Genomic DNA, 57,671 nt, shown 5'->3' on the forward strand with positions numbered 1-57,671 from the left:
GGCGCTCAGCTGTTCCAGTTCCATTCACTGACTTCGGGCAGATCGGTGCCGTGTTCACGAATCCAGGCGTGGTGGCGCAGACGGACGTCCGTCATCTCCTGTCGGACTGTGGCGGCGCGTACCGCCAGTCCGGGGACTCGGTCGATAACATCCATGACGAGCCGGTACCGGTCGAGGTCATTGCGCACGACCATGTCGAAGGGCGTGGTGGTGGTGCCTTCCTCCTTGTAGCCGCGCACATGCAGGTTGGCGTGCCCGGTGCGCCGGTAGGCCAGGCGGTGGATCAGCCACGGGTATCCGTGGTACGCGAAGATGACGGGCTTGTCGGAGGTGAACAGCGCGTCGAACTCCGCGTCCGGCATGCCGTGCGGGTGCTCCTCCTTGGGGAGCAGCCGAGCCAGGTCCACGACGTTGACGACGCGTACGGCCAGGTGGGGCAGGTGCCGACGGAGCAACTGAGCGGCGGCCAGGATTTCCAGGGTGGGAACGTCGCCCGCGCAGCCGAGGACGACATCGGGCTCCCCGCTCTCATTCTCTGCGCCTGCCCAGTCCCAGATTCCGGCACCGCGGGCACAGTGTCCACGGGCCTGCTCGAGGGTCAGCCAGTCGAAGCAGGGCTGCTTTCCGGCGACGACGACATTGACGTAGTCGCGGGAGCGCAGCACATGATCGGCCACCGACAGCAGGGTGTTGGCGTCCGGTGGCAGGTAGACCCGCACGACCTCGGGTGACTTGTTGAGGACGTGGTCGATGAAGCCGGGGTCCTGGTGGGAGAAGCCGTTGCTGTCCTGCCGCCATACGTGCGAGGTGAGCAGGTAGTTCAGTGAGGCGATGGGGCGGCGCCAGGGCAGGCGCCGTGAGGTGCGCAGCCACTTGATGTGCTGGTTGACCATGGAGTCGACGATGTGGACGAACGCCTCGTAGCAGGAGAACAGCCCGTGGCGGCCGGTGAGGAGATAGCCCTCCAGCCAGCCCTGGCAGGTGTGTTCGGAGAGGATCTCCATCACCCGGCCGTGGCGGTCCAGGTGTTCGTCGACCTCCAGGGTCCGCGCCTGCCATGCCTTGCCCGTCGCTCCGTACACGGCCTGCAGACGATTCGAGGCGGTCTCGTCCGGCCCCACCAGACGGAAGTCCCGACGCTCGGCGGTGTTCTCCATGACCCCCTCCAACAGGTCGCCCAGGACCCGGGTGGGCTCGTGCAGGGTCGTTCCGGGCTTGTCGACCGGAACGGCGTACCGTTCCAGCGGCGGGATCGGCAGGTCCTGTACGAGCAGGCCGCCGTTGGCGTGCACACTGGCCCCGAGACGGCGAGGGCCGGCGGGCACACACTCCAGCACCCGCTCGCGCGGGCGGCCGCGATCGTCGAAGAGTTCCGCCGGTCGGTAGGAGTGCAGCCATTCCTCCAACTGCCTGAGATGGGCCGGGTTTTCGCGTACGGAGGGCAGCGGCACCTGATGCGCGCGCCATGTGCCTTCCACCTGTACGCCGTCGACCTCGGCCGGCCCGGTCCATCCCTTGGGCGTGCGCAGCAGGATCATCGGCCAGCGCATGCGTTCGGTGACGCCCTCTTCGCGGGCGCCGTGCTGGATGGCGCTGATGCGATCGAGTGCGGTGTCCATGGCGCGTGCCATGGCGCTGTGCACCTGAAGTGCATCATCACCTTCCACATGCAGCGGGTCATGGCCCAGGCCCCGCAGAAAGTCGTCGAGTTCGTCCCTGGGCAGGCGCGCAAGTACGGTCGGGTTGGCGATCTTGTACCCGTTCAAGTGCAGGACCGGCAGGACCGCTCCGTCGTGGACCGGGTCGAGGAACTTGTTGGAGTGCCAGGACGCGGCCAGCGGCCCGGTCTCCGCCTCCCCGTCGCCGATGACGCAGGCGACCAGCAGACCGGGGTTGTCCAGGGCGGCGCCGTAGGCATGGGAGAGCGAATACCCCAGTTCACCCCCCTCGTGGATCGATCCCGGAGTCTCCGGGGCCACATGGCTGGGCACCCCGCCGGGGAAGGAGAACTGACGGAACAGGCGCGCCATACCCTCCGCGTCCCGGCTCACGTCCGGGTACGTCTCGGAATACGTGCCCTCCAGCCAGGAGTTGGCCAGGACGGCCGGTCCTCCATGGCCGGGGCCCCAGACACACATGGTGTCCTTCCCATGGTCCCGGGCCACCCGGTTGAGGTGGGTGTAGACGAGATTCAGTCCGGGCGAGGTGCCCCAGTGGCCGAGCAGCCGAGGCTTGATGTGCTCCGGCTTCAGTGGCTCACGGAGCAGAGGATTGGCCATCAGGTAGATCTGGCCAACGGCCAGGTAGTTTGCGGCCCTCCAATGCGCGTCCAACGCCGCCAGCTCTGCTTCATCGAGGTAGTTGGCTGATCCCTGGTGAATGTCGGGCATTTCGTGCTCCTCTACGGGGGCGAGCGGAGATTTCGGCACGGTCGGTCGGTCGGTATTGGCAGGCGGCCGCTGGGCCCGATGTGCTCGGCTCATCTCCCAACGGGGCGGGGTCGGTGGTCAGGGCGGAGAGCAGTGCTGAACCGGGCAGCACGACGACGCAGGAGACGGCGGTGGCCTACCGCGCCCCGCGGCTCGGCAATTGGCGTCGGCCGCCAGCGGTAGAAGATCCGCTTACCTACCTCGATCAGGGCGAGGTAGCAGATCACCATGGCGACAAGCGCGACGAAGAAGCCAAGCGGAAGCGGTTGGAACCCGAGCCTGGCGGCCAGCGGTGTAGCGGGCAGAAGGACTCCTACGCTGACAACTCCGAGGGCGGCCAGGGTCAACGGGAGGCTGGGGTGACTTCGCCAGAACGGGATACGGCGGGTGCGGATGGCGAAGATCACCAGGGTCTGGGTGGCGAGAGACTCGACGAACCACCCGGTCCGGAACTGGGCGGGTCCGGAATGGAAGACCCACAGCATGACGCCGAATGTCGCGAAGTCGAACACCGAACTGAGCGGACCGAAGAAGATCATGAAACGGCGGATGAATCTGATGTCCCAATGCGAAGGACGGCGCAATTGCGCCTCGTCGACACGATCGGTGGGAATGGCGAGCTGGCTGGTGTCATAGAGCAGGTTGTTGAGCAGGATCTGTGAAGGCAGCATCGGCAGGAAGCCGAGGAACAGCGAGGCTCCGGCGGCGCTGAACATGTTGCCGAAGTTGCTGGACGTTCCCATGAGTACGTACTTGATGGTGTTGGCGAAGATCCGACGGCCGCCGACGACTCCGTCCGCGAGGACATCAAGATCCTTTTCGAGCAGGATGACGTCAGCCGCGTCTTTGGCGACGTCGGTGGCCGAGTCGACGGAAATACCCACGTCAGCTGCGTGCAGTGCGAGCGCGTCGTTGACACCGTCGCCGAGGAAAGCGACGTCGTGACCGGTGGTGCGCTGGACACGCACGATGCGGGCCTTGTGTTGCGGACTGACGCGGGCGAATACCGTGGTGTGTGCGATCGCCGCTCTGAGCCGGGCATCGTCCATGGCGTCGAGGTCGGTACCGGTAATCGTGCCAGAGCTGGTGAGACCGAGGTCATGACAGACCCTGACGGCGACGGCCGGGTTGTCTCCAGTGACGATTTTGACTGTGACACCGAGCCCGGCCAACCGGAGCAGCGCCGCTGCGGCGTCGGGTTTGGGCGGATCGAGGAAGACCAGCAGCCCGGCCAGTTCCAGGCCGTGTTCGTCGGCAGCGGCGGGCCGGACCAGTCCTGGGGCGGATCGGGTGGCCACAGCGATCACACGGTTGCCGGCGGCGAACTCCGTAGCCAGCAGCGTGCGAGCCTGCTCGGGTACGTTCTCGCAGCGCTCCAGGACGCTCTCCGGAGCCCCCTTGGTGACCAGGACAGTCCCACCCATCGGGTCGCGGACCACGGTGGAGAACATGCGCCGCTCGTGATCGAACGGCAGCATGCCGACTCGCTGGTACACGTTCGCGTCCGCGTCTTCCGGCTGCGCGCTGGCGGCCTCCCGCAGTGCGGTGTCCAGCGGATTGCCGCCCAGGATCTGGCTGCCGTCAGCATCGACGTCGGTGCACAGCAGTCCCCACTTCAGTACCTGCTCCGGGCTCTGGCGGCCCGCGGGCAGGGCCCTCTTGAATTCGATGCGGCCCTGCGTCAGCGTGCCAGTTTTGTCGGTGAACAGCACATCGACATCGCCCAGATCCTCGATGCACACCAGTCGCTTGACCAGCACTTTCTGGCGGCTCATCCGCCGCGAGCCGGCGGCCAGACTGGTGGAGACCACCGCAGGCAGTAGCTGGGGAGTGATTCCGACAGCGATGGCCAGCGAGAACAGCAGTGAGTCGATGAGCGGCTTGTGCAGCACTACGTTGATCACGAAGATCGACGTGGTCAGCGTGCCGGCCACGTACACGAGCAGCATGGAGAACCGGCGCAGCCCCCGTTGGAACTCGGTCTCCAACTGATGACCGCTCAGTCCGGCCGCGATCTTCCCGAACTCGGTCGCCGTACCGGTGGCGACCACTACAGCCCGGGCGCTTCCGGCGTGCACCACCGTGCCCATCAGCGCGCAGCAGGAGAGCTCGGCCAATGCCACGCCGACAGAGACGGCAGCGGTGTCCTTGGGGACGGGCAGTGACTCGCCGGTCAGTACTGACTCACCGCATTCCAGACCGGTTACCTCCAGCAGACGCAGATCGGCAGGCACGATGTCGCCCAGCCTGAGTTCCACCACGTCGCCAGGCACCAGGGCCGTGACCTCCACCGCGGTAACGCGTCCGCTGCGTATCACCACGGCCTGATGGCTGATCTGTCCGTGGAGGGCTTCGGCGGCTTTCTCCGCGCGGTACTCGTTCACGAAGCCGAGCCCGACCGACAGTGTCAAGATCACACCGATGATCACCGCATCGCTGTGGCGGCCGACGACATACGAGATGGTCGCGGCAGCGAACAGGAGGCCCAGCAGCGGTGATCGCATCTGCCGCCACAGCACGGGCAGTACCCGGGCCTTGTGCGAGGCGACCGCATTCGGTCCCCATTGCCGCATCCGCTCAGCAGCTGCTTCCGCCGAGAGGCCTTCCCTGGTCGACACCAGCTCGCGCAGGACCTCGTGGACCGGCAGGCAAGCCGACGAGCTGATGTCGTGGACGCCGGTAGTCTGCGTCGTTGTGGGGGAGGAGCTCACCACAATCGACCACTGTCGGCACTTTTCCCGGTCACGCAATAGGCGCGTAAGGGGTTGATGCCGAGGAGAAGCGATCGGCGTGTGACGCAGAATGCACGGGCTGCGTCCGCCCGATGGACAGCTTCGCCTGTACCGCCGGCCCCTTCACGCATCACTCGCCTCCTCGGTGCAGAGTGACTGATCTGCTGCCGGGGGCTGGGGCCTCACTATGCAGCCTACAGGCGAGTACCGACCCTGTGTGGAGCGGGCAATGCCCGCACGGACCGGTGTGGAGAACTCGGTGCCAAGGCGCACACCGGGCCGCTTGCCGCCCGTACAGCGTGACGATCATGGACACGAACTCCTGCCCTATGGTGTTGATCCTCGGCAGTCGCCATGCGCCATCACTGCAGTGGGTGAGGGCTCATGGGCGTGGTGCCCGCCATCTCAGCCTGTGCCGCATTCGGGTTCAGGGGCGAGGGCCGAACGGCCTCTCCAAGGGGCCCACCGGCCCTGTCAGAGCGACTCGATGGCCTCTTCGCCGGCATCCCCGGCAGCATCATCCAGATCGTGGTGGGCGTCATCGAGCGTCGCAGGGCCGATGGGTTCGTGCCCCGCAGCATGCTGGACGGCTTCGTGGACGCGGGTTCTTTGACGGCATGGATTCGTCTTGGTACGCGTGGATGCGTGCAGACCGATCCGTCCGGGGCAGGCTGGAGGAGTCAAAGGCAATGTGCCGACGGCCTTAGGGAGCCGAAGTGGGCGAGGACACGGATACCGAGGGGGATACCGGGGCGGCGGCATCGCGGCTGCGGCTGGACGAGCTGCTGAACGACCCGCAGTCGCAGGCAGTCCTTGCGCGCTCGCCCCGGGATCGCGTAGATCCGCTGCTGGAGGCGGTTCTGGCCGTCGGCAGCGACCTGGACCTTGGTGTTGTACTGCAGCAGATAGTGCAGTCCGCAGCCGACCTGGTCGATGCTCGGTACGGGGCCCTGGGCGTGATTGGTGAGGAAAATGGGCTCAGCCAGTTCATCACGGTCGGCATGGACGACGAGACCATCGAGCAGATCGGGCCCTATCCGCAGGGCCGGGGCATCCTGGGGCTCCTGATCCGTGAACCGCACTCGCTGCGGCTGGTCGACCTGGGCGAGCAGCCCGATGCCTCCGGCTTCCCGGCCGGCCATCCACCGATGCGGACCTTCCTCGGTGCCCCCGTCCGGGTGCGTGAGAAGGTGTTCGGCAACTTGTACCTGACCGAGAAGCGGGGCGGGGCCGAGTTCGGCGCCGATGACGAAGCGGTGCTGGTCACGCTGGCCGTGGCAGCCGGGGTGGCAATCGACAATGCTCGGCTGTACGACGCCGTCCAGCGTCGGGAACGCTGGCTGATGGCCAGCGGCGAACTGACCCGTGCCCTGCTGTCCGGCATTGAACCCGCCGAGGTACTGAGGAACTTCACCGCCACCGTCCTCGAGATGGCCGACGCCGACGTGGTCACCCTCGCCGTGCCCGTTCCTCGCACCGGCAATCTGGTGATCGAGGCCGCCGCCGGAACGGACGCGAATCGTGCCCTTGGACTGGTGTTGTCGCACACCACCTTGGCCGGGAAGGTCTACGGCTCAGGCGAGACGATCACCACCCAGGACTGGAACGCCGACCCCCGCGCCGAACGGGACACCGCTTCCACGACCCTGGGACCGGTCTTCCTGGTCCCCCTCGGTACGCCCGAACATGTGCGCGGTGTCCTGCAAGTCGCCCGCCACTGCGGCCGTCCCGCGTTCTCCGACGCGGTCGTGGCCATGATCGCCGGATTCGCCAACCATGCTGCTCTTGCCCTGGAGATCGCCGGACATCGGCACGACGCCGAACGCCTCCTCGTTCTGACCGACCGTGACCGCATCGCCCGCGATCTGCACGACCTGGCCATTCAGCGCCTGTTCGCCAGCGGTCTGAGCCTGCAGTCCACCCTCGCCCAGGTCGCCGACCGACCGCAGGCCGCCGAGCGTATAGCACGAGTCGTGGATGACCTCGACGACACCATCAAGGTCATCCGCTCCACCATTTACGGATTGCAACAGCGCGGTCGCCCCGAGGACACCGGGCTGCGCTCCCGCCTGGTGGCCGAATCGAACCGGGCATCTGAGGCGTTGGGATTCGCACCTGCGCTGCGCATGACCGGGCTGCTGGACACCCTGGTCCCACAAGCCATGACAGACCACCTTCTTGCAGTGCTCCGCGAAGCCCTCGCAAACGCCGCCCGGCACGCCGACGCCACCGAGGTGGAGATCACCGCCCAGGTAACCTCGACGCGCCTTACGCTGCGGGTGACCGACAACGGCCGGGGTACTGCCCCCGCGCGCGCCCACCGCAGCGGCCTGGCCAACCTCCACACCCGCGCCGAGGAACTCGGAGGAGCTCTGGTCCTTGCGCCCAATCAGCCCACTGGCAGTGTCGTGGACTGGAGCGTTCCCCTTTCGGCCGACGAGTGACCCGCCCCGGACAGCGCGGCGCGAAGTAGTGCACGGTACCCCGTGAGCGCCCAGTCTCCGCCCGTCATAGGCCGGGCTCGGCGCCCGATGGACCGTCGACACCTCCCCGCACGGCGGTACGCGTCTGACGTGGCAGGTACCGGGCGTCCCCGGGTGAAGGCTCTCTCCCGGACTGACGAGTGTGCTCCGCTTCAGCGGTCACGCCGAACGGGGTCCTGCGGAGCGGCCTGGGTGACCATGACCGCAGCCTGGATGCGTCGCTCGACGCCCAGCTTGGCGAGTAGGCGGGAGACGTTGTTCTTGACCGTCTTCTCCGCGAGGTAAAGCCGTTTGCCGATCTGGGAGTTGGTCAGTCCCTCTCCGATGAGATCGAGGATCTCCCGTTCGCGGGCGGAGAGCCCCGACAGTGCGCCTGCTTCGGTGTTCTGCGGAGAGTCGCCGCGGAGGCTACTCATCAGACGGGTCGTGGTCGCTGGGTCGAGCATCGACTGGCCGGAGGAGACGGTGCGGACCGCGGCAACAAGCGCAGACCCTTTGATCTCCTTCAGCACATAGCCTGCGGCCCCCGCCATGATCGCGTCGAGGAGTGCGTCGTCGTCGTCGAAAGAGGTCAGCATCAGACATGCCAGGTCCGGCATCCTCGACCGCAGTTCTCGGCAGACCGTGATGCCGTCGCCGTCCGGCAGCCGCACATCCAGCACTGCGACGTCAGGACGCAGCGCCGGCCCTCTGGCAAGAGCCTGTTCTGTTGTCCCCGCCTCACCGACGACTTCGATATCGGGCTCCGCGTCGAGCAGGTCGCTCACCCCGCGCCGCACGATCTCGTGGTCGTCGAGCAGGAATACGCGAATCGGCTTCCGCGGTGAAGTTTCCAGGTCCTCGGTCATTGCTTGTCCTCCACACTGTCACGAGCACCTTGCCCTGTGGTTCCATCCTTAGTCCGTCGCCATGGGGCCGCGCCAGGGCCGGATGGGCGCCGCGTATCTCGCCACGGTCGCCCCACCCGACGGGCGGTCACCTGGACCGGGGCTTGTCTCAGGCGTGGGGCACGACGGCCACCGGGCAGGCTGCGTGATGAATCACGCCGTGAGCCACCGACCCCAGATGCATTCCGAGGGGGGATGTTTGCTCGCGTCGGCCGATGACCAGCATCGGCGCATCGGCAGCCGCTTCGACCAGGTGGGCGACGGCCTGCCCCGAGACGCTGCTGGCACGGACGGCAACGTCAGGGCTCTTTTCGCGCCACGGCTCCAGGACCGTGCTCAGCGCGTACTCACGTTCCCTGACCAGCCCGGAATCGTCGATGAGCGTGCCCCCACCGGCGGCGATCGCGTACGACGACGGCAAGGTGTAGCCGTGTACGACGTGCAGGCCCACGCCGCGTACGAGGGCCGCTTCGAAGGCGAATTCGATCACCTCGTTGCAGGAATGGGTGAGGTCGATGCCGGCCACAACGTCGGAGCTGTGGGGAGCGCCGGTCGGCCGGAGTACGTCGCGAGATGAGTGTGCCCCGGTATGCCTCTCGGATCGTACGAGTACGACCGGCCGCGGAGCATGGGCGACCACTCTGAGTGCTACGGAGCCGGTCACGAATCCGGCCATTGCGCTCAGGCCGCGGGAGCCGAGGACGAGTACCTCGGCGTTCTCGGCCGCTGCCAGGAGCGAGGCGACGGGCGAGTCCGATATCTGCTCGCGGGTCGGCCGAAGCCCAGGGTGGCTGCTACGGAGCTGTTCCACGGCCGTACGCAGGATGCGACCGGCCCAATGACGCTGAGTCTCACTGGTCGGGAGGGAAGCCGAGGGGGCGGGAGACCATTCCCAGGCGTGCACGAGGTGGAGCGGAACGCTGCGGAGCACGGACTCTGTGGCTGCCCAGCGCGCGGCAGCCAGGCTCTCGGGAGAGCCGTCGATCCCGACTACCACGGCACGAGCCATGAGTGGTACCTCCTGCTTGGTCTGTTGTGTTCCTGGCAACAGCTTCACCCGCGCCGAGTAGATGGGGCAGGGGCCGCCAGGCCCCCTCTGCGGTCCGAAAGGCCACTCTCGAGGGGCACGCTCGCCACCGACGGTGGAATCGGGTGGAGGCCCTGCTCTCCGGCCGACGGAAGGTGGACCGTCATGGCGCGCAGAGTGGTTGTTGGAGTTGACGGATCGTCATGCAGCGCTGGGGCCGCGGACTGGACGGCTCGGGAAGCTTCTCTTCGCCGGCTGCCGTTGCGGGTCGTCCATGTTTCCCCGTGGTCCAGGGCCGACCTTGCGGACCTCTGGCCGTATCGCCCCGAGGCGCTGCCCGGGTGTCCCGCCGCCGCGATCACCTGCCGGTGTCCCCGACTGCGGGTCGAGGCCGTACGGCTGACAGGCTGTCCCGTTCCGGCACTGACCGCGGAGACTGGTCCCTGTGGTTCGCGGCAATATCGAGGCGCCGATGTCCGCCCCGACGGGGTCGCACTGGGCGTCGATGCTCGCGACCCGGCGGATGTGGCGGTCTGTTTCGCGTTCTAAGCGGCTCGGCGCCGGTCGGCCCGCGTGCGTGCGGTGCACGCCTGGGAGCTGCCCTGTCCGGCCGACGGCTGGATGCCGTTCGCGGTCCCGGAAGCGGACCGGGCGACCTGGGAGGACGAGCAGCCTTGGTCCGGGAGTCGATGCGCACGGAACTGCTCGTGGTGGGTCGGCGGAGCACGGCACTCGGCCCGGTCGTCGATGTTGTGCGCCACGGAAGGTGTCCCTTCGCTGTCGTGCCCTTATAGCGTGTCCAAAGTCAGTGTCCCGGGAGAGGCAGACGGTACGTCTCTCCGGGCTTCACCGAGATCGAACGGTCGGTGAGCTCGATGTCGATCGGAGACAGGTCCGAGTCAGGGACCGTGATCTCGAGCTGTCCGGGGCGCATCCGGAAGTGCACGCCCAGGTGCCCTCGGTAACGGAGGGCGAAGCCGTAGGTGGAGAGTTCCGGCAGGGGGACGGGGTCCAGCCCAAGCGCGTCGTCGAGTGTCCGCAGTCCGGACAGGCCGCGTTGCACCAGGTCGAGGGTACCGGCCATGGCTCCGAGGTGGATTCCTTCGCCCGTGGTTCCGCCCTGGAGGTCGGCGATGTCTCCTTCGAGGGCTTCCTTGCAGTACGCCCAGGCCTGCTCGGGTCGGACCCGGGCCAGGACCCATCCGTGGACGAGCCCGCTCAGGGTGGAGCCGTGGCTGGTACGGCGCAAGTAGTAGTCGACGGTGCGCTGCCACAGGGCGTCGTCCATGTCGTGTCCCAGCCGGTTGAAGAGGGAGCGGAGTTCGCCCGGCGGGAAGAGGTAGCCGAGCATGAGCACGTCGGCCTGTTTGGATGCCCGGTATCCGTTGACCGTGTCGCCTTCGGCCTCCAGGATCCGGTCGAGCCGGCGGATATCCCCGTAGCGGACCCGGTAGGCGTCCCAGGCGAGTTCCTTGAGGTTGCCGTACCCCTCGAACTGGCTGATGACACCGTCGTGGAAGGGCACGTGGAGCAGGCGGGAGATATCCTCCCAGCGGGCAAGCTCCCGGGCCTCCAGACCGGCGCGCTCGGACAGCTCGCGACGGCGCGGTTCCGGCAGCGACTCCAGGACGTCGAGGGTGCGGGCGAGTACCCAGGCGGCGGTGACATTGGTGTAGGCGTTGTCGTCCAGGCCCGGTGTGGCAGCGCCGGGATAGGCGTCGTGGTACTCATCGGGTCCCACCACTGCGCGGATCCGGTAGCGGCCCAGGGCCGCATCGTAGGTGGCGGCATCCGACCAGAAGCGTGAGATCTGCAGCAGCATCTCGGCTCCCTTGGTGTGCAGGAACTGGGTGTCACCGCTCGCCCTGCAGTACTGCCACACGTTGTATGCGACGGCGGATCCGACATGGTGCTGGAGCCGCGAATGATCGGGCAGCCAGCGCCCGGAGCGGGGGTTGAGGTGCAGTTCCTGGGTCTCCTCACGGCCGTCGCTGCCGCTCTGCCAGGGATACATGGCGCCTGCTCGTCCCGCCTCGCGAGCCCCGTGGCAGGCCTGGCCGAGTCGCCGGTGGCGGTAGGTGAGCAGGGCCCGGGACACCTCGGGGAAGTGCAGGTTCAGATAGGGAAGGACGAACAGTTCGTCCCAGAAGACATGGCCCCGGTAGGCCTCGCCGTTCAGGCCTCGGGCCGGGACACCCACATCAAGGTCTGCGGTGTGCGGCGAGAGCGTCTGCAGCACGTGGAAGAGATGGAGCCGCAGAATGCGGCCAGCCTCACCGGGTACCTGAATGTCGGCCCTCTGCCACAGCTGCTGCCATGCCGCTTGATGCGAGAGCAGCAGCTCATGGAAACGGGGCGCGGTATTTACCCGGTCTACTGCGGCCCCCAGCGGGTCACTGATCGCCGGATCCCGCGACGTGTGCAGGGCAACCGTCTTGTCGGCCGTCACTGAGCGATCGGCCGTGAGCGTCAGGCGGAGTACCTGTGCGGCACGCGCCGGCTCGTGGTCGGTGGGCACGGGGCGCATAGGCCCTTCGACGGTGATGCGGGCCGCCATCGCGATATGGATGTCTGAGGTGCTGGTTCGGCAGGCCAGCCACACGGTGTCGGCCCCGGAGTTGCCCCGGCTGATGCCGGACAGATGGTGGCCGTCCAATTGCCGGTAGCGGGCGACACCGTTGTTGGTGACCATCCCGTCTATAGCCGACTCGACCTCGATCTCACCGGTCCACCCCTGCGCGGTGAACTCCGTTCGCAGGGCTGCCAGATGGGGGTCTGCCATATGAACAAAACGCAGCTGGCGTACGGACAGCCGACGCCCCCGCGGATCTTCGTACGTCGCGGTGCGTGCCAGCGTGCCGGTGCGCAGGTCGAGCGTTTGATGGTGGTCCACCAGCGCGGTGCTGTCCGGGGTGAACCAGCCATTCGTAGCGGCGCTGTCGTCACCGTCGTCGCGGATGCGGAATCGCAGGGGCAGCCAGTTGGGCAGGTTGACCATGTCCTCGTTCTCGATCTGCCGTCCGGCCACCGTTGATGTCAGCCGGTTGTAGCAGCCCGCGGCGTAGGTGCCTGGGTAGTGCGCGGTGTCCGCCGGGCATTCCGGAGTGGCGCCGCGGGTGGCGAAGTAGCCGTTGCCGAGAGCGCAGAGCGACTCTCTGAGGCGTTCCTCGGCGGGGTCGTAGCCGTCGTACTCCCAGGTCCAGTCCCGCATGGTCAGTCCTCGGTTCCGGGCGAGAGCAGTTCGGCGAGGTCGCGCACCACCAAGTCCGCGCCGTGCCGCAGCAGGTCAGCCGCGGTGTCGGGTCCGGCGGCGCGGTCTACCCCGATGACCAGGCCGAATCCGCCACGTCGGCCTGCCTGGACGCCTGCCAAGGCGTCCTCGACGACCGCGGTGCGGGCGACCGGGACGTTCAGCCTGCGGGCGGCCTCCACGAACAGAGCCGGGTCCGGTTTACCGGGCAGGCGCAGGCGAGCGGCCTCTTCGCCGTCCACGAGCTCGGCGAAGAGGCCCAGGACCCCGGCGCGAGTGAGGAGCTCACGGGCGTGGTGGGATGCGGAGGCAGCCGCGAGCGGTATGCCCTCGTTGTGCAGGGCGTGCAGCAGACGCACGGACCCCGGGTAGGCGTCGATGCCCGGGCCGCGCAGCCGTTCGCTGTAGAGCTGTTCTTTCCGGGCCGCCACTGCGACGACCGTGCCGGTCCCCGGCGGGTCCCCGGGGGTGCCCGTCGGCACCGGCACCCCGCGGTTCATCAAGAAGGACGTGGCGCCGTCCAGCCGGGACTTGCCGTCGACATAGCGCAGATAGTCCCGCTGGAGGTCGAACGGCACGCGTTGTCGACCGTCTTCGGGCGGGTGGTCACGCAGACAGGCGTCGAAGGCTGTCTTCCAGGCGGCCGCGTGGACCTGGGCGGAGTCGGTGATCACCCCGTCGGTGTCGAGGACCACGGCCTCGATGGCCCGCAGCTCGAGCACAAGGCCGCTGCGGGCGGTTCCGTGGCGCCGGGCGGACGCGGTCACAGTCGTTCAGCGCCCAGGCGCCCGTGCGTGCAGTCATTTGCGAACAGATGAGCCAGTGCTTCGGGTGATGCGAGGTCGTTGATGGCAACGACCTCGATCGGTGAGGCGTCGGCGTCGGCCTTGTCCGGCGCGGCGCGCAGATAGGTGCGGCCGACCTGGCCTAACTCGTTGATTCCTATGCGTACGGTCATGTGCGATCCCCTCTCTTCAGCCGTGGGCGAGTCCCGACGGCGCGGACACCCGGGGTAGCGCGTCGCGCTACCCCGATCGACGGTCAGAGCAGCCAGCAGTTGCGGCGTACGAACGGGAGTTCCTGCCAGACCTTGCCGAGCCCCCAGGTACGGCCCGCGGCGGCGACGGCGAGAACGATCAGGATCACCGCGTACATGACGTGGTAGTCGATGACCGGGTTCGACGACATGCTGGGGGCTCCGTCGGAGAGGCGCTTGGCCGGCGGCCATTCCGCCGCCCACATCAGCGCCATCATCACGGTGCCTGCGGCAGCGGCGAGCCGTAGTGCGATGCCGGACACGAGAGCGGCCCCGATGCCCAGCAGACCCAGCATGAACAGCCAGTTGGCCCAGGTGTCGCCGGCCCAGGAATGGAAGGTCGACTCCAGCGGTCCGACGGCGACTCCGCCGAGGAATCCCTTCGTCGGCGAGCCGCCGTTGATCCAGGCTCGGGCGGAGGGTGTGGCGTAGCCCCATCCGAAGGCCTTGTCGAAGAACGCCCAGAGGAACACGAAACCGATCAGAACGCGGGCGGCGGCGGCAGCGCGGGCAAGGGCGTCGGTCACGGACCGGGGCTGCGCGCCGTCGCCGGTTCGGGTCGTCCCGGCTCGATGCCACGACGGAATACGGATACCGGTGTGCCGACGCGGAGGAAGGTGAACGACCATGCCTGTCAGTACCTTTCACGAGTGAGCGCGATGAGCGGTGTGCGTGCTCAATCTCCCGGTGGGGCCGGTGAGTACGCTGCGGCCGAACGGCCCTGCCGCACGGCCGAACGGCACTGTGGCGGCAGACCTGTTGGGGCGATCCGGCTCGGCCGTTGCGATCCCGGCTGTCAGCTCCGGGCAGGACGCCTGAGATGCGTCGCGAAATCTGTATGGAGCGGCGGGCGCGGTGGCCAGTCACGGCCGGTTTGGGCGGACTTGCGCGATCACTTGCATACGACCGCGACTCGGGAGAAGCGGCCGACCGGCGAGGCGGGGATTTCCGTGACCGTGAGCGGGTCCGCTCCTGGGCGCAGGCCATCGCCCGCGAGCTGGTGGTGCTCCCCCACGTGCGGCCGACGTTCGCCCGACGAGGGGAGACGCCGGTCGTAACCCCGACTGCGTAGGGCCCGAGCGCGGTGCAGGGATCGTTCCCGGCTCGGCGGTGGTCGGTACAGTGTGGAACAGGGCCGAGAGGACCCGGGCCAGGGACGATCGGCCCAGGCACCGCCGGTCTCTCCTCTGTAATCGTCTACCTCACGAAGTCAGCAAGTCCGTTGCGAATACTGACCGCGGCGGCACCACCGGGAGGCGACCATGCCTGGCACCATCACCGTTGGACTGGACGGAACAGACCACGCCCTCGCCGCCGCGGACTGGGCGGCGCACGAGGCGGCGCGCCGGGGGATGGACCTGCGCCTGGTGCACGCCTGGGTGTGGCGCGGCACCGACACGGTGTACATCGGGGACCGTGCTATGGAGGAGCGGTGGGTGCGCAACGTGCTGAACGAGGCGGAAGCCCGCGTGGCGAAGGTGTACCCGGACCTGAACGTCACTACCGAGCTGCTGGTCGATGACCCCGTACCGACGCTCGTCGCCGAAGCCGCGCGGGCCGAGATGCTGGTGCTGGGCTCTCGCGGCTACGGCACGCTGACCGGCTATCTGGTCGGTTCTGTGTCTCTGCAGGTGCTGCGCCAGGCGACCGGGCCGGTCGTCATGGTGCGCGGGCCGAGGCAGACCACAGTGCAACAGCGCTTCGACGAGGTCGTCGTCGGCGTCCAGGAAGCAGAGGAAGCCGGCGGACCAGTCCTCGAGTTCGCCTTCGCGGCCGCCGCCGAACGCGGAGCGACGCTGCGAGCTGTACGCGCCTGGAGCATCCCGTCGGTCCTGTCCTGGAGTCCGGGATCGATGTGGCTGGCCGATCAGGCGGGTGGCTTGGAGCCGCTGCACAAGGAGATCCTGGCCGACGCCCTGGGGCCCTGGCGCCAGAAGTACCCCGATGTGGATGTCATCGAGCATGTCGAGATCGGCGCAGCCTCGGAGGTTCTGCTGTCCAACAGCGGCCGCGCGAGCCTCGTGGTCGTCGGACGCCGCACCCACGACACGGGCCTGCGCCGTCTTGGCTCAGTTACCCATGCTGTTCTCCACCACGCGCCCGGTGCGGTCGCGGTCGTACCGCACCCCTGACACCGCGCGCATGGGACCACGCGCCCTGCTACACCGCAACCGCCCTGGACGGGTCCGTCCAGGGCGGTTCGGTTTGGGCCGCGGCCGGCCGGTCGTGGGCCACCACGGCGACGGGCGACGCGGCGTGTTCGATGACGGCATGGGCGACATGGCCGATGTGCGGGCCCCAGCGGACCGCGCCGGATGCGACCGGCCGACCACCACCGGATCGGCGCCCTCGGCGGCCGCCGACAGCTGCCGCGTAGCAGAACCCGGGACCGGCTTCTCGACCACGTCCACCGTGTGGAACCTCTGCCGCCACGGCAGCAGCATGTCGCCGTGCGCCTGAGCCACCCGGGCACTGATGTCGTCCTGCAGTCCGGCATCGAACACGGGCAGGTAGGTGAAGGCCGAGGCGGAGATGCGTCACGAGCGAGACGTGAACTCTTCCTGCGACACGCCCGCATGCTCACCATGCTCACCTTTGGCTCGCTGAGGCGGGGGAAAGACCCGACGATATGGCGGCCCGTCGGTTCGCAGGGCCCGCTCCCGGGGTGTCCGGCTGTCGTTCGATCTGTCGGCTGGTGGGGGAATGGCGGTCCCACCAAGTCACGTCCGGGGACGGCCGCGACATCTGGGGAGCGCATCAAGCCGGGACCAGTGGTCCCCCGGCGGGCACCTGATGGCCATCGCGTGTGGCGGGCGGTGCGGCGAGGCTGATGGGGCCGGTACGCCGGCGCTGTCACAGTGAAGGAGAGAGCCAAGATGCCTACGGCCCCCGCCCCCCATGCCCACGGGCGTATGCCCGTAGTCGCCGGAGTCAGCCAATCCGACGCAAGCAGAACTGGCCTTGCCTGGGCCTCGGACGAAGCCGCGCTGCGGCAACTGCCGCTGCGGCTGGTACACGCGCTGGAATGGCCGCCGGGAGCAGACCCCGACCCCCACGTCCCCCACCCGGAGCGCACCTGGAGCGCCCATTTCCGGTCCGGCGGAGAGGCGGTGCTGCGTGAGGCTGTGGAGTTCGTCCACGCACGCCATCCGGGCTTGGAAGTCGAGGCGCGTTCCGCTGACGGTCCGCGAGCCCGGGTGCTGGTGGAACAGGGTGCAGAGGCCGCTCTGTTGGTGGTGGGTGCGAAGCGGCTGAACGTGGCGGAGCAGCTGTTCACCGTCTCCACCCTTGGGGTCACCCTCACCGCCCATGCAGGGTGCCCGGTAGTGGTGGCCCGCGAACCCGAGCACGCCGTCGGCGAGCCGCCCCTGGTCGTCGTGGGGGTCGACGGGTCCGCCAATTCCCGCGATGCCATGGCGTTCGCCTTCGAAGAGGCCGCGGTGTCCGGGGCTCGACTGCGGGCGGTCATGGTGCGCTACGTCCATCGCGAGCGCGCGGTAGGCGGCGAGCGGGCCGATGTCGAGAATCGCTCCAGGACCGAGCTGTCGGAAGCGACGGCGGGCTGGCGGGAGAAGTACCCGGAGGTTGAGGTTGACTATCGGGTGAGGTAGGGCCACCCGGCGCGGGCCTTGGCCCACACGGCCGCAAATGCGCGGTGCCTGGTGGTCGGGTCCCGCGGGCTCGGCGGCTTTCGCGGCATGCTGCTCGGCTCGGTGAGCCATGTGCTCCTCCATCAAGCGACCTGCCCTCTGATCGTGGTACCGCCGCGGGAAGGCATAGCCGCATACTGAACGTCCTACAGCGACTGGGGGCACCTTCCGGAGGCCGGGTGAGGCATGCTCAATCCGACGGGGCGGTGTCGTAACCTCCGGCAAGGAGTGGACCGACGACGGTGAGGTCTATGAAGTGCACTCCCCAAAACGACGCGCGGTCAAGGCCACGCGGCCCGTGCCGATCCCGCCCTCCTTCGTGAGCACGCTGAGATCACACATCGACTGGTTCGGCGTGGCGCCGGACGGCCGGCTGCCACGAGGCCTTACGACCTTCGGCACGCCGGGATCTCCTTCTGGCTGCACTCTGACGTGGACCCCGGCCCAATGCGCGCGCCGAGCCGGGCAGAGCATCGAGTGCTCTTCCGGCACTACGCCAAGTTCCCCAGGGCTGAGTGCCGGATCTCATCCGCGACTGGTCCGCAACTGCTGGTCAGGAGTGGGAGACCGGTGGGAGGAGTTGGGATAGTCGATGCAATCCGGGCTGCTTTGTAATCGGATAGCGCAGAGGGCGCCTGACAGGCAGCAGCCCAGTTCAGGCGCCCTCTTCCTGGCCCTAGAAGAAGCCGAGCTTCTTCGGCGAGTAGCTCACCAGCAGGTTCTTCGTCTGCTGGTGGTACAGGCGTCACGCGTCGCTGACCTGCGTAAAACGTGGCCACGTGTGGCTCGTTGGAGCCGTCGGCCCGGGAATGGTCCGGATCTTGTCCTCAGCGAGACAAGTCTGGTCATCTGTTGATGCCGCACGGCTCAGCTCGTGGACAGCTCCAAGCGGATGTGTTGGGCCGCCCAGTGCTACGGCGAGGTGGGCAGGTGCGGGGAGCGGAGCACGAGCAGGGTGATCTCGCTGGGGGCGAAGACGCGGAACGGCGGGCCCCAGAAGCCGGTGCCGCGGCTGGTGTAGAGGAGGGTGCGGGTGCCGTGGTGGCTGAGGCCGGCGAGGGGGGCTGGTCGATGCGGACCAGGTGGTGGAAGGGCCAGATCTGGCCGCCGTGGGTGTGGCCGGAGAGTTGGAGGTCTATGCCGGCGGCTGCTGCCCGGTCGATGAACTTGGGCTGGTGTGCCAGGAGCAGGACGGGTAGGTCGGGGTTGGCGCCGTTCAGGGCTCCGGCGAGGTGGGCGCGGTGGCCTGCCAGGCCGGACGACTCGGCGGTGACGTCATCCACGCCGGCGACCACGAGGGTGTCGCCTCCGCGTTCGAGCAGCAGATGGCGGTTGCGCAGCGGCTCCCAGCCCAGCTCGTCCATCAGGTCGACCCAGCCCTGGGCCTCGCTGTAGTACTCGTGGTTGCCTGTGACGTATACACGGGCCCGGGCGGCCCGCACGGTTCCGAGTGGGGCGGCCTGGGCGCGGCGGCGTTCGGCCGTGCCGTCCGCGATGTCGCCGGTGTGGCAGACCAGGTCGGCTTCCAGGGTGTTCACCGTCTCGCACACCCGTGCCGACCACCGAGTGCGATCGAGCGGGCCGTAGTGGGTGTCGGTGATGAGGACGACGCGGATGCCGTCCAACCCGGCACCCAGCCTTGGGAGTTGCACGTCGAGTCGGCGCACGCGTGGCACGCGGCGGGCCTCGGCGTACCCCCCAGGCGAGCAGTACGGCGGTTATGCCGAGGACGGCCCAAGTGACGATGCGGGCCCGGTTCTGACTCCCGCCGACGTCGGCCACGGTCAGGGCGAGGCGGAATGGGACGCCGACCTGAACGGACCAGGTGAACAGGTGCCGAGCAGGGTGTCACCGATGATCGCGGCCCGGTCCTGTTGGGCCGGCCGTGGCCGCGCACCATCGCGAGCGGCATACGAGTGCGGGCCCCACTGAAGCCGGCCAAAGCACTCCCGCAACAGCGCGTTGACCTACCAGAGTGCCTTGCCGGCAACCGTCCCGAGGGCGCTTCTGCGCGGAACCGTGAGACGACGAAGTCCCACCGGAACGCTCCGGTGGGACTTCGTCGTCTCACGGCTGACCCAATTTTGCCGAACTGACGTGTCACCACATGCTCAGCGGACGCCGCGACGATCCTGTTCTGCCTGTGCTGCGCCGAGGCATCCCGGGCCACGGCCCGTTCGCGGGATAGACGCACCGTTCCCGGTTTAGAGCGGTGGCTGGGCCGAACAGCCGCGCGGGCAGGAAGCGACTCGTCCCGCCTCACCGCAGGTGCCGCAGGTGGGGCAGACGGACTGGCCGGTGCGGTCCGCGGCCCAGCACGGAACCGCCAGGAGAACGCCACCGACACGGCTATCGAGGTCAGGTTCGGGAGCACCGGTAGCGGCAAGGCCGTCCGGATCGAGCAACGGGAAGGTGTCGCCACAGGCCAGGCAGCGACGGAGTTCCCACCGGGTATGGCACGAGGTGCAGGACGCTGCGAACAGGCCGTCCTCACGCGGCTCGAAGACCGTCTGGCGCTGAGGGCCGGCCTTGGCGCACACCGGACACACTTCGAGCAGTTCGGTCTTGGCGGCCGCGTCTTCCAACGCCGCACACAAGGTGCGCAATCGCCGGGTCTCGTGCTCGGTTGCCCGGCCACTGCCGTGCCGCCTGCGGGTCTGTTTCAGCAGTGCGGGGAGGCGCTCCAACTCGGCCGGGCTCGGGGCGCGCACGACCGCGACACCGTGAGGCCGGGGTTCGAGCCAGCCGCAGCCCGCCAGAGCGGAGCGATCGCCTGCGGGTACGGGCACGGTGTGGGGGTAGTCGCGCGCGTCAGCACCCAGTGTCGCCCATTGGACTGCCCGCAGCAGGCGGCTGACGCTGAAAATGTCCAGGGGGGACAAAGGTGCGACGTCGACCTGCGGCTCGGGCGCGTCGCTGTAGCGATAACCGATCCGATAGGCGGCCCGGACGACGTCAGTCTCTGCGTCCTGACGTGCTTGAAGCAGTCCTGGATAGACGATCAGGTCGTTGTCGCACACGGCACTCGGCCGGTCGCGGCGGGATTCCGTGATCGCCGCAGCGACCGAGGAGGCGTCGGGAGCCGTGCACAGGTCGGTCGTGATCGGTACGACGCGGAGCACCTGCCGCTTGCGCCAGTGAAGGATGAAGTCGCCCGTCTGGGACCAGGTGACCGTCAGCGACTCGCCTCGCATGTGGAAGCGGGTGGTGCAGCCGGGGGAAGGAACCGGCTGGCCAGAGTCCGGGACTGCCTGTAGCAGCTTGCAGGCGAGCAGCAGAAGGAGGCTGGTGAAACGCCCGAAGGCGAAGAGGATCTCCTGTCGCCGACGGGCCGTTTCGGCTTGTCCGAGACGCGGGGTCTCGATTGCCGTACAGGCTTGCCAGAGCAGAGCCACCCTGCGGTAATGCGGATCACTGCTCAGCAGGTTCGTCGGATGCAGTGCGCGCGGCGGTGCGGAGCGGTGGTCGACCGCGCGTGCCAGCGGCGAGCCCAGCATCACCTCCACTGCCGTGAGGGAGGATTCGAGTGCCCGCCGGCGCACCTCCGCGGCCGCCTGGTGCCGACCAGATTCCTCGATGTTCCTGAGTAGTCCGGCCAGGTCTCGTCGGGCCCGCCAAGAAGTTTCCTGCGAGGGCACGAGCAGGCCGTGTACATCGTCCACCATCCTGCTCAGGTCTCTGAGCTTGGCGATGCGCTGCTGCAGATAAGATCGCATCACGTTGAGGACGGCGATCGCGACCCGGTTCTCGTAGATGTCGGCGTTTTCCTCACTGCGCCGGGCCAGCAGACGGCTGGGCCGGACACCGGCGAGCGTATGCGAGGCCCAGTCCTCGGGGCGGGCGGCCAAACGCGCCGTCGCGCCGGCGGCAATCGAGCGCACCCGGGACGTCGGCAGGATTTCCTCCACCGCACGCAGGCGCGTGTACGGGCGGTGGCAAACCGTGCGCAGCGCCCCGGACTCCCGCTCGAAAGCGTCCTCCACCGGCAGGACTTCCGTCTCATCGGTGACGTCGAGGATGATCGGCGACATGGCCAGCCAGTCGTCGAGCGTAGTGGCCTCCTCGGCGAGACGGGCCGACACCGCTAGGAGGTGGCGGACGAGGAGAGAGCCGAGCTCCGGCTCGGCCGCCCCCCGGCTCATCGCCGACCACGCGAGCGGATCTCGTCGTCCAGCAGTAGTTGTGTCGCCGTCGGCTCGTGAGCGCTGTCGAACCGTGTCAGGCTTTCGACAAGGTCGGTGCGCAGTGTGTCGAGGGTGTCAGCATGGATGTCGTACCGCCCACGGACGGAGCGCAGGATGCGTGTGGCCAGCAGGTGGTCCAGTGCCTCCCCCGGACTGCCTCCGGCGGCCACCACGACGGGTGCGAACTCCTTGATCTGCATCTCGAGCCGATTGCCCCAGCCGATGCGCAGCTCCTCCGCGAAGCGACTGCGCCAGTGGGTGTCGAGAAATTCGATGATGCCGTCGGCCTGTGTGCCGTAGGTGGCCTGAGCCTCGCCGAAAGCATGGCTGATACGTCGGAGCCCGAGGGGTTCCGGCGGTGCGCTCGCCGTCACAGGCAGGTCCGGGTGCCGCCAGGGCAGTTCCAGGACGAAGGCCCGGTCATAGGTCTTGTCGGCAAAGCCGACGGTCGTTTCGTCATGGTTGGCTGTCCCGATGAACCAGACGTTCTCCGGAATGGCGAGGTGCGTTCCGTCGATGATCAGGTTGGCGGGGTTTCTGACTGGTGCTGTGGTCAGCGCCAGTCTGGGTCGGTCCTTGATGGCGAGGGCTGACAGCACTCCGCTGAAGTACTGTTCGGGATGGGAGAGGTTCATTTCGTCGAGGACGATGAAGAAGGGCCGGTCCTTGAAGGCGGGGCACTGAGCGCGGTACAGGGCTTTGGTGAACTCGGATTCATAGAAGATCCGGTCAAAGCTGTTGTAGTAACCCATGAGGTCCTGCGGATCGCGCCAGCCGGCCTGGACGGGAACCACGGCGACACTGGTGTCACTGCCGAAGGCGGTGGCGAGCGCGCGGGCCAAGCCAGTCTTGCCGATGCCACTGATGCCCTGGAACAGATGGAGACGGCTCATCGCCATGCCCGCCAGGACCAGGCGCAGGTCCGACAGACGATAGGAAAGGCCGGCCTTCTGCCGAAGGGCCGCCTGCATATGGCGGACCAGATCGGGCATGCCTGGCACGGGCGCATCGGAAGGCAGGGGTGTGCCGAACTCCCGGTCCATGCGTGAGCAGGCCGGGAACACATGACCTTCCTTGCCGGCCTGGGCCGTGGCGTTGAGTTTGGCAGCTTCCTCGTTGAGGAGCTGCTGCAGTTGGCCGTTGGCGGCGCGCAACCAGTTGTTGGCTTCCAAATAATTCTGGCGCTCGTTGACCGCGATGCGGTCACGTTGCAGCGCGGACTCCAGCTCTCCACGCTCCCGCATCAGTTCCTCATTGTCGGCGGCGAGTTGCCGGACTTGCTGCTGCAGTTGCTCGAGCATGCGCCCGTCCGCCCGGGGCGCCGTGGCGTTCTCCTCCAGCAGGCGGGCGTTCTCGGCGCGGAGTTCGGTCATGCGCTCGACGACCTGCTCCAAGGTCATGCCGCCCAGGGATGCAAGAGCGCTGTCATACTCGTTGAGCCGAGCGCTCAGACGCTCGTTGCCCTCAGCGAGGGCAGCCGCCTTCTGCCGGTACTCCTCCAGCTGCTGGACCAGCTGGCCGGTGCGGCTCGTCAGCTCGCGCTCGAACCGTTCCGCACGGCTGGCCTGTTGTTCCTTGAGCGCGGCTTTGAGGTGGGTGATGTCCTCACGTTCGTTCTCCAGTCGGATTTGTGCGGAGCGCAGGTCCCTCTCGCCCTGGGTCAGTTCGCTTTCCCTCTGGTCCAGGACCGTCTGCGCCTCGGCCAGGCGACGCTGTTCCTCGCTCCAACGGGCATGCCGGGCCTGACGTTCGCTGTCGAGGGCGTCCACGGCCACCTGCCGCTGCTCCGCCAGCCAGCTCTCCAGCTCACGGCCTGCCGCTAGACGGCGCTCTGCGAACTGTACTTCCGTCGATCGCTCACGGTCGGAAAGATCGCGCTCCCTGTGATCGAGGAGCTCCGTGCGGGTGTCCAGGGCGGCGCGTTCGTCCTGCACTGAGGCTGCGTCCTCTGCCTGGCGGGCAGCTGTGGCAGAGAGCTCCTCCGACTCGGCATGAAGCTGCTCTGCCTGTACCGTCAGTGCGTTCGCCGCGTCTTGCTGGCGCTTGGCGAGAGCGCGGTAGAGCTGCCACGCGTGTTCCAGGCCGGAGTCCGTGTCGACGGTCTCGTTCCCCGCCGCAAGGACCACCTGTGCCTCACTCGCCACCTGCTGTATCTCCGTCAGCAGCGTGGCGGTGTCGTCGCTTCCTGTAGTGGTGCTGGACGCCACAGGAGCCGGCTGACGCAAACGGGTGGTTTCGCTGCGTTGGGAAGCAGCTGGCTGACCTGGCCACACCGCTCCCTTACCCTTCTGACGCGACCGCGTCTGCCTCTTCCCCATGGCGTCAGTTCACCTTCTTGCTGTTCGTGGATCGGTCACCACTCAGATCGAGCAAGTGGCGGGCTGCTTCGTAGGCGAGAGTCCGGATGTGCTCAAGCTCGTCGGGTGCCGGGGCACCGGTCGGTCCGTGGGTCGCGTTGTTGCGCAGTATCCGTGACCGGTCGAGATCTTCCAGGAGTGTGGGGCGCCGCCGGATGAACGTGACGAACGGATGCTGCGGATTCTCTCCGGCCGCCCAGACTGCCTTGATGATGTCTCCGGCCAGCCCGTTGGCCGGCGCTCTGCAGTACTTGCGCATCTCGGGCGGCACAGAGGTGGCGCCCAGGCGCTGGGCGGTCAGTACGAATGCGCGCTCCCGTACTCCTGGCTCCCTGGATGGCGGCAGTCGGGCGGGGAAGCGGTCGTTGAGCCCGGGAAGTATGCACTCGAAGACACGGATCGCATTGCGTGCGGCGTTCTCGCGTTCCCGCGCGGTGTCCTTGAGAAGCGCCAACTCGATGTCCGCGAGATGAGCCAGCACCTCCGGGTGGTCCCGGATCTCCTCGCCGAGCATGCGTACGACGTCGGCGCGGGCCTCCTCGGCGAGTTCCTGGTCGACCCTGCGTGCGGTGGCGGTCCGGTCGCGGCGGCTCCCGCCGAGCAAGCCGTCGATCAGTCGGCCCAAAGGCTCGTCGCTTTCGGCGCGGGCCACCAGGAGATCCGCCAAGAAGCGCCCGTCCCCCACTGCGAACGGATCCTCGACGGTCCACATACGCCCGGACCCGTCGTCGTCCTCGACGACGTAGCACACCACATAGGCGGCGATCGCCGTGCCATGGAAGCCGATCCGACGAGCCGCTACCACGGTGTCGGACGTGCCGCGGGAAGCACCACGAAACCCACGAGCAGCCAGGTCGTGGCTTTTGCAGGCTTGCAGCACATCTCGTTCCGACGGGCGCATCGAGGAACCGCCGGCCCGAAGCGTCAGCGCGCTGACCTCCCGGGAGGCACCGGCCGTGCCGAACTGAATGGTGACCCAGCGGCCGCGATGCTCTCGCAGATCGGCTCGTACCGGATCGGCGACCAGGATACGAGGCAACAGCACTCCGGTGGCCGGATCCTGGAATACCCGGACGAGCTGGGGATCCGTCTCCGCCACCTCCCCCTCGGCGACGGTACGCCGCCCCGCCTCGGTCAGCTTCAGCCCGGGCTCCATAAGCCGCCCCTCTACAAGCCGGGCGATCACCGTGCGGCACAGGGCGGTGTCCAGGCCGATCAGCCGGGACAGGTCACCGACGTCCCGCACTCCGGCGGCGCACAGACGCAGCACCACGGTCTGGAAGACGTCCAGTGTGCGGGAGTAGCCGGTCGGCGCCGTCACCTGGTGGACCCACACCGGCAGCAGAACGGGCCGATACCGCTTCTGAGGCGGAAATGCCAGCTGGAAGACGGGTGTCTCACGGTCGAACGACACGGCCGTCCGCCCCCTTCCGACACAGTTCCAGAAACGCGGCGAGGGGCGCGACCGCCTTGGGGCTGTCGGGCCCGAACATGTCGTCGTCACCCACGACGGCCAGCAGCCGCTGCTGGCGGCTCATCGCCACGCACAGTCGGTTGGCGACGGTCAGGTGGCCGTAAGCGCGCTTGACGTCGGTTCGCGCGGCCGGTGCGCAACTGCGCACGGTGGAGAGATAGGTGACGGAGAACTCCATGCCTTGGAAGGCATCTACGGTGCCGACTCGTAACCGGTCGAGCGGCGCGCCGTCCGCGTCACGGCACAGCCGGGGCACGGGGCGCCATCCACCCGCATCGGTGAACTCGGCGAGCCCGGCCTTCTTCAGCTCCTTCCACACCTCGGTGACCTGCGCGGCGTAGAACGAGATGACGCCGAACGTCATGTTCGGGTGCCGCTCGACTTGCGCGGCTATCTCCGCTGCGATGACAGTGGCTTCAGCGTGCCGGGTGCGGCTCGTCCCCCGTTGCGTTTCAGCGCCCGCAGACAGCGGCACGCGAAGCCACACCGCAGGGACCTCACCGTAGCGGTCGATCCCGTGAGTGAAGTCGGCCGCTTCGCGGCCGTTGCGCAGTTTCCCTGGGTAGAAGTTGTCGCTGACGAAGCTGCCGAGCACCGGGTGCATGCGGAACTGGGTGTCGAGACGGACGAACCGGGGATGCCCGTCGGACGAACCGTGCTCCCACTGCCGTGCCAGTCGCTGGAACAGACTTTCCTGCAGCCGGTCGCGGACGTCCTCGCCGAGCGAGCTCAGCTCGCGCTCCACGTCGGGTTCCAGCATGTGGGGGAGCTGGGCGTGATCGCCGACCAGCACGATCCGGCGGCGGGCCTGGGCGAGGGGGATCAGGAGATCCAGCGGGTTGGCCCGGGCCGCCTCGTCGACGACGACCGACTCGAAGACTCCGTCCTGACGGCCGACGTCCACCATGGCTTTGGAAACGGCCTGTTGGCAGGTCGAGGCCAGCGAGACGGTGTAGGCGCGGAGGGTGTCATCGACGCCTTCCGGATCGCTGCGCAGATCGTCTCGGTAATCGAGCAGTGCCGCGGCTATGGCGTCGGGTGACCGGGTCACCGCTTCCGCGAGTTGTGCTGCGAACCGGTCGAGGAGGTCGGCGATCGTGGGATCGGCCACGGTGACCTCTGGCAGCCGAATGCGCGCGGTGAGACTGTCGAGCAGGGCGTCGCGCAACGCGGCAAGTGAGTTGAGGAGTTCAGGCTGGGGTGAAGCGCTACTGGCCGCTGTACGCAGCGACTCCTGGTAGGAGATGCCGTCGAAGAGCGGGGAGTCGGCGAGGTCGAGCCGTGTCAGCAGTGCTCGAGCCGCGCGGGGCCCGTCGTCCTCGAACCCGGTCACCGTGCAGCGCAGCGACCGGATGTAGGGCAGGAGGTCCGCGCGCAGGTCGGGGTCGGCCATGGTGGCGGCCCGAATGCGATGCCTCTCAGCTCTGTCTCTGAGACTGCGGAGTTCGCCGACCAGTGAGGGGTCGGATATGTCTCCAAGCTGGGTGACTACTTGGTCGAGGAATTGGGGCAGGAACTCGGGCGGAACGGGTGCCGCCCGGTAAGTGGCGGCCAATTCGGCGGCGGCTCGCCGAGCAGCGAGATGCTGTCCCACCGGGCGTTCACGTAGCCGCAGGTCGGCGGCGCGGGCTGCGTCAATGCGCCAGGTGTCCAGCGCGACCTTGCTGCCCCGGCCGCGGGAGTCCACCTTGAGCGGCGGTAGCCCAAAGACCCAGCCTCGCGTGACCAGATGGTCCACCGCCGCATGCTGGAAGCTTGTCAACAGGGTGCTGCCGGCTACCTCTCCGCCCTGAGCGAGATCACCCAGTTGATTCACGAGAGCAGCGATCACCTGCGTTTTGCCAGTGCCCGGCGGTCCTTGGATGATCGCGACATCGGGGGTGTTGAGCGCGGTGAGCACCGCCTCCCGCTGGGCCGGCGTCGGGCCATGGGGTGCGAAGCAACTGAGCGCGGAAGAAGAGAGCTTCGTGATCCGACGTCTTGTCGGCTGCGGCCAGCTACCTCCCTCTAGCAGAGTCGGTAGCGCGGGAATGTGGGTCCCGTCGATGCGCAGCTTTTGCATGGCTTTCTCGCGCCGGTCGAGCCGACGCTGATCTCCGCGGTGTGCCAGGTAGAGCCAGCCCTGGGGCGGTGGGTCCTTCTGGTCGTTGAGGGTTGCGGCGAGCCGTAGGGTCTCGGTGACGCTGTCGTACCCGAGCGGTTCACCGATCCAGGCCCGTACCTTCTGCGCACGCGAAGCGACCAGCCACTCCCGATCGGTCATCGCGGTGTCTGACACGGAGGCCGGAACTTCTGCTGCGGCCTCGATCTCGACGCGTTCGGCCGCTGTTGTGCTCTCCAGGGCGGCTCGCGTGCGGGGCAGCGCCCGATGGAGGTCCACCGTGAACACGCAACGGCCATCTGACTCGACCTTGACCTTGGTGTAGCGGATGGTCCCGAAATCGCGAATCCGGCCCCTGATGTGGCGGGCCTCTAGTTCTTGGTATCTGTCCCACATGGCCAGGTAGCCGTTCTGGTTGGCCACCAGGTCGAGGCCCTGCTGTATTCTCTCCCGGTCTCGCTGTCTGGCCGTCACGTCGCGGAAGTCGATTGACCCGACGGCCAGTGCCTTGTGGCTGGCGCCGCGCTGATCGTGGACCGAGCTGAGTAGGCGGACAATACGGTAGTCGGCGCTGTTTTTCTCGACATCGGCCATGAGCCCTGGTCCGTGCACCCGGAAGCCGACTTCATAGCTGCCGGCTGGTCCGGCCGAGACCACCAGGCGCCTGGCGTTAGCTGGAGCCCCGGGCCGGGGCTCCAGGAAGAGCTCTCGCCTCATGAACTCCATGACGGAAGCGACGTTGACGGTGTCCGCGCGGTCCGCGTACTTGGCGGTGTCCTCCAGGACGGCGTCATCGACGTCGAGCAGCAGGCCGGTGCTGAGCGGCACAGCGAGTCCTACGGCGGGAGCATAGATGTGCACCCGCAAGGTGAAGGGTTCGTCGGCCGGCGCCGCGGGTGGATGCGGATTACCGGTACGGCGCCGGGGCGGTGCGGCGGGCGTGGGCGGCTTCGGCCGGGTCGGATGCGCAGTGACCGTCACACAGCTGCTCCCGGCTGCCTCGACTTCATCGAGCCTCCGTTCGTCCTCGGGACTCGCTGGCTTGATCCCGAACGTGGCGGAGTCGGTGACCAGGTCGAGTAGTCCTGTGGGCCGACGGTAGAGGCGGACCTCGCTGCCATCGGGAATGATCTGGCCGGCGAACCCCTGCGGCACTCGGTGCCACAGGAAGGACACGAAGACCGGCTCTCCCGGCATACGGGCGGGCATGACTGGCCCCCTGGGGCGAACGCTCACCTGCTCGCCTCCACAGCCATCAGACGCACCCAGCGGTGGATCACACCCTGCCTCCCGAAGTGAAGCGTCCAGGCGCGGCCGTCGACAGGCACGGTTGCCTGGCTTCCCTGGCCGATCTCCCGCCATGGCCGTCCGTCTTGATGGTCCAGCCAGAGACTGTCGCGCGAAAGGTTCAGCACGGTGGCGTCCTGGCTGTGAAGCCGCAGCTGTGCGACCACCGAGTCAGGTCGATCCGGGGCGGGTGAGGTATGCCGGGCGGTCAGAGTCGTCTCGCCGCCGGGACGCAGTGCGGTGAAGTCGGGCAGAGGAACTTCCGAGAGCTGGATACCAGGGGTGTCGTCAGTGCTCCCCGATCGGTCTTGCGGCTCGGTACCCACCGGACCAGTCAGTCCGTGGCGCAGCACCCAGACACGGTCGCGGGGTCTCCGGCACGCGAGGCAGGAGGGGGCGAAGACACGGTAGGTCCATCCGCACTCCGGGCACTCGATGGTCTGTCCCGCAGCGGAGTGCAGGGCCGTGGCCCACCGGGCAGCCGACGGCCGGAGGAGGGGATTGGCCACGGCGTCCACGAAGCACTGTGAGGCCAGGTCCCACAGCTGACCGGACAGGAGTTCCTGCCGTGGTGTGATACCCAGAGTGCACTCATTGGTGCGGTCGGTGGGGTGGTCGATCCATGGAAGGCGGAAACGGTCTGCGTACTCCTCTTGGTAGGCGGGGTCGGAGTCCAGGACCTCGTCGCCCCGGAACGGGTGACTGGCCGTGAGGGTCTCGAAGATCAGAACGCCGAGTGCGTGTGCGTCGGCCAGAGTGGTGGCTCCGCTGTGACCCGACACGATTTCCGGTGCCCCGTACCCGGGGGTGTGTACCGGCGCGGATCCGACGGCCGAGGCCAGACCGAGGTTGTCCACGTCGATGAGACGGATTTCCTGTTGCTGGGTAGCGGCGGAAATCAGCACGTTGGAGGGTGACAGATCCTGGTACACGATGGCACGCGCGTGGAGCCGGGCGACGGCGTCTGCAAGTTTGGCCAGCAGCCGCAGTCGGCGTTCCAGACCCCCGGTGCGCAGATACCAGGCTGCCAGGTCCTCCTCGTCGGGGACGCACAAGGTGTCCAACGGGACCATCTCATTGGCCAGTTCCATTACATAACCGAGCTTCGGCGGGGCGAGCAGGGCGAGTACGCCGGCCAGCGGAACACCTTCCAACGGAAGGCGCTGGATACGGCGCAACCGAACGTGAACAGCCTCTGCTGCTTCCTGAGTCGGAGCAGTGATTATCTTTACGGCGGTTCGTCCGCCTCGGGCCAGCCATACTTCGCCCTGGCCGCCGGCTCCGATCGAGTGGGACAGCGACCAGAGCTGGTGGTACTCGTCCTCGACGGGCCGCAGCAGGCCGCCGAGATCCCAGCGCGATGCCACAGGGTGCCTTTCCTCTCGCCGTGTCCCGCCGATTCAAGCGCCGAAGTCGGACAAATCGTCGGGACTCAGTACCGGCGCCCGGTCTGGACGAGTACTTCGAGCCTGCTGGGTGACCGTGACCGTGACCCAGCGGAAGTACTGCTGGATGCGTCCGACGTCTTGTGCCTCGAACACGCCGTTGGCCTCGTCGCTGACGAAACGGCGCAGCACGGCTTTTGCCTGCTCGGTCATGTCGGGACCGATGGCGACCGCCAGCCGGTTGGCTCTAGAACCCTTCGGGGAGTTGAGCAACCGGTCGAGGGCCTCTTCCCACTCGTCGGTGGGCATTCCGTCGGACACGAGAACAAGTGTGGGAGAGAAGGACCTGGTTGGGACGGCTGCTTCGTCACGCAGCACCGCATCAGCGAGTTCGAGGGCGGCACCAAGCGGGGTGCCGCCTCGGGCCTCCATGTCGGTCCAGGATGCATCGGCTGCGGGCACCATGTCCTGATGCAGTTCAGCCCGATCACGGCTGAAGGCGATCACTCCGACGTGGATGGTGCCTCGCCCGATATCGGCCGTAGCGAAATCGTCGAGCATGCGACGGATGCACTCATTGAGCACATCGATCTTCTCCCGGGGTTCTCCCATGCTCCCACTAACGTCCGCCAGTACGAGTACTGGTAACGGACGTGCCTTCGCGGCCATAAAACGCGGCGCGGCACCCACGATGTCCCCCCATCGCTCTCACCGCACTAGTGGCTGCAAACCGACACGCCTAGTTGCGGCAAGGTCATTCCTGACGCTGAGGCAGACCAAGGTACTACGTGTCGCATCTTGCGTGCAGTCCGTGACAGCTGGGGATGTTGGTCGTTGTGGCGGAGAAGCGTTGAAAGTTCACGGCCACGAGGTAGCGACCGGCTCCGTAGGCGGCGGTGCTATGACTGGAGGGCGTCGGGATCCGTGGAGGCTCTGACGTGCCCCTGCTGTGGCGCTGCGCCGCCATCTCCAGTACCACGAGCCGGAAGCTCCAGACGAACGGCCCCCGTTCCGTGCCCTCGTCGGCTGCGATCAACGTGAGCACCTGGTCCACGCTGTCGATCTCGGTGAGTAGAGGGTAGTTCGGGCCGAGCGCGCCGATGTGTCTGCTCCCACGCCTTGAGCACATAAACCGGTCCGGCCACGTCCAGCCATTCACGACCAGGTACCGCGTAGCGGCGTCGGTCACGACGCCAGGCTCGATCAGCAACGGCACCTCGTGCAACGATCCTCGTACCCGTGTGAGCGGGCTGGTATGGCAGGCGCAACGGAGCGGCCGGACGCGGGAATCGACGGGTTCACGCCGACCGCCGTTTCCGCCCCTTCCTCTTCCTCGACGATCTACGATCGGTGACCGAGGGATCACACAGCAAGGGGGGCGGGGGATGATCGCTGAGCCGGGCGGGTGGACGGCGGCCGAGGTGGAGCAGGCGATCCGGGCGGCCGAGGAACTCATGGACCGCGAAGGGCTGGCGGGCGGGGTGGAGGTGGCGGAACCGGTCGGGCCCGAGGCGACGTGTGCGGCCGTCGAGCGGCTCGGACGTCTGTTCGTGGAGCTGCCCGGACAGATGCGGTACGGGCTGCGCCAGCAGCGGGACAACGGCGGGGACCTGTCGACCGACCCGCTGCAGGGGCTATCCGAGATCGTGCAGAACGCCGACGACCTCGGGGCGAAGCAGGTCAGGATTTTCGTACGTGACACGGAACTTCTGGTAGCGCACGACGGGCGTCCCGTACGGCTGACCGATGTGATGGCGCTGGCCATGCCGTCACTGACAAGCAAGGACGACGACCCTGACGCCACCGGCCGGTTCGGCATCGGGCTCATGACCCTCCGGCGTCTGTCCCCGGTCCTGGAGATCTTCTGCGGCTTCTACCGCGTCCGGATCGGGGACCCCGACTTGTCCCTCGCCGACCCATTTTCGGGCCCCTCCTGGTTCGCTGAGGATGGTTGGACGGTCCTGCGCATTCCGCTCGCCACCCCCGCCGACGTGCAGGTGCAGGATGTCGACGACTGGCTTGCCGCATGGGGTGACGAGGCGCTGCTCTTCCTCGACCACGTGCGCACGGTTGAGCATCAACGGGAGGGCGGTTACGTACACACCCGCCTCGCCCTGAAGTGGGGCGAACTCGATGCCTACGAGGCCGTCATCGGCGGTCGGGACACCGTGATCGACGTGTGCACGGCCCGGTCACCCGGCGGCATGACCTGGCAGGTCAGCGTTGCCGCCGTGCCGAGCCCGCCGGACGTGCCGCGGATCCGGAAGGCTGCGGGCGAATCGACCGGCCTTGCCGTCGCGATCCCGCTGCACGAGGGCGCGGGCGACGAGGTCGCCGGGCAGGTACACGTCGGACTGCCCGTGACCGAGCTGGGACTTCCGCTCCGGGTCGGTGCCCAGTTCGATCCGAACCCGAGCCGTCAGCACCTCAACGACACCCCGTGGAACCAGGCGCTACTTCCCCTGCTGGCCGACCTCTGGGCCGCCGTAATGGTGCGACAGCTTCGGTTGAACCCGACCGCGGCCTGGCGGTGCCTGCCCTTGCCGCACGACGTCCGGTCGCCCAAGGGGCCTGTACGTGACCTGGAGCTGCAGTTGCTGGCCCTTGCGCGCGCGAGGGTGTCGTACGAACTGCGCCTGCGGACGCCGCTCTACGGTGACCTCGGACTCGCCGACCTCGCCGTTGGTGACGGGGCGCTTCTGCGAGCGCTCTCGGAGGCGGAAATCGCGCAGGTGGCTGGGCGTACGGCCGTATTGCCTCCGGCGGCGCGGGATGCGGAGGGTCGGTGGCAGGGCGTGCTCGAGGACTGGGCCGAACACGACGGTGCCGCGCCCGGGACCGTCACCGTTCAGATGGCTGTGGACGCGCTCCTCGGAGATGCGTCTCGGAGCCCGAAGGCGACGGTTGCACTCGCTTCCGTCGCCATCGCCGAGGGCGAGACCCAGAAGCTTCGATGGCACAAGTGGCTGGTGGACGTATCCGGAGCACGGCACCGGGTGCCCGGGTTCGGAGGCGCAGAGCTCTTCACCGACAAGGCGCAGGGGCTCTCGAAGGTGCTGGGGCTCAGCCGCGCCCTGCACCCGGCCTTCGTCGCCGAGACCGGGGAAGCGGCACGAGTCCGTACGTGGCTGAAAGGACAGCAGGTCTTCGTCACGGGCGCGGATCCGGCGCCCGCCATCCGCCAGCTCGCCGCCCGTGGCACCCGAAAGGACATCGCGCCTCTGCTCCTGGACGACGACCAACTGGTGGCGCTGCGCGAGGGGTTCCTGCGCGTCCCCGCGAAGGAGCGCCAGCGGCTGGGCAAGGACGTGGGCCGCGCCGTCCTGCTGCACGGCCGCGGGTTCGGGCCCGGCGGCCGTCAGGAGGATGTACAGGTCAGACCAGCGGATGCCTACCTGCCGGCCGGGTTGGACAGTGTGGACCGGGAGGACAGCTTCGAGACAGCCGCAGGTACCGCCACCGGTCTGACGTGGCTGCGACCCCGCTATGTTCAGATCCTGCCTGGGGCGGGGACGGGTCTGGGCGCCCGAGCCTTCTTCCACCTGCTCGGTGCCGAGAAGGGACCGCGGCTGCGGCCGCACCCCGAAGTCGAGCAAAGGTTCACTGCTTCCTCCCCGAGCGAGGGTCTGCCGGCCCAGGTCCCGGGCAGCCCTGTGGAGAGGTCGCAGGACCTCCGGAACAAATCGGCCACCTACACCCTGGAGGACTGCGACAGCCCTGACCTGATGGCCGTCGTCCATGACATCGCCGCCGAGAAAGACGGGCTGGTACGACGCCGGCGGGCAGCCGCGCTGCTGCGGGTGCTGGGACGCAACTGGGGCGCCTTGTCCGAGCACCACAAGGTCCGCGCCGTCTGGGACTACCACACATGGAACCCCTGCGGGGAGACGGACGGCTTCTGGCTGTGGCAATTGAAGACCACGGCGTGGCTGGACAACCAGGACGGCGCACCGACCGCTCCCCATGGCCTGCGCGAGCGCACGACCAGTACCGTCGCCGTCTACGGTGCGGACAGTGGCGGATTCCTGCATCCCGACCTCCAGCAGGCGGTGGGCAGACGAGGAGAGGTGCTGGTCGCTCTCGGTGTCACCGGCGAGCCGGGTGTCGCCGACCTCCTGGAGGCGCTGCGCCGACTGCGTGCCCGGGAAGCCGACGCCCCCGACCATCCGGCGGCGCAGCTCCTCTACCGGGCGCTCGCTGAGCGACTGGCCGCCCACCGAGGCAAGGACGCCGCGCAGGTGACCGCCACCGTCGTGCGTGCCTTTGGGCAGGGCCGCGGACTGGTTCTCACGTCACTGGGATGGCGTCGGCCGGGCGACTGCTTCCGCGGCCTCCCGGTCTTCGGCCGGTGGGCCGCCTTTGCGCCGTCGTTCAAGGGCAGTGACGCCCTCTGGGAGACCCTCGCAGTTCCGGCGGCCGGTGTGGAGGACGCAGTACGGGTCGTCAGGGAGGTGGCCCGCGAGGCGAGGGAGGAGCGAGGAGTGCGGGCGCCGGTCGACGCCGAAGCCGAGACCGTGATGCTCGAGACCCTGCAGATGCTTGCCCGAACGGCCCGCGAACACCCCGAGAAAGTGACCGCCTCCCTCGTGGGGAGACTGCCGTTGCGTACGAGCGGGGGCTGGACCAGTAAGCGCCCGGTTTACGCGGCAGACGCGACGTTGGTCGAGGCGCTGGGCTCGCGGATCCCGGTGTGGCTGCCGGGCGCGGAACTCGAACAGTTCAGGGCGCTCCTCGGACCCCTGCGGGTGACCGAACTGGGAGCGGCGGACATGACTTTCCGTCCCGCGGAGGACCAGCCCGTCGACAAGGAATCGACCGACCTGGTGCGTCACGCGCTGGATCTGCTCCGTGAGGACCTACAGCGCAACGCCATCGCCGTCGCGGGATCCCTGGACTGCCCGTGGGAGGACTTGGCCGAGGTCGAGGTGCGGATCACCTCGTCGCTGGAGTGTCTGGTCAACCTCCCCGGTGGGGAACCGGTGCGGGGGCCGGTGCGTACCGCCCTCGACCGGGACTTCCGCACGCTATGGACGGTGGACCGCGAGTTGTTGAGGCGACCGTCAGAGGCGGGCCGGGCCATCGCAACTCGTTTCACCGAGGACCGGCGGCAGGTCGCCCACTCCTGGGCGGCCGCCTACGACGAGGCGGAGCGCGGAAGAGAAGCGGTGCGGCTCGAGCTGGCCGAGGAGCGGGTCGCACAGGATCAGGTGGCGACTGATGCCAAGCGTGCCCAACGCCTTGCTGCGCTGGAGACCGAAGTCAAGACGGCACAGAACAAGGCAGACGGCCGTACGCCCGCGTCGGCACCCCTGCCCTCGGTCACTGCTCGCCCGGCCCCGGTCGTCCCGGTCTCGGCGCCGCGAGAATTCGTCGATCCGGCAGCTCTCCGCATCACTGGCATCCGCCGGACCACCCAGGCGTTGCCATCCGCTGGTGATGTGCCCGGGGCTAGCGGAGGTGCATCCGTCAGGGCCCGCCTTACCCCGCACGCCTACGCACCGGCCGTGCCAGCACCGCGTCTGGTCCCTCCTGCCCCCAACATCGACCGCCAGGAGAAGGTGGCTCTGGACCTCCTGCGCAAGGTTCTGGGCACGGAGCAGGAACCGGAGTGGCTGCGCGATCTACGACACCAGCACGGGGTGGGCGCCGACGCCGTGGACGCGCTCAATCGGTTCTACGAGCTGAAGACGACCTATGGACCCGAGCAGGACACGGTGACACTCACCGCCAAGGAATGCGAAAGAGCGGCCTCGGGAGCCGAGTTCTTCCTCGTCGTGGTATCCGGACTCGCAGCAGACTCGAATCCTGTCCTGCGTCTCGTCCCCGATCCGCTGCATCAACTGCGCATCCGCCCGAACGGAAACGTCATGCTCACCGGGATCAAACAGTCCGGAAGCCTCATCATCGAATTCGGCGCAAGGGGGGAATCGGAGCGTTCTTGACTTTCCTCCCGGGGACATGGCCCTCGCCTGTTACGGACTCGAGCCAGCTGAGCGGGCGGCGCAGGACCGTGGCCTCACCCGCGCTCGCCGGTTCGGGGCTGGTGCACCCGGGACCGGGTGAGGACGTGGGTGCTCAGGCACCCGTCCGGTCACGCACCGGGATTAAGGGTGCCGTCCACGATCCACAGCCGATCCGCCGCGTCGGCAGGACGGGCGGCCGGCTCGATGGCCAGGAGAGGCCGCAGCCGCTGGATGACCCGGCACACGGTCGCCGGCGCTTCTCCAGGACGGGGCCGAGCGCCGGATCTAGCATCTCTCGGTCGGCCAAGAATGTCACCTTGGCATCGAAGTTCCGGGCGATGTCCCTCAGTTTCGACTTGGAGATCACCCGGGCCTCGATCGAGGGAATCTCCGCCGCCGCTTCTTCGTGCCCGTGGGCCGCGAGGTCCCTGCACTTCGCCAGCAGGCCCGTCAGCAGCTCCTGATCCCACAGCGCGGTCTGCACCGTCCGGTGAAGGATCAGCTCTGTCACACTGTCGAGGAGTATGTACGCCAGCCGCAGGTGAGGCACCCGCCCTTTCTCGATCAGCCCCTTCGCCTCTTCGAGTTGCACGACTATCAGTTCCAGGCGCTCCATACCGACCTCTCCCTCGCACTGCTCGACATCATCCTGCCTCGCAGCGCAGGCGGACGGGCTTGCCAGTTCCGTAGCACAGCAAGGACGGTCGGCCCTCGGGCAGGAGCGCCGTCAACCCTGCAGTCGTGCCGGAATCTCAGGTCCATGGGACGGGCTCGGTCTCGCCGACCCACCTGTTGGTCCTGGAGAGGTCCTGGTAGGAGCCTCGGTAGCCGATCGAGCGGAGTACCAGCAGCGCGAGGTAATGGCGGGTTAGTAGCCAGGTCTCGGTGACCAGTCCTTTGGCTCCGTATACGGGCTCTTGTGTCTCTTTGGGATGCACAAGACGGTTCCGGACTCGTGTGACGACGTCGGCGCCATCCGCCGACCGGGGTTCGTTCACTTGCTGCCCGGTCGCGAAGGAGGCGGTCGCCGGCAGATGGGCTGCGCGCACCCTTAGATCTACCCCGGCGTCCGTCAAGAGTGTGCGCAGCTTCCTATGGGCCGGCCAGGCGCGGGATGTGAACTCGGCTTCGGTGAGCCGACCACTGAGCACCAGCTCCTGCCACATCACGTGTTCCAGTCCGGCAGCTCCACTCATGATTCGCTGTTCGACGAACCCTCGGTCGGCAATGGCAGTGATCGCGTACTGCATCTGCAGGCGGAGCGCCTGTCCCGTGCCTGAATCGCGGAAGGCGGGCAGGATGCTGGCCAGCAGATCTGCCAAGGATGCCTGGTCTTCGGGGTACCACCAGCCGGAGCTGATGCGGCGTGCCGGGTCGCAAAGCATCGGGCCCCACTGGCCCCACACCGTCTGTTCGTGGTCGTTCTGGCCAACAGGCAGGGCGGGGGCGACCCACCGGCCGAGCGCAAAGGACAGCCCGACGTGCATGGCACTGAGGACCGGGGTGACCTCGGCTCCGGTGAACGTGGTTCCGTTTAGCCGACGGATCTCCATTGCGTGGGTCATGACGTAAGTATCGGTCTGGCGCACGTCAGAAAGGACGGCCTCGTGGTCGGGTCGAACGTCAAGCGTGATCCTCCACCCGTCCGCCTCGTACACACTGCGGCCGGCGGGCACCAGTCGTGGAGTTCCATCGGCAACGTGAGCTGCGAGGTGGGCTGACCCGTGCCATCGGGGCAGGTTAAACCTGTGCGACGACACGGTCCAGGGGAGCGGTGGGTTCCCCGAAGGAAGTGCCGTTGGACCAGCCGCTCACAGTATCCCTAGCAGATACTGGCAGTTCGAAGCCGAGATCAAGGAGACTCAGGTTCGTCCTGTCCATAGAGGCGGGGTCGTGGTCCTCCGGTTTGTACACTCCATGAGATCCCGAGCTTCGGCGAGCAGTGGTCGAGCTGGACAACCCCGGGCACTTCAGTCCCGGCTGATCCGGGTAACCGGCCCGTCGTAGAGGGTAATCGGCTCCCCCGGCGCGTTGAATGGATACACCGGTGACAGGGGGGTCTCAGCATTGAGCCTCTAAGGTGCGGCGCATGTCTACCCCATCAACTGGACGCTGCCGGGGAGCGACTGGGGAGACTCAACTGTGCAAAAGGCATCGTTGTAAAGCCCCTGGGACATCGAACTCAAGGCAAAGCTCCAGGCCGCCCTCGTCCTCAAGCTCTCTGAAGCCACCCGTACTGAGGTCAAAACACCCTTTACGCCTCCGACCACGATCCATATCCAGGACGGATCCTTGGGCCTGGGTGGCCTGTTGCCGTGCTGTCGACCAGGTGGAGGCGTTCGGTTTACCAGGGCGTCCGGTGGAGCCGTCGAGGTAGGTGGCGGCCGCTGTTATGACGCGTAGTCGTAGCGGCGAGCGCGGGCTACTGTGAGGTGGGGATGCAGAGGACGTTCGGCGAAGGCGACGTCTCAGTCTCTGACTCGCGCCCGTACTGCTGCGGCCAGCTTGTGCAGTCTGTCGAGGCCGCCCTCCATGCGGCTCCACGGCACTCGCTTGTCGAAGTGTCCGCCGCCGAGCAGCGCCAGCTCGAAAGGGGGCAGCTGCCAGGCCGGCGAGGGGCGAACTAAGCCGCTCGACGGCCTGTACGGCACCAGTTGCTCGCCCAGGAAGGCCAGGGTGATGTGCCATCGATGCGATTCCAGCGCAGGTTGGGATAGGCGGCGTAGGCCGGGCTCAGCGGGTGCGCCAGCTCGTTCTTCGCATCGTCGGGAGGCGCGAGGGCGATGAACGCGTGCAAGGTGGCGGGCTGGGACGGTTCGGTCACGGATGTCTTCTTACCTCATGCGTTTGCGGGGCTGAAGCCTGACTGTCCGCTGCGCACCCCTGGATGCCATCCCGGTGGAAGCCTGTGGTTCAGTGTGGGTGGACTTCATTTGCGTGTATACCCAGGGCGTGGACGCGTTGGATGAGGTCGTCCGGGTACGGCTGGCGCTTGATGTCAGTGGCACGCGCGACACTTATCTGCGTGTCCCACTCCGATGAGCATCACCACGTACCGCACGCCCCCGGCTTGAACCCTGCAACAGCGGCCGACGCCGTAGAGGAGCGCTGGGAAGCCTGCGCCGCAGATCCCGCGCTCAGTACCCCGCCATCGTCGGGACACCCGGGTAATACTCCGCCAGGCGAAGACCTCGATCTACACATCGGCTGGGACCGCTTCGAGAAGCTCCTCGTCGCGGTGTGCCGTGGTGTACGGGGCTTGAGGGAAACCAAGTTTCGCCGCTACGGCGTCGAAGGACAGGCCCAGCACGGCATTGACCTGGCCGGACGGGAACCGGACAGCAGCTACACAGTCGTCCAGTGCAAGGACTACCAGACTTTCACCACCGCTGACCTGCGGGCGGCCGTCAAGAAGTTCACTGAGGGCAAGCGTCCGTTCGACGCCCGACGACTCATCGTTGCCACCTCTGCCGAGACCCGCACAACCCAGCTGGAGGACGAACTCGGCAAGCTTCAGAACACGCATGCCGACCTGGACCTTGAGCTGTGGGGCTCCGAACAGATCAATGAGTACCTGCGCTATCTCGGCGACGTGGTCGCCCGGTTCTGGACCCGCGAGACCGCGGAGACCTTCTGCACTGGAGCGCCTCTGCTGGGGGTGCCCGTGCCGTTGCCGGACCGTCAGGAGTGGGCAGAGAGGATCCTCGTCGGCCCACTGCGGACGAACGATGTCCTGTCCGTCCTGCGACGAGCCGACGAACAGCTGTCGACGACACCGGAGGAGTCCGCCCGGCTCTATGGCGAGTTGGCGCAGCGACTCGACGACGAAGGTTTCCGTGGACATGCTGACACCCTGCGCGGCAAGCAACTCGATGCGCTCGTTGCTGCCGAGCGCACGGATGAAGCCGTCGTTCTAGCAGCGGAGCTCGCGGTCGCTGCGCTGCACTACGGAATTCGGGATGAGGCGAGGAGACTCATCCATCGGATCCGCGGACTGGCCCAAGGCGATGCGGCCTCCGAAACACCGCCGGGCGCTAGAGTGCAGCGCCACATCCAACTGGTGCGCGCCGCCGTCGACAGTGCCCTCCACCCCCTTGGCCACGTCGCGACTCTGATCGAGGCGTTGCGCGAAACCTCGCCTGACGAGCCTGCGTACCAACCCCTACTCGTCCTGCTGGCGGCCGAGAACCTCCTGGCCGCAGACTCGGACAGTCTGAAGAGCTTCGGCCCCATCATCGACGCCGCGATCGAGCGCGCAGGCTCCGAGGGCTCGGGACAGATCGAACGCGTTACGGAGGATGCCGTCATGCGCCTGCGTCTGGTGCGCGCCGAGTACGACGATGCTGAGCGCATTGCGCTCAGGAAGCTGGCCCGGTACCACCAAGTCCCGGGTCGTCACGCGGCGTTGATCAATGCACGAGAGGCACGCCGTTGCGCTCTTGAAGGGCGCGCCGAATCAGCAGTGGAGTGCTGGCGAGACGCGGTTCACGAGTCCATCAACGCTGGACTCCCCGAGGACGCCGCCGACTGGCTGTATGCCGTACGGGCCGTGAACGTCCAGTACGGTCCGCTCACAACGGACATCGACGACGAACATAGGCTGGCTCAAGCTCTGCGGACCACCGGCCGCGGCCGGCTTCTTAGCCGGGTCCGTTCTCCGAGGGAGCAGGCCCTGTCGGCTGTGGTCGCAGGCAAGCCTGTCGAAGCGGCTCTGTCCGCCCGGCGCTGGCTCACCGACACAGTGATTACGGGCAACTGGGCAAGCGAGTCCGAGGCCCTCACGTTCCTCGGGGACCTCTATCGCGACAGTGGCGAACTGGATCTGGCTGCCCAGCATTTCCAACGCGCGGGCCGGGCTAAGAAGCTGGAGAAGATCGCTGCCAAGGGCGATCACATTTTGCCAGTGGGCCCTCTAAGCGATGCACCGTGGTGGACGCTGCACGCTCGCGCGGCACTGATTGCGGCGCAGGCGGATCTACTCGATGACGACACGGCTGCTGCTCACCTCACCGCACTGCTGGCTCTCACCGAGCGCGGCAGAACGGGTGAGTTGATGGAATCCCCACTTCGCCACCTCACGCATCAGGCCACACGCAGCGCCTGTGCTCTCGGGGCGCGAGGAACGCCGACTCAGGCCCAGACTCTCCTCGACCTGCTTGCCGCCGATGTGACACGAGGACCCAACCAATACCACTTCTCCGACGACGGACACGCAACGGCGTGTGTCGCCATCGCCAGGGTCCACTCCAGCCTCACGGCAAATGCCCTCACGCGACTCTTCGATCTGGCCGACGGCGGGGCCGATAAGGCACTGAAACTGGTCGTGGAAGATGAGGTGGTCAAACTGCTAACGGAGCGGGAGGATCTCGCTGCTCTTCGTGCACGGGTGTCTCAACTCGACGACAAAGGTCTGTACTTGGCTGACGTCGCACGGATGGCCATCGACCCTGGGCATCCAGCAGTACGGGGAAATGCCGAGCAGGCACGCGACCGCATCCTGCGACGGCCCGCCCCGGACCCAGGCCGCGCCGACCTCGGCACGAGGCTGGTGGAAGACTCCTACTTGGTTGGCAGCCTCCACATCAATGCGCGCAAGACGTGCCTCGAAAGGCTCATGGACATCGCGGCCGACCCCCGCGAGATCGCTATGGCACGGCAGGACGCCATCACCGGTGCCCGCAACCTGGTCATCGACCTGCCGGTCGAAGTCCATCGGCAGACGTTCCTGCTAGCCAAGGAGTACGCACTCGGGAAGCGGGATGGAAGCTACCTGGACGGAGAAGTGACCGGTAGTCCCCACCCGCTCAGCTCGTTCAAGATCTCCGGCGGTTCGGCGTCGCTCCGCGGAAAGGGGCTACGGCTGGCTGAGGTGTCCGCCACTGACCCTGAGGACCACGTCTGGGTACGCCACCAGGCAATCAGTCTGCTCTCCGAGCAGGACACCGAGATCCTTCATGATGTAGCCGTGACGCTGTCTCAACTCCCGCACGACGTTACATCTCGGATCGGCCTTGGCATCCTTGCCGCGCACGGTTACGTCGGTGTCCGCCAGGCGGGTGCGGTCCTCTGCATGCGTCATCCCGCTCACCATAGGGACACGATCCTGCAGTTGGCGCGGGACGGTGACTTTCGTGTGCGCCGCGTCCTGGCGGAAGCGGCAGCTCTGGCGGCCCCGGAAGCAGCCGAACTATCCGCGGAAGTCCTGCAAATCCTCTCCCGCGACGTCCGGCACAGCGTTCGCGCAGCCTCCATCGGTGCGCAGTCCCAGAAGCCAGGAGTGCCTAGCTGATCCCTTCCTACCCCCAACGAGCTTGCGGCAACGGCCGCTGCCTCGCCTTCTCCGCCCGCGCCCACAGACCGAGGTCGTGGGCGCAAAGCGAGTAGCGAAGATTCGTGCACCTCCGCAAACAACGAGAACGTGGCGTCATCCCGGACCGCGACACCGTCGGCATGTGCTGAGGGCCAGTCTCGTGGCGCTCAACGACCTTTAGACAACCCGAGAGCCCACTACCGTGTGACCACACCCGTCACCCGACGTCGTCCGCACTTCTTCGGATGCTTTGCCCCGCCGGGGGCGACGTGACGTAGTGCCCCCAGCTGGTCCGTGGCTGGTCCGGGATGGGCGCAGTTCCATAGTGAACGGGTCCGGAACGTTGCTGAGCGGTCACGGATAGTGGCTGCACCCTGTGGGTGCCTGGAAAGGTAAAGCTCCCTCCAGGCAACCAACTTGAGGCTCTAGAAGAAGCCAAGTTTCTGAGGGCTGTATGAACAAAGAACGTTCTTCGTCTGCTGGTAGTGGTCCAGCATCATCCGGTGGTTCTCGCGACCGATCCCCGACTGCTTGTAGCCGCCGAACGCCGCGTGCGCCGGGTACGCGTGGTAGCAGTTCGTCCAGACCCGGCCCGCCTGGATCGCGCGGCCCGCCCGGTAGGCCGTGTTGATGTCACGGGTCCATACCCCCGCGCCGAGGCCGTACAACGAGTCGTTCGCCGTCTTGATCGCGTCGTCGAAGTCGCTGAAGGAGGTGACGGCGACGACCGGGCCGAAGATCTCCTCCTGGAAGATCCGCATACGGTTGTCGCCCTCGAAGACCGTGGGCTGGACGTAGTAGCCACCGGCCAGCTCGCCGCCGTGGTCGATGCGCTGACCACCCGCCAGAATCTTTGCGCCCTCCTGCTGGCCGATGTCCAGATACGAAAGGATCTTCTGGAGCTGGTCGTTGGAGGCCTGGGCTCCGATCATGGTGTCGGTGTCCAGGGGGTGACCCGGCACGATCTGCTCGGTGCGGGCGATGCCCGCCTCCAGGAACTCGCTGTAGTGACCCCGCTGGATCAGTGCCCGCGACGGACACGTGCAGACCTCGCCCTGGTTCAGCGCGAACATCGTGAAGCCCTCGAGTGCCTTGTCCCGCAGATCGTCGTCGGCCGCCCAGATGTCGTCGAAGAAGATGTTCGGCGACTTGCCGCCGAGCTCCAGGGTGACCGGCTTGATGTTCTCGGAGGCGTACTGCATGATCAGCCGCCCCGTCGTGGTCTCCCCGGTGAAGGCGATCTTCGCGACGCGCGGACTGGAGGCCAGTGGCTTGCCGGCCTCCGCGCCGAAGCCGTTGACGATGTTGACGACGCCCGGCGGCAGCAGGTCGGCGATCAGGCTCATCCAGTAGTGCACGGACGCCGGGGTCTGCTCGGCCGGCTTGAGGACGACCGCGTTGCCGGCGGCCAGGGCGGGCGCCAGCTTCCAAGTCGCCATCAGGATGGGGAAGTTCCACGGGATGATCTGGGCCACGACCCCGAGCGGCTCGTGGAAGTGGTACGCGATGGTGTCGTCGTCCACTTCGCTCAGGGTGCCCTCCTGGGCGCGCAGAGCCCCTGCGAAGTAGCGGAAGTGGTCGATGGCCAGCGGTATGTCCGCGGCCAGGGTCTCGCGTACCGGCTTGCCGTTCTCCCAGCTCTCCGCGACCGCGAGCTGTTCGAGGTTCGCCTCCATCCGGTCAGCGATCTTGAGCAGGATGTTCGCGCGGTCGCCGGCCGCGGTGCGGCCCCAGCCGGGGGCGGCGGCGTGTGCCGCGTCCAGTGCCCGCTCGACGTCCTCGGCGGTGCCGCGGGCGATCTCGGTGAAGGGGCGGCCGTTGACCGGGCTCGGGTTCTCGAAGTACTGGCCGCGGGCCGGCGGGACATACGCGCCGCCGATCCAGTGGTCGTAACGGGACTCGTACGAGACGATCGCGCCGTCGCTGCCCGGCGCTGCGTATCGGGTCATCTCCATGGCCTCCCGGTGAGGGTGCCGCCCGCCTCTGGGCGGCGCTCGCCGCGAGGCTAGGTGCCGGGACGTTGCAACCACGTTGCGGTGGAGGGCCGTTCAGGATTCCTTGATCATGTCGGAGCACTTCTCGCCGATCATCATCGTGGTGATGCACGGATTGACCGCGGGCAGGAACGGCATGATGGACGCGTCGGCCACCCGCAGCCCGCTCACACCCTTGACCCGCAGCTGCGGATCGAGCGGCGAGTCCGCGTCGTCCGCCGCGCCCATCCGCACCGTGCCCGCCGGGTGGTAGACGGTGTTGTGCGTCTCGCGGATGTACGCGAAAAGCTCTTCGTCACTCCTGGCATCCGGACCGGGCGCCAGCTCCGCACCGGCCCAGTCGGCCAGCGGAGCCTGGGCGGCGATCTCGCGCGCGAGCCGGAGCCCGTACGTCATCACCCGGATGTCGTGCTCGTGCGTGAAGTAGCGCGGGTCGACCTTCGGCTTGTCGCGGAAGTCGCGGGTGCGCAGCCGGACCGTACCCATCGAGCGGGCCCGGGTGACGTTCGGCGTGAGACAGAAGGCATTGTCCGTGGTGGGGTAGCCGCGCCGGTAGGTGTTCATGTCGAACGGCACCGAGCCGTAGTGGAACATCAGGTCCGGCCGGTCCAGGCCCGGTTCGGTGTCCGCGAAGATGCCGATCTCCCACCACTGGGTGGAGGAGGTGACCATGGGCTGCTTCGCCTCCCACATGATCACGCCCTCGGGATGGTCCTGGAGATGGGATCCGACACCGGGGGAGTCCACCCGGACCTCCACCCCGCACTCGCGCAGATGCCCGGCCGGTCCGATGCCCGACAGCATCAGCAGTTTCGGCGAGTCGATGGCCCCGCAGGCCACGATCACCTCGCGCCGCGCGTGTACCGCCCCGGTGTGAATGGTGTCGGGCTCCAGATACTCGACGCCCGTGCAGCGCCGGCCGCCGTCGTCGAACAGCAGCCGCTTGGCCTGCAGTCCGGTACGTACTTCCAGATTCGGCCGCTTGCCGAGGATCGGGTGCAGATAGGAGACCGACGCGGACGAACGGGTGCCGTCCTCACGGGCGTTGATCTGGAACCAGTGCGCGCCGCGCATCACCGTGGTGCCGGTGTTGAACGGCATGGTGGGGATGCCCGTCGCCGCGCAGGCCTCGAGCAGAGCAACACCGCACGGGTCGTGCGGCGAGATGGTGCGGAGGGTGACCGGGCCCGAGCGGCCATGGTGGTCGCCGGGCGCGTCGTTGGTCTCCAGCCGCTGGTAGAGCGGGAAGCAGTCCGCGGCGCTCCAGCCGGAACAGCCCGTCGCGCCCCACTCGTCGAGGTCCTCCGCCGGTGCCCAGAACGCGATGCAGGAGTTGTGCGAGGAGCAGCCGCCGAGCACCTTGGCGCGGGCGTGCCGCATGAAGCTGTTGCCGTTCTCCTGCGGTTCCACCGGATAGTCCCAGTCGTAGCCGGACTCCAGCAGGGCCATCCAGCGGTCGAGCCGGAGGATGCTGTCGTCGCCGATGTCGGAGGGGCCTGCCTCCAGTACGCAGACGCTGATGTCCGGGTCCTCGGACAGCCGCGCGGCGACGACGGCGCCGGCCGTACCGCCGCCGACCACGACGTAGTCGAACTCGGCCAGGGGGCTCTGAGCGGGCATCGGTTCTCCAGGATCAGAGGATCAGGGGGCGGCGGCCGGGGGCTGCGGCGGCGAGTCCGCGGCCTGGAACCGGTGCTCGGCGAGCACGCCGGTCTTGTGCCGCTGTACGAACCAGTAGTAGGCGAAGCCGCCGAGCGCGACGACGCCGATGAAGAGGAACGCGCCCCAGCGCAGATACCAGTGCTGCGGTCCCGTCGCGTTGTAGACCTCGGCGCGCGGCCAGGCGAGGTTGAGGGACATGGCGGCGCCCCACAGCACGGCGACGATATTGATCGGCAGACCGAGTTTGCCGAGCGAGAAGCTGCCTTCGGCGGGCTTCCAGGTGCCGCGCAGCCGCCGGATCAGCATGGGCGTGGTGACCAGCAGATACGCCAGGTAGATCATGATGATCGCGATGCTGGTGATCACCGAGAAGATCTGCGGCTGGTTGATGTTGATCACCAGGATGATGACGCCGATCGCACCGATCACGACGGCAGGCACCACGGGCGTCTGGAAGCGCGGGCTGACCCGGGCGAGCACCGAGCCTGCCGGCAGGTTGTTGTCCCGTGCCATGGCGAACATCAGCCGGATGCCGGCGGCATGAACGGCGAGGACGCAGACGGTGATCGCGACGACGACGCACCACAGGAAGATCTCGCCGATGGTCGCGCCGAGCGTCACCAGCACCACGTACTGCAGACCGCTCGTGCTGAGCTCCTTCGCGTTCAGATCCGGCACGGCCATCAGGGCGAAGAGCAGGATCAGGCCGCCGATGAGGAAGGACGCGATGAGCGCCCGCAGGATGGCGCGGGGCGCGTTGCGGCTCGGATTGTGCGACTCTTCGCCCAGTGACGACGCCGTGTCGAAGCCGTACATCACATACGCGGAGGCCAGCGACGCGGTGAGGAAGGCACCGAAATAGCCGAGGGGCTGGCCGCTGCCGAGTCCGTACGTGTCGGTCAGGACGGTGCTGGGGCCGCGGGTGATGTGTGCCGCCAGGCAGATGATCAGGGCGACGGCGGCGATCAGCTCGATGAACACACCCGCGGAGTTGATCCGCGCCATGAGCTGGACGCCGAAGGCGTTGACCGCAGTGGAGAACAGGATGAGCACCGTGCCGAGGAGTACGGCGTTGGCCGCCGCGTCGTTCGTGCCGCTGCCGTCACCCACGAACTGGAACGATTCGTCGATCTGCGGCAGCGTGACCTGGTAGGCCAGCGCCACGGCCGAGAGCGTCACCATGGTGGCCGTCATCATCATCCAGCCGCCGAGCCAGCCGATGTGCGGCCCGCCCATGCTCTTGGCCCAGTTGTAGACCGAACCGGCCACCGGGTAGCGGGCGGCCAGCTCGCAGAAGCACAGGGCCACCATCAGCTGGCCGACGAAGACCATCGGCCAGGACCACCAGTAGGCGGGACCGCCGAAAGCCACACCGAAGTAGAACAGCTGGAAGGTTCCGGTCAGGATCGAGATGTAGCTGATCCCGGCGGCGAAGGTGTGGAAGTTGCCCAGGGTGCGCTTGAGTTCCGGCCGGTAGCCGAGCTCGCCCAGCGCGTCGTCGTCGTGTTCGGTCTGGGTCCGGGCGGGGCCCGCGGGCTCCGGCCCCTGGCCGGCCTCCGTACTCATTCGAACCACCTCTGCGGACTCGGCGAGAGATTGCGCCAGATGTGCTTGGCCTCCTGGTACTCGGCCAGTCCGGCCGGGCCCAGCTCTCGGCCGAAGCCGGACTGCTTCATTCCGCCCCACTCGGCCTGGGGCACGTAGGGGTGGAAGTCGTTGATCCATACGGTGCCGGCGCGCAGCTTCGACGCCACCCGGTGCCCCCGGGCTACATCCTGCGTCCAGACCGCTCCGGCCAGGCCGTAGACGGTGTCGTTGGCGAGGGCGACCGCCTCGTTCTCGTCACGGAACCGCTCCACGGTGAGCACCGGGCCGAACGATTCGTCGCGTACCACCGACATGCCCGGGGTGCACTCGTCCAGCACCGTCGGCAGGTAGTAGTAGCCGTCCTGCAGGGACGGGTCGTCGGGCCGCTTGCCGCCGCAGCGCAGCACCGCGCCCTCGGACAGTCCCGCGGCCACGTAGGCCTCGATCTTGGCGCGGTGCGCGGCGGAGATGAGCGGTCCGGTGCGGGCGTTCTCGTCGAACGGGCCACCGAGCGGGATCGCCCGGGCCCGCTTGACCACCTCCTTGACGAAGGCGTCGTGCAGCTCGTTCTGGACCAGCAGCCGCGCTCCGGCCGAGCAGACCTGGCCGGAGTGCAGGAAGACCGCCATCAGGGCGTAGTCGACCGCGGCGTCGAAGTCGGCGTCGGCGAAGACGACATTCGGATTCTTGCCGCCGAGCTCCAGGGCGACCTTCTTCACCGTGGGGGCAGCGGCGGCCATGATGCGCCGGCCGGTGACGAGCCCGCCGGTGAACGACACCAGGTCGACTCTCGGGTCCTCGCTCAGCGGTGCGCCCGCCGTGGGTCCCGCGCCCAGGACGAGGTTCGCGACCCCGTCGGGCAGCCCGGCCTCGGCCAGCAGCCGCATCAGAATGATGGCGGTGTGCGGGGTCAGCTCGCTGGGCTTGAGTACGAAGGTGTTGCCCGCGGCAAGCGCCGGGGCGACCTTCCAGGCGGTCTGCAGCAGCGGGTAGTTCCATGGGGTGATCAGCGCACACACGCCGACCGGCTCGTGCACCACCCGGCTGTCCGCCTCGGGGTTGCCGGCGTCGACGATGCGGTCGCTGCCGCCCGAGGCGGCCAGGTTCCCGAAGTAGCGGAAGCAGTTGGCGATGTCGTCCATGTCGTACTCGCTCTCGACGAGCCGCTTCCCGGTGTCCAGGGATTCGGCTCGGGCGAGTGCGTCCTTGTCACGTTCCAGCAGGTCGGCGACGCGTAGCAGCAGCCGGCCCCGCTCGGCCGCGGGGGTGGCGGGCCAGGGCCCGCGGTCGAAGGCGTCCCGGGCCGCGGCGATCGCCGCCGCGGCGTCCTTGGGCCCTGCCTCGTCGACGGTCGCGACGAGGGTGCCGTCGGCGGGGCAGCGGATCTCGCGTACCTGCCCGTCGACAGCGGCGGTCCATGTACCACCGATGAACAGCTCCGGCATGGGGGCTCCTCCGGGTTCGGACGGTCATGCCCTGTCGTGCTCCATCTACCGACAGTAGGGAGAGTGAGCGGTGTTCGCAGTGTGGAAGCGGTCATCCGGTGGGAACGTCATCGGCCGCACGTTCGAACAGGCGCATGCGCCGGCCCCGGGCGGAGCCGTCACGTACCCAGCCAGGCGTCGAGTTCGTGCACGCGAGCGAGCGCGGACGGCCGCTGGTGTGCGGGGAGGACGGAGGCCAGGGCCCGCCACACCACCAGGTCGTCCTCACCCCACGGGGTGTACGCCCAGTCGGCCAGCAGCCCCGGATCACCGCGTGCGATCAGCGCCGCCCGCAACTGCTCCTCGAGCCTGCGCCGCAGCCGCACCACCGCGGGTGACTGCGAGGCGGGCAGCAGCGGACCGGCGTACGCGCTCATCGCCCCGGTCACCGCACCCGCAGCAAGCCGCCGCGCCACCGTGTCGAAGTCCGCGTCGACGGGCACGGCGAGGCGGTACGGGCGCGAACGCAGCAGCCCGGGACCGAGCAGATGGCGCAGCCGGGACAGTTCGGCCCGCAGCGTGACCGGGGTGACCGTCTCGTCCTCGTACAGCTCCACCAGCAGCTCGTCGCCGCCCATGCCCTCCGGGCGGCGGGCCAGCACCACGAGGATCTCGCTGTGCCGACGGCTCAGGCGCACCTTGCGCCCACCCGTCACCAGCAGAGCCTCGTCCCGCCCCAGCGCCGTCAGCAGCACCCGGCCGGCCGCGGGCGGTGGGGCGAGCAGCGCCAGCTGCGACTCGGCGGCCCGCGCCACGGCCCCGACGAACGCAAGGCTGTGCGGATGCGCCAGCCGGTCCCCGCCGGTGATGTCCACCGCGCCGAGCACCCGCCCCGTGCCCGGGTCGTGGATGGGAGCAGCCGCACACGTCCAGGCCTGCACGGGCCGCCGGAAATGCTCGGCGGCGAAAACCTGGACGGGCCGGTCCACCGCTATCGCCGTGCCCGGCGCGTTCGTCCCGGCGACCGCCTCGGCCCAGCGGGCGCCCGGCACGAAGTTCATCCGGCCGGCCTTCCTGCGGGTGGCCGAAGGCCCCTCGACCCAGAGCAGCCGTCCGTGCGCGTCGCAGACCGCGACCAGATGCTCGCCGTCCATGGCGTACGCGCCTGTCAGCTCCCGGACCAGCGGCATCGCCCGCGCCAGCGGGTGGCTCGAGCGGTACGCGCCCAGGGCGTCTTCGTCCAGCTCGACGCCCGCGGTGCCCTCCGGACTGACATGCGCACGGGCCGAGCGCCGCCAGGAGTCGGCGACCACCGGACGTACCGGACGCTCGACCCGTCCCACCGTCAGATACGCCTCGTACGCGCGGCGGAGCGCGGCGGTCCGCTCCGCCGGATCCACGCCGGACTCCAGGGCCACCCATGCGTCGCTCAACTCGGCCTCCTGAGGCCATCGTGAACCTGTCCGCGGTGCCCGACAACCGTCCCTGCGTCAGACAAAGTTGACGAGACGGATATAGCGCACCCAGTCCCAGTACGGACCGGGATCGGAGTGGTCCGAGCCGGGCACCTCGTGGTGACCGATGATGTGCGCCCGGTCCTTGGGGATGCCGTACCGGTTGCAGACGGAGGCGGTGAGCGCCGCCGACTGCGTGTACATCGCATGGGTGAAGTACGAGGGCTGGTCCACCCAGCCCTCGTGCTCGATGCCGATGCTGCGTGTGTTGTAGTCCCAGCTGCCCGCGTGCCAGGCCACATTGCGTTCCTGTACGCACTGCGCGACATAGCCGTCCGCCGAGCGGACCACATAGTGCGCGGAGACCTGCCGCGCCGGGTCCTGGAAGATCCCGACGGTGTCGGCGAAGGTCTCCTGGGCGACATGGATGACCACATACTCGACGGGATACTCCGAGGGGCGGTCGGATGCCGTGTAGTTGGCCGTCGTCGCGGGCGTCCAGTGGCCGAGCGGATAGTCGGTGTCGGCCCTGGCGGCAGCCTGGGCGCGGCCCGCGGGCAGCAGGACGCCGGCGGCGGCCGCTGCAGCGGCACCCCGGAGCAGTCGTCTACGGTCCATGGGGGGAGCCTCTCCTGTGGGGGTGTCGGGGGTCGGTGCAGTACGGCGGCGACCTCCCGCAGATGGCGGTGGAACCGCCCTGAGGATCCCTTGCCGGCAGCCACTCCTTGCGGATCTCGGCGACAGGGGTGTGGTTGGTGTCGCAGACATGGGGCCGGTGGGGCGCGCGCGCCCGCCCGGTGCTCGGCCCGTACGCGCCCAGCCGCGGGAGGCCGTGGTCACGGACCCGCCACCGCACCGGGGCCGGCGGAGAGACTCGACGCCGACGGCCACACGGAAGGCACCTCCGAGAGGCGCCCCAGCCGGTCGGAGTGACCCGGCCGCTGTCTCGATCCGCGGCCAGGGCACCACCACCCGGGGTTGCGCCCGGCCCGCGAGGCGGTTCTCGGCGTACCGATCGCGGCCGGGCAGCCCTTCGGCGTACCGATCGCGCGGCGGAGGCAGTCCTCGGTGGCCAGGCCGAGCGTTCCCCCGCCTACCGAAAATCTCCCGGGTGAACTCCTCCTGACGCGCCGCCATCACACTCGCGCGAACCGTTCAGCCGGCCTCGCCGAGTACCTCTGCCTGCACTCCCGCCAGCGCGGCCGCCGGATCGTGGTCCGCCGGCCCGGCCGGCGCCCATCGCCCGCGCTCCTTGCGGTACGGCCACCAGCGGCCGTCACGCCCCACGCGCAGCTGCACCTCGGCGCCCACCACCGTCCAGCGGCCCGAGCCGCCCGCCCGCAGCCGCGGCCGGTCGGTGTCCTCCCAGGCCTCGGCGAGCTGTGTCCTCGCCCGGGCGAGGACCTCGGACTCGGGCGTCCACTCCTCCTCGAGCACCGCGAGCGCGGCCGTTCCGCCGTACCGCCAGGCGCGTACGGCCAGGTCCAGCTCGGTGCTCCGGCGCAGCGTGCCCGCGGCGAGACGTCCCGCGACCATCGGGCCCGGTGCCGCGGCCGCCAGCCGCACAGCGTCCTGACTCTGCGTCAGCTCCACGTTCAGTGGCTGTTGCCGATGCCCGGGGGAAAGCGCTTCCGTGAGCATTCGGTGCGCCCGCGCGGCCGCGTCCGCGGCCAGGAACTCCAGCGCCGCGGGGTCGAGCCCCGGAGCGGGAGGGGTCTCCGTGTCCAGGGCGGGTGCCCGGCCGGGCACGTCGGGCACCGGCGGGGGAGCGGGCAGCGGCGGCAGGACGTCCCGCGCCGAGAACGCTTCGTCGGCCCGCACCCCCACGCGTGTCCGCCCGGTCTCCTGTCCCGGCGCCGCGGCGCCCGCCCGCGCCACACTCCGTATCTGCAACTCGTCCAGCAGCCGGCGCTCCCCGCGCCCCCGCATCAGCAGCAGCACGAACGGATCCTGGTCGAGCAGCCGCGCCACCTGGTAACACAGGGCCGCCGTGTGTGGGCAGTGGTCCCATGCCTCGCAGCTGCACGCGGGCTCCAGATCGCCGATCCCCGGCAGCAGTTCGACCCCGGCCGCCGCCGCGTCCTCCACCAGATGCGGCGGCATCTCGCGGTCGAGCAGCGCCGCGATATGGCCCGCCCGGTCGACCGCCATGTCCAGGAAGCGGTCCCACTCCTGCGCACTCAGCTCCTGCAACAGCACATCGCTGCGCTGCGCGGTGCCGTCCCGGTCCCGTACGACGGCGGTGATCCGTCCGGGACGTACGGACACGGCTCCCACCGCACCCTCGCGCGCGTGCCTGCGGCCCTTCTTCAGCTGCTCGCCGTCCAGCGCTGTGTCCTCCAGCGCCTTGAGCCAGGCCAGGCCCCACCATGTCTGCGCGAACCCCCGGCCCCGCGTCGGCGGCAGCGCGGCGAACGTCCGCTCGATCTCGTCCCTGCCGCTCATCGCCCGCTCCCTCGCAGTTCCACCAGATCCGCCAGTTCGGCGTCGGTCAGTTCGGTCAGCGCGGCCTCGCCGGAGCCGAGCACGGAGTCCGCCAACTCCCGTTTGCGCGCGAGCATGTCGGCGATCCGGTCCTCGATGGTCCCCTCCGCGATCAGCCGGTGCACCTGCACCGGCTGGGTCTGACCGATGCGGTAGGCGCGGTCGGTGGCCTGCGCCTCGACCGCGGGGTTCCACCAGCGGTCGTAGTGCACGACATGCTCGGCGCGGGTGAGGTTCAGTCCCGTGCCCGCCGCCTTCAACGACAGCAGGAAGACGGGCACTTCGCCGTCCTGGAAGCGGTTCACCATCGCCTCGCGCTCGGCGATCGGCGTGCCGCCGTGCAGGAACTGGGTGGGTACTCCCCGGGCCGCCAGGTGCGTCTCGAGCAGCCGTGCCATCTGCACGTACTGAGTGAAGACCAGCACGCTCGCGTCCTCGGCGAGGATGGTGTCGAGCAGTTCGTCCAACAGCTCCAGTTTGCCGGAGCGGCCGGCGATCCGGGGCCGTTCCTCCTTGAGGCTGTGCTCCTTCAAGTACTGCGCCGGGTGGTTGCAGATCTGCTTGAGCGCGGTCAGCAGCTTCACCACCAGGCCGCGCCGCTCCATGCCGCCGGCCTCCGCGATCGCGGCGAGGGTCTCCCGCACCACCGCTTCGTACAGGCCTGTCTGCTCCCGGGTCAGTGACACGGCCCGGTCGGTCTCGGTCTTGGGCGGCAGCTCGGGCGCGATGCCCGGGTCGGACTTGCGTCGGCGCAGCAGGAACGGCCGTACCAGCGCGGCCAGTCGCTGGGCCGCGGCCGGGTCGTTGCCACTCTCCACCGCCTGCGCGTAGCGCGTACGGAACGTGCCGAGACGGCCGAGCAGTCCCGGCGTGGTCCAGTCGAGGATCGCCCACAGCTCCGAGAGATTGTTCTCCACGGGTGTGCCGCTCAGTGCGACACGCGCCTTCGCCCCGATGGTGCGCAGCTGCTTGGCGGTCGCGGAATACGGGTTCTTGACGTGCTGCGCCTCGTCGGCGACGACCATGCCCCACGCCACCTGGCCGAGCCTCTCGGCGTCCAGCCGCATCGTGCCGTACGTCGTGAGCACGAACTCTCCGTCCGCCAGGGAGTCGAGACCGCGCGAGGAGCCATGGAAGCGGCGGACGGCGGTGCCGGGCGCGAACCTCTCGATCTCGCGCTGCCAGTTGCCCATCAGGGACGTCGGACAGACGACGAGGGTGGGGCCGGCGGCCGACTCGTCGGTCTGCCGGTGCAGATGCAGCGAGATGAGCGTGATGGTCTTGCCGAGGCCCATGTCGTCGGCGAGACAGCCGCCGAGGCCGAGCGAGGTCATCCGGTGCAGCCAGTTCAGGCCGCGCAGCTGGTAGTCGCGCAGCGTGGCGGTGAGCGCCGTGGGCTGACCGATCTCCAGCTGCCCGCCCTCGGGATCGGCGAGCCGGTCGCGCAGCTGCGCCAGCCACCCCGACGCCTGCACCTCGACACGGCGGCCGTCGACCTCGGCCGAGCCGGTCAGTACGGCGCCGAGCGCATCGACCGGAGTGAGCTTGCGGTCCTGGCTCTCGCGGGCTCGCCGGGCCTCCTCCGGGTCGATGAGCACCCATTGGTCGCGCAGTCGCACGACAGGACGATTCGCTTCGGCGAGCAGGTCCAGCTCGTCCCGAGTGAGCTGCTGATCTCCCAGTGCGAACCACCAGTTGAAGGCGAGCAGGGCGTCCGCGGACAGGAAGGACGGCAGCCCGGAACCGTCCTTCTGCGGGCCCTCGCCCGCGGCGTCCTCCTCCGGCGGGCCGATCACCGCGCGCGCGGTGAGTGTGCGCGCCATCTCCTTGGGCCAGTGCACCTGGACGCCGGTCGCCGCCAGTGTCCGCGCCGCCTCGCCCAGCAGCTCGGTGACCTCTTCGTCGGCGAGCTCGATCGCGTCCGGCACGGCGGCATGGAGCAGCGGGGTGAGCGGCGCCCAGACGCGGGCTGCCCGTCGCAGCGCGAGCAGGGCGTCCATCCGGGAGCGCGGCCCGAACGTGGTACCCGTCCGCCCGCCTCCCGCCCAGACCTCGGCGGCGTCGGCGACGAGCGTCGGATCGCTGACGCTGTGTATCTGGAGCACGGCGCGGAAGGCCGGCTCCGCGCCCGCAGCGTCGGCCTGCCCGAGACCCGGCAGCTCGATACGCAGCGAGAGCCGTACGCCCGCGTCATGGCCGGCGGCGACGTCCGCGGCCCAGCCGCGCTGGTCGGGCAGCCGCTGCGGCTCGCGCGCCGCGAAGGCGGGGCCGCCCGCGGCGAGTTGCGCCGCCGGGGTGCGCGGCAGCCCGTCGGCGACCGCGTCGAGGAACGTCCGCAGCAGCCCCTCCGGTGCGGGCAGCAGGACGGGATCTGCCTGGTCGTCCAGCGGCACGGCGTGCGCGGCGGCCGGCATGGACGCCGCGAGCGTACGTACCCGCTCCAGGTCGTCGGTGGTCAGCGGGCCGACCCGCCAGGCGTCGTGATCGGTGGCGGTGAGACCCGGCAACAGCAGCCCTCGTGCGGCGAGTTGGAGAGCGAGGATCGCCGCCGCGCCCCAGAAGGCGGCCGCGGGGGAGGCGTCGGCGCCGGCCCGGGCCCGGGTGAGGACCGGCAGGGCGTCCCGTACGGGCATCAGCAGCGCTCGTACGGCATGGGGGCGGCCGTCGTCCGTGACCACGGTGAGCGGCTCGACGGAGCCGGGCGCCACCGGGGGCCGGTCACCGTCGGGGCGCCAGAACGCGATACGGCCGGTGCGGGCCGGGTCTCCGGGCACGAAGACCGCGGAGCAGCGGGTGAGGTCGGCGAGGGCTGCCTCGGCGAGTGCGCGTTCCGTGGGGCCGGGTTCCGGGAGAGCTGCTTCGGTAGGGGCCGGTTCGGTAACCGGGGAGGGTGTTGCCGCGGGGAGCCTGTGCACAGCGATGGATGCATTCCTCAAACTTGACTACTGGATCGGAGTCGCCGAGGGTACTCCACACCGCACCCCCGCCGCGCGCTTCGTGTCCGTGACGTGGGTCACTTCGGCCTGAGGGGTGCCTGGGTGGGGTGCCCGGTTGGGGTGCTTGCGGGGGTGTAGTCAGCACCACCCTGCGCCCCTGGCTGGCCCCCGCTGTGTCCGGGGGGTGGCGTCATGGCCGCGAAGGGGCACTGATACGTACGTTTTCTCAGGTCAGCGCAGTGAGTACGGCCGGCGCACGGCTCAACGCAAGCGCACGGCCCCACAGACCGGAGACCGCCATGCCCCAGGCCACCGCCACCCTCGCGGCCCCCGCACCACCTGCCCCAGCGCCCGCCCCAGGAGTACGCCCGGCCGCAGGGAGCGATTTCGCCCCGCTGCTGCGGACCGTCAAGGAGCAGGGACTCCTGCAGCGTCGCTGCGGCTGGTACGCCCGAGGGATCACCGTCAACCTGTTCGCGCTGGCCGCAGTGATCACGGGCATGGCTCTGACCGGCGGCTCCTGGTGGGTGCTGCTGCTGGCGCCGCTGCTGGCCGTCCTGTCCGCCCGTACCGCCTTCGTCGGCCATGACGCCGGGCATGCCCAGATCACCGGCGACCGCCGCAAGAGCCGGATCATCCAGCTCGTCCATGCCAATCTGCTCCTCGGCATGAGCCAGGAATGGTGGAACGACAAGCACAACCGGCACCACGCCAACCCCAACCACATCGAGAAGGACCCGGACGTCGCGGCCGACATCCTGGTCTTCACACAGAAGCAGGCGGTGGGCCGTGCGGGACTGCGGGGCTGGCTCACCCGGCACCAGGCCTGGCTGTTCTTCCCGCTGACCACCCTCGAAGGCATCGCGCTGAAGGTCTACGGATTCCAGGCCGTGTTCTCCAAGGAGGCCGGCGCCCGCCAGACAACCCGCTCACGCGCCGTCGAAGGGCTGCTGCTGCTCGCCCATGTCGCGGCGTACGCGACCCTGCTGCTGACCACGATGCCGCCGGCCCACGCCCTGGTCTTCGCGCTCATTCACCAGATGCTCCTCGGTCTCCACCTGGGCATGGCCTTCGCGCCGAACCACAAGGGGATGGAGATGCCCGACGAGGAGAGCGAAGAGCGCTGGGGCCATCTGCGCCGACAGGTCCTCACCTCCCGCAACATCCGGGGCGGACTCGTCACGGACTGGTTCCTCGGCGGGCTCAACTACCAGATCGAGCACCATCTCTTCCCGAGCATGCCGCGCCCCCACCTGCGGCTCGCCCAACCACTGGTGCGCGCCCACTGCCGCTCCCTCGGCGTCGCGTACACGGAAACGGGCCTCATGGATTCGTACCGCCAGGCACTGACCCACATGCACGAGGTCGGCGAACCGCTGCGCACCGCCGCATAGTGGAACCGTGGAGCGTGCACGCGCGTTCTCACAGCAGGAGCGGCCGCGGCCGCGAAGGAGGCGTCGGGGATGACCACACGTACGAAGATCGTGATCGGGGGAGTGGCCGTAGGCCTGCTCCTGTGGCCGTTGATCGGATTCTGGCTGTCGCTGTTGGTGGTGATCGGGGTGCCGACGGTGG

At 68.4% G+C, this 57,671-nt stretch carries 32 protein-coding genes and 3 pseudogenes (1 of these 35 running past the window's edge); 8 read left to right on the forward strand and 27 right to left on the reverse strand.

Translation table 11 applies throughout. The features are described 5' to 3' along the window. Positions 1-5: 5 nt before the first annotated feature. Together OG883_RS14380 and mgtA are read right to left on the reverse strand one after the other, a co-directional pair. A complete protein-coding gene (locus OG883_RS14380; protein WP_266540014.1) occupies positions 6-2,390 on the reverse strand; it encodes a phosphoketolase in 2,385 nt (794 codons plus the stop codon). 89 nt (positions 2,391-2,479) lie between these two features. After that, positions 2,480-5,140 carry a magnesium-translocating P-type ATPase gene (gene mgtA / locus OG883_RS14385; RefSeq protein ID WP_266540016.1) on the reverse strand — a complete coding sequence of 887 codons (2,661 nt, stop codon included), beginning with the start codon at positions 5,138-5,140 and terminating at the stop codon, positions 2,480-2,482. A gap of 737 nt (positions 5,141-5,877) precedes the next feature. On the opposite strand from mgtA, the gene OG883_RS14390 reads away from it, so the two are divergent. After that, on the forward strand, positions 5,878-7,605 hold the full coding sequence (locus OG883_RS14390; protein ID WP_266540018.1) for a GAF domain-containing protein: 1,728 nt from the start codon (positions 5,878-5,880) through the stop codon (positions 7,603-7,605). Positions 7,606-7,796: 191 nt separating this feature from the next. Here OG883_RS14390 and OG883_RS14395 read toward each other — a convergent pair whose 3' ends face one another. Further along, positions 7,797-8,492, reverse strand: coding sequence for a response regulator transcription factor (locus OG883_RS14395; protein ID WP_266540020.1), 696 nt, complete (start codon positions 8,490-8,492; stop codon positions 7,797-7,799). Positions 8,493-8,640: 148 nt separating this feature from the next. Beyond that, on the reverse strand, positions 8,641-9,540 hold the full coding sequence (locus OG883_RS14400) for a universal stress protein (protein WP_266540022.1): 900 nt from the start codon (positions 9,538-9,540) through the stop codon (positions 8,641-8,643). 183 nt (positions 9,541-9,723) lie between these two features. Here OG883_RS14400 and OG883_RS47005 point away from each other — a divergent pair, with 183 nt between their 5' ends. After that, positions 9,724-10,107: a universal stress protein gene (locus OG883_RS47005; RefSeq protein ID WP_353963133.1), complete on the forward strand. Its 384-nt coding sequence runs from the start codon at positions 9,724-9,726 to the stop codon at positions 10,105-10,107. A gap of 256 nt (positions 10,108-10,363) precedes the next feature. Here the strand turns inward: OG883_RS47005 and OG883_RS14405 are convergent, their stop codons facing one another. The 4 genes from OG883_RS14405 to OG883_RS14420 all read right to left on the reverse strand — a co-directional run bounded on the left by OG883_RS14405 (position 10,364) and on the right by OG883_RS14420 (position 14,473). Next, positions 10,364-12,769 (reverse strand): glycoside hydrolase family 65 protein, encoded by a 2,406-nt coding sequence (locus OG883_RS14405; protein WP_266540025.1) that lies wholly within the window; start codon positions 12,767-12,769, stop codon positions 10,364-10,366. A 2-nt stretch (positions 12,770-12,771) separates the two neighbouring features. Continuing rightward, a complete protein-coding gene (locus OG883_RS14410; protein WP_266541536.1) occupies positions 12,772-13,530 on the reverse strand; it encodes an HAD family phosphatase in 759 nt (252 codons plus the stop codon). A gap of 41 nt (positions 13,531-13,571) precedes the next feature. Further along, entirely contained in the window at positions 13,572-13,766 is a 195-nt protein-coding gene (locus tag OG883_RS14415; RefSeq protein ID WP_266540027.1) for a glyceraldehyde 3-phosphate dehydrogenase NAD-binding domain-containing protein, read from the reverse strand. 83 nt (positions 13,767-13,849) lie between these two features. Continuing rightward, positions 13,850-14,473, reverse strand: coding sequence for a DoxX family membrane protein (locus tag OG883_RS14420; protein ID WP_266540029.1), 624 nt, complete (start codon positions 14,471-14,473; stop codon positions 13,850-13,852). 633 nt (positions 14,474-15,106) lie between these two features. Here OG883_RS14420 and OG883_RS14425 point away from each other — a divergent pair. Both OG883_RS14425 and OG883_RS14430 read left to right on the forward strand, forming a co-directional pair. Next, complete coding sequence (locus tag OG883_RS14425) at positions 15,107-15,976, forward strand: universal stress protein (protein WP_266540031.1); 870 nt, start codon at positions 15,107-15,109, stop codon at positions 15,974-15,976. A 780-nt stretch (positions 15,977-16,756) separates the two neighbouring features. Next, positions 16,757-17,635: pseudogene (locus OG883_RS14430) on the forward strand (universal stress protein). Positions 17,636-18,406: 771 nt separating this feature from the next. On the opposite strand, the pseudogene OG883_RS14435 reads toward OG883_RS14430, so the two are convergent. The 8 genes and pseudogenes from OG883_RS14435 to OG883_RS14470 form a co-directional block, all read right to left on the reverse strand. Further along, positions 18,407-19,406, reverse strand: a pseudogene (locus OG883_RS14435) (metallophosphoesterase); the annotation flags it as partial. A 292-nt stretch (positions 19,407-19,698) separates the two neighbouring features. Continuing rightward, positions 19,699-21,636 carry a DUF2357 domain-containing protein gene (locus OG883_RS14440; RefSeq protein ID WP_266540033.1) on the reverse strand — a complete coding sequence of 646 codons (1,938 nt, stop codon included), beginning with the start codon at positions 21,634-21,636 and terminating at the stop codon, positions 19,699-19,701. Beyond that, positions 21,633-23,996 (reverse strand): hypothetical protein, encoded by a 2,364-nt coding sequence (locus tag OG883_RS14445; protein WP_266540035.1) that lies wholly within the window; start codon positions 23,994-23,996, stop codon positions 21,633-21,635. Before OG883_RS14445 ends, OG883_RS14440 begins: the two co-directional genes overlap by 4 nt. A gap of 4 nt (positions 23,997-24,000) precedes the next feature. Next, positions 24,001-25,449 (reverse strand): hypothetical protein, encoded by a 1,449-nt coding sequence (locus tag OG883_RS14450; protein ID WP_266540037.1) that lies wholly within the window; start codon positions 25,447-25,449, stop codon positions 24,001-24,003. Continuing rightward, positions 25,433-28,204, reverse strand: coding sequence for a DEAD/DEAH box helicase (locus tag OG883_RS14455; protein WP_266540039.1), 2,772 nt, complete (start codon positions 28,202-28,204; stop codon positions 25,433-25,435). The genes OG883_RS14450 and OG883_RS14455 overlap by 17 nt, the downstream gene beginning before the upstream one ends. A gap of 638 nt (positions 28,205-28,842) precedes the next feature. Then, complete coding sequence (locus tag OG883_RS14460) at positions 28,843-30,264, reverse strand: lipopolysaccharide kinase InaA family protein (RefSeq protein WP_266540041.1); 1,422 nt, start codon at positions 30,262-30,264, stop codon at positions 28,843-28,845. Between the two features lie 33 nt (positions 30,265-30,297). Continuing rightward, the gene (locus tag OG883_RS14465; protein ID WP_266541539.1) at positions 30,298-30,951 is read right to left on the reverse strand and encodes a VWA domain-containing protein; all 654 of its coding nucleotides are present in this window, start codon (positions 30,949-30,951) and stop codon (positions 30,298-30,300) included. Positions 30,952-31,066: 115 nt separating this feature from the next. Then, positions 31,067-31,498, reverse strand: coding sequence for a hypothetical protein (locus OG883_RS14470; RefSeq protein ID WP_266540043.1), 432 nt, complete (start codon positions 31,496-31,498; stop codon positions 31,067-31,069). Between the two features lie 169 nt (positions 31,499-31,667). Between OG883_RS14470 and OG883_RS14475 the strand changes: the two genes are divergently transcribed. Further along, on the forward strand, positions 31,668-36,224 hold the full coding sequence (locus OG883_RS14475) for a sacsin N-terminal ATP-binding-like domain-containing protein (protein WP_266540045.1): 4,557 nt from the start codon (positions 31,668-31,670) through the stop codon (positions 36,222-36,224). 145 nt (positions 36,225-36,369) lie between these two features. Here OG883_RS14475 and OG883_RS14480 read toward each other — a convergent pair. The 3 genes and pseudogenes from OG883_RS14480 to OG883_RS14490 all read right to left on the reverse strand — a co-directional run. Further along, positions 36,370-36,508: pseudogene (locus OG883_RS14480) on the reverse strand (IS5/IS1182 family transposase); the annotation flags it as partial. Between the two features lie 489 nt (positions 36,509-36,997). Beyond that, on the reverse strand, positions 36,998-37,834 hold the full coding sequence (locus OG883_RS14485; RefSeq protein WP_266540047.1) for a hypothetical protein: 837 nt from the start codon (positions 37,832-37,834) through the stop codon (positions 36,998-37,000). Between the two features lie 1,034 nt (positions 37,835-38,868). Beyond that, positions 38,869-39,069: a hypothetical protein gene (locus tag OG883_RS14490; protein WP_266540049.1), complete on the reverse strand. Its 201-nt coding sequence runs from the start codon at positions 39,067-39,069 to the stop codon at positions 38,869-38,871. Positions 39,070-39,270: 201 nt separating this feature from the next. Between OG883_RS14490 and OG883_RS14495 the strand changes: the two genes are divergently transcribed. Next, a complete protein-coding gene (locus tag OG883_RS14495; RefSeq protein ID WP_266540051.1) occupies positions 39,271-42,534 on the forward strand; it encodes a hypothetical protein in 3,264 nt (1,087 codons plus the stop codon). A 446-nt stretch (positions 42,535-42,980) separates the two neighbouring features. On the opposite strand, the gene OG883_RS14500 is transcribed toward OG883_RS14495, so the two are convergent. The 8 genes from OG883_RS14500 to OG883_RS14535 all read right to left on the reverse strand — a co-directional run bounded on the left by OG883_RS14500 (position 42,981) and on the right by OG883_RS14535 (position 56,075). Continuing rightward, on the reverse strand, positions 42,981-44,504 hold the full coding sequence (locus tag OG883_RS14500) for an aldehyde dehydrogenase family protein (protein WP_266540053.1): 1,524 nt from the start codon (positions 44,502-44,504) through the stop codon (positions 42,981-42,983). A gap of 99 nt (positions 44,505-44,603) precedes the next feature. Beyond that, the gene (locus OG883_RS14505; RefSeq protein WP_266540055.1) at positions 44,604-46,169 is read right to left on the reverse strand and encodes a GMC family oxidoreductase; all 1,566 of its coding nucleotides are present in this window, start codon (positions 46,167-46,169) and stop codon (positions 44,604-44,606) included. Between the two features lie 21 nt (positions 46,170-46,190). Then, the gene (locus OG883_RS14510; protein WP_266540057.1) at positions 46,191-47,777 is read right to left on the reverse strand and encodes an APC family permease; all 1,587 of its coding nucleotides are present in this window, start codon (positions 47,775-47,777) and stop codon (positions 46,191-46,193) included. After that, positions 47,774-49,243, reverse strand: a complete 1,470-nt coding sequence (locus tag OG883_RS14515; protein ID WP_266540059.1) for an aldehyde dehydrogenase family protein — start codon at positions 49,241-49,243, stop codon at positions 47,774-47,776. Before OG883_RS14515 ends, OG883_RS14510 begins: the two co-directional genes overlap by 4 nt. Before the next feature lie 158 nt (positions 49,244-49,401). Continuing rightward, positions 49,402-50,655, reverse strand: a complete 1,254-nt coding sequence (locus tag OG883_RS14520) for a helix-turn-helix domain-containing protein (RefSeq protein ID WP_266540061.1) — start codon at positions 50,653-50,655, stop codon at positions 49,402-49,404. A 57-nt stretch (positions 50,656-50,712) separates the two neighbouring features. Further along, positions 50,713-51,294: an N-acetylmuramoyl-L-alanine amidase gene (locus OG883_RS14525; RefSeq protein ID WP_266540063.1), complete on the reverse strand. Its 582-nt coding sequence runs from the start codon at positions 51,292-51,294 to the stop codon at positions 50,713-50,715. 537 nt (positions 51,295-51,831) lie between these two features. After that, a complete protein-coding gene (locus OG883_RS14530; RefSeq protein WP_266540065.1) occupies positions 51,832-53,121 on the reverse strand; it encodes an SWF or SNF family helicase in 1,290 nt (429 codons plus the stop codon). Next, positions 53,118-56,075 (reverse strand): DEAD/DEAH box helicase, encoded by a 2,958-nt coding sequence (locus OG883_RS14535; protein WP_266540067.1) that lies wholly within the window; start codon positions 56,073-56,075, stop codon positions 53,118-53,120. Before OG883_RS14535 ends, OG883_RS14530 begins: the two co-directional genes overlap by 4 nt. A gap of 320 nt (positions 56,076-56,395) precedes the next feature. Here OG883_RS14535 and OG883_RS14540 point away from each other — a divergent pair, with 320 nt between their 5' ends. Together OG883_RS14540 and OG883_RS14545 are read left to right on the forward strand one after the other, a co-directional pair. Next, positions 56,396-57,490, forward strand: coding sequence for an acyl-CoA desaturase (locus OG883_RS14540; protein ID WP_266540087.1), 1,095 nt, complete (start codon positions 56,396-56,398; stop codon positions 57,488-57,490). Between the two features lie 69 nt (positions 57,491-57,559). Further along, on the forward strand, positions 57,560-57,671 hold the 5' portion of the coding sequence (locus OG883_RS14545; RefSeq protein ID WP_266540089.1) for a hypothetical protein. The gene runs 71 nt beyond the window's last position; the window shows 112 of its 183 coding nt (coding positions 1-112); its start codon is at positions 57,560-57,562; its stop codon lies off the right edge, out of view.

Origin of the sequence: Streptomyces sp. NBC_01142 (assembly GCF_026341125.1) — a bacterium.
Taxonomy (GTDB): domain Bacteria; phylum Actinomycetota; class Actinomycetes; order Streptomycetales; family Streptomycetaceae; genus Streptomyces.

Coding starts and splice junctions, on each gene's coding strand:
- OG883_RS14525 (WP_266540063.1), bottom strand. CDS start 51,294: ATGGACCGTAGACGACTGCTCCGGGGTGCCGCTGCAGCGGCCGCCGCC.
- OG883_RS14465 (WP_266541539.1), bottom strand. CDS start 30,951: ATGGCCGCGAAGGCACGTCCGTTACCAGTACTCGTACTGGCGGACGTT.
- OG883_RS14425 (WP_266540031.1), top strand. CDS start 15,107: ATGCCTGGCACCATCACCGTTGGACTGGACGGAACAGACCACGCCCTC.
- OG883_RS14445 (WP_266540035.1), bottom strand. CDS start 23,996: ATGGGGAAGAGGCAGACGCGGTCGCGTCAGAAGGGTAAGGGAGCGGTG.
- OG883_RS14500 (WP_266540053.1), bottom strand. CDS start 44,504: ATGACCCGATACGCAGCGCCGGGCAGCGACGGCGCGATCGTCTCGTAC.
- OG883_RS14540 (WP_266540087.1), top strand. CDS start 56,396: ATGCCCCAGGCCACCGCCACCCTCGCGGCCCCCGCACCACCTGCCCCA.
- OG883_RS14400 (WP_266540022.1), bottom strand. CDS start 9,540: ATGGCTCGTGCCGTGGTAGTCGGGATCGACGGCTCTCCCGAGAGCCTG.
- OG883_RS14455 (WP_266540039.1), bottom strand. CDS start 28,204: ATGGCCGATGTCGAGAAAAACAGCGCCGACTACCGTATTGTCCGCCTA.
- OG883_RS14440 (WP_266540033.1), bottom strand. CDS start 21,636: ATGAGCCGGGGGGCGGCCGAGCCGGAGCTCGGCTCTCTCCTCGTCCGC.
- OG883_RS14510 (WP_266540057.1), bottom strand. CDS start 47,777: ATGAGTACGGAGGCCGGCCAGGGGCCGGAGCCCGCGGGCCCCGCCCGG.
- OG883_RS14530 (WP_266540065.1), bottom strand. CDS start 53,121: ATGAGCGGCAGGGACGAGATCGAGCGGACGTTCGCCGCGCTGCCGCCG.
- OG883_RS14380 (WP_266540014.1), bottom strand. CDS start 2,390: ATGCCCGACATTCACCAGGGATCAGCCAACTACCTCGATGAAGCAGAG.
- OG883_RS14515 (WP_266540059.1), bottom strand. CDS start 49,243: ATGCCGGAGCTGTTCATCGGTGGTACATGGACCGCCGCTGTCGACGGG.
- OG883_RS14475 (WP_266540045.1), top strand. CDS start 31,668: ATGATCGCTGAGCCGGGCGGGTGGACGGCGGCCGAGGTGGAGCAGGCG.
- OG883_RS14415 (WP_266540027.1), bottom strand. CDS start 13,766: ATGACCGTACGCATAGGAATCAACGAGTTAGGCCAGGTCGGCCGCACC.
- OG883_RS14405 (WP_266540025.1), bottom strand. CDS start 12,769: ATGCGGGACTGGACCTGGGAGTACGACGGCTACGACCCCGCCGAGGAA.
- OG883_RS14420 (WP_266540029.1), bottom strand. CDS start 14,473: ATGGTCGTTCACCTTCCTCCGCGTCGGCACACCGGTATCCGTATTCCG.
- OG883_RS14505 (WP_266540055.1), bottom strand. CDS start 46,169: ATGCCCGCTCAGAGCCCCCTGGCCGAGTTCGACTACGTCGTGGTCGGC.
- OG883_RS47005 (WP_353963133.1), top strand. CDS start 9,724: ATGGCGCGCAGAGTGGTTGTTGGAGTTGACGGATCGTCATGCAGCGCT.
- OG883_RS14395 (WP_266540020.1), bottom strand. CDS start 8,492: ATGACCGAGGACCTGGAAACTTCACCGCGGAAGCCGATTCGCGTATTC.